We start from the raw sequence: 57260 nt of genomic DNA, 5'->3' as shown, positions 1-57260 counted from the left end.
AGCGGGACTTCGGCGGTTCCAGGAACTGATGGGCATACAGCCTGCGGTGAAGGAAAAAGAGGGAGCCGGGGACCTGTCAGTGGGTGAAGGGCGGATTGACATGGACCATGTCAGCTTTTCCTATAATGAAAATGCGGAAGTCCTGACAGACGTGGATCTTCACATACAGCCGGGCCAGACCGTGGCTGTGGTGGGGCACTCCGGCGGCGGAAAGACTACCCTCTGTCAGCTGATCCCGCGGTTTTACGATGTGACAGAAGGTTCTATCAAGATTGACGGGACAGATATACGGGATGTGAGAAAGAGGTCCCTGCGGGACAATATCGGTATCGTGCAGCAGGATGTGTTTATGTTCGCAGACACAGTCTATGAGAACATCCGCTACGGAAAGCCGGACGCCTCCTACGAGGAGGTGGTCAGGGCTGCCAGGAAGGCGGAGATCTTCGATGATATCATGGAGATGCCCAAGGGATTTGACACCTATATCGGGGAGCGGGGCACCATGCTCTCCGGCGGACAGAAGCAGCGGATCGCCATTGCCCGCATTTTCCTGAAAGATCCAAGGATCCTGATCCTGGATGAAGCCACCTCGGCTCTGGATACGGTGACAGAGAGCTATATACAGAAAAGTTTTGATGAGCTCAGGGCCGGCAGGACAACCCTCATCATTGCCCACAGACTTGCCACTGTGCGCGATGCGGACCGGATCATCCTGATCGATGACGGACAGATCCAGGAGAGCGGCACCCATGAGGAACTCATAAAAAAAGACGGGCAGTACGCCCGCCTGTATCATACACAGGAACTGAATTAACAGTTTTACAGGAGATTTTGCATGATCAGTGCGTAGATCTCCTGATTTTTTTTGCTCCAGTTGTTTGAGATCGTCTCCGCCTCTGCCTCTGAGGGGACGGTCAGGGTCAGATCAATGAGAGGCTGATTGTTTTCAATGACCTGACAGCGGACTGTAAATTCCATGCCGGAGCCCGGAAAATAGTCGGACTTCACGGACACTTCATTTTTCAGCTCATAGTTTTTTTCCTTCAGAAATTCATCGATATCTTTCTGGATGGCATCGGAAATCTTATTGCGGAAGAAGTGGATCGTCTCCTCCCCCTCCTCTGTCAGATGGTAGAATGTCCTGCTGTGAGTTGCCTCCTCCCGGATGAATCCGGACTCAGTCAGCTCGGAAAGAGCCTGCTGGAGTTTGAAATAAGTGGTGTAGCCCTTGTCCAGGATAAAGCCGGAGATCTGAGCGTTGGTCAGCGGAAAATCTACTTTGTCCAGCATGTACAGTATGATCAGCTTATAAAGTGTAAATGGTTCAGACATGTATATAACTCCTTCCCTGCCAGATGTTCTGGCGTTTCAGATAGGCGTGGAACTGATTCAGCACATACCGCTTGTCCCCTGTCCACAGGGGAGCTATAAGCAGCTCCTTTGGGCCGTCGCCTGTGATTCTGTGGATGACGATGTCCGGGCGCAGCATGCCGACGCAGTTTCCCAGCACCTGGAAATAATCCTCCATCTGCGGTATGTAAAAGGGGTGTCTCTCATAATAGTCAGCCAGATCTGTCTCTTTTAAAATATGCAGGAGCTGCAGCTTTATGCCCTGGATGTCCATCCGGTTCAGACATGATATGGTCTGGTACATATCGCTCTGCGTTTCCCCGGGGAGGAAGAGGATCACATGCACGATCACATCCAGCCCTATGGCCCGCAGGTCCCGGACGGCCTGCTCAAACACAGAAAATGGATATCCTCTGCGGATGAAGGCAGCTGTCCTCTCGTGGACGGTCTGAAGACCCAGCTCCACCCAGACCGGCTTGATGCGGCTGACTTCCCGGAGAAGATCCAGCACTTCCGGCCCCAGGCAGTCAGGTCTGGTGGCGATGGAGAGGGCGCGGATATCCGGGTGAGCGGCGGCCTCAAAGAAAAGCTGGCGCAGCCGGGAGACAGGCCCGTAGGTGTTGGTGTAGGCCTGAAAGTAGGCGATATAGCTGTTCCCATGGAATTTCCCGGCGGACTGCTGCTTTCCGGCTTCAATCTGTTCCGTGATGGACAGGCGCCGGTCCGAGGCGAAATCGCCGGAGCCTCCCCGGCTGCAGAAGATACAGCCCCTATTCCCCAGGGTGCCGTCCCGGTTAGGGCAGGTCAGGCCTGCGTCCAGAGAGATCTTGTAAAGCTTTTCCCCAAAAGTTTGTTTGATATGGTGATCCAGGCAGTGGTAGCGCCTGCCGCTCCAATATACAGGTTTTTCCACTAGATCAGTTCCTTCACAGCCTGGCTCACTGCATCTGCTACCCGGGGATCAAAGGCCTCCGGCAGGATGTTGTCTTCACTGAGTTCTTCCTCCGGCACAAGGCCTGCGATGGCGTGGGCGGCAGCCAGCTTCATTTCTTCTGTGATCTGGGTGGCCCGGCCCTCCAGGGCGCCTCGGAATATACCGGGGAAAGCCACCACATTGTTTACCTGGTTGGGGAAGTCGGAGCGCCCGGTTCCCACAACCTTTGCGCCTGCCTCCTTAGCCAGATCCGGCATGATCTCCGGTACCGGGTTGGCCATGGCAAAGAGGATGGAGTCGCTGTTCATGGAAGAGACCATCTCTTTTGTCACGATGCCGGGGGCGGATACGCCCACAAAGATATCAGCGCCTTTCAGGGCGTCTGCCAGAGTGCCGGTCTTCTTTTCCAGATTGGTGACTTTTGCCATCTCTTTCTGCATCCAGTTGAGGTTCTCGGAGTGCTCCCCGATGATGCCCTCTTTGTCGCACATGGTCACATGGGGGAAGCCGTAGGTGAGGAGCAGCTTTGTGATGGCCACACCGGCGCTTCCGGCCCCGTTTACAACGACCTGTACGTCCTCTTTTTTCTTTCCGGTCACCTTCATGGCGTTGATGATGCCGGCCAGCACCACGATGGCTGTGCCGTGCTGGTCATCATGGAATACCGGTATGTCCAGAAGTTCCTTTAAGCGGGATTCGATCTCAAAGCAGCGGGGTGCGCTGATATCCTCCAGATTGATGCCGCCGAAGGCGGGAGCAATATTGACAACGGTCTGAATGATCTCCTCTGTGTCCTGGGTGTCCAGGCAGATAGGCACTGCGTTGACGCCTCCGAATTCCTTGAAGAGGACAGCCTTTCCCTCCATGACGGGCATGGCGGCCAGAGCGCCGATATTGCCAAGTCCCAGGACTGCGCTCCCGTCGGAAACGACAGCTACCGTGTTGGCTTTCATTGTGTAAGTGTAGGCTGCCTCCTTATCCTTTGCGATCACTTTGCAGGGCTCAGCCACGCCGGGAGTGTAGGCGATGGACAGGTCCTCCCGTGAATTTACATGTGCCTTGGCTGTTGTCTCCAGCTTTCCGTTCCATTCTCTGTGCATCTCGAGAGCTTTTTCCTGTAATGTCATATGAATTCCACCTTTTTCTTTCTATCTTTCATCTGGGAAATGCAGGGGGGCTGGACCGGCCAGTGTCCCTGCGCCCGAAAACATTTTTATACCGCTTATAATCATACCATCCATTTATTTACGGCGCAATAAAAATCATTTCGATAAATTGGGGGTTTAAAAATCAGAAAAGGTATTGTATAATAAGCCTATATTTCAGTTCGGTCATGTCAGACTAACAATCCCGAAGACACAAAGATAAGAAAACAGGAAAAGAAAGGATCAATTTGTATGCGAGAAAAGTATGAGTCTCTTTCCCTTGCCACGTTGAAGGATCTTGCCAAAGCGAGAGGACTGAAAGGCATCTCAGGCCTGAAAAAGGCGGAGCTTATTGAGCGTATGCTTGAGGAAGACGAAAAAGATAAACAGAAAACACAGGCGGGAGCTCCCAAAGGAGAGCGGCATGAGAGGCCGGAACAGCACCGGCAGGACGGCCACCGCAAGAATGCGGGCAGCAATGTGAACACAGGCCAGGTGAAACTGACAGAGGACAATGTAAAAGAACTGTCCGCCAACACAGGAGACAGGGAGATCCATGACATAGACCGGCTGGACAGCGGCGTTACAGCCCACGGTATCCTGGAGGTTATGCCGGACGGCTACGGCTTTATCCGGTGTGAGAACTATCTGCCGGGAGACAACGATGTGTACGTGTCGCCCTCCCAGATCCGCAGGTTTAATCTGAAGACCGGCGATATTCTGGAAGGAAACACAAGGATCAAGACACAGCAGGAGAAGTTCAGCGCTCTTTTGTACCTGTCAAAGATCAATGATATCCATCCCGCTGTGGCTGCCAGAAGACCGAATTTTGAGGATCTGACGCCTGTATTCCCCAACGAGAGACTGTCTCTGGAAAGCGGAAGAAGCAGCACAGCTATGCGCATCATGGATCTGCTCTCACCTATCGGAAAAGGGCAGAGAGGTATGATCGTGTCGCCTCCCAAGGCAGGTAAGACCACATTATTAAAAGAAGTGGCCCTCTCAGTAAAGAGGAATAATCCGGAGATCCACCTTCTGATCCTGCTCATTGACGAGCGCCCGGAAGAGGTAACAGATATCAAGGAGACAATAGAAGGGAAAAATGTGGAGGTCATCTACTCCACCTTTGACGAACTGCCGGATCACCACAAGAGGGTGTCCGAGATGGTGATCGAGCGCGCCAAGAGGCTTGTGGAGCACGGTAAGGACGTGATGATCCTACTGGACAGCATCACAAGACTTGCCAGGGCCTACAATCTCATCGTGCCGCCGTCTGGCCGCACGCTCTCCGGCGGCCTTGACCCGGCGGCTCTCCACATGCCCAAGAGATTTTTCGGAGCGGCCAGAAATATCCGGGAGGGCGGAAGTCTGACCATCCTGGCCACCGCCCTGGTGGATACGGGAAGCAAGATGGACGATGTCATCTACGAGGAGTTCAAGGGAACAGGAAACATGGAGCTTGTGCTTGACAGAAAGCTCTCCGAGAGAAGAATGTTCCCGGCCATCGATATTCCCCAGTCTGGTACAAGGAGGGAGGATCTTCTCCTTTCCAGGGAGGAGCAGGAGGCCGTCAATTCCATGCGCCGGGCGCTCAACGGCATGAGAGCCGAGGAGGCAGTGGACAACATCCTCAATATGTTTGCCCGCACCCGCTCCAACCGGGAGCTTGTACAGGTTGTAAAAAAGACAAAATTAATCTAGACAAGGCAGAAGTTTTATGATACAATTACAGAGCTGTTTAGAAAACGAATAAGATTATTGCGCTCTGGCGCGAGAGAATAAAGAAGAGGTGAAAGGCAATGAAAGAAGGAATACATCCAGCTTACTATCAGGCAACTGTAACATGCAACTGTGGAAACACATTTGTGACTGGTTCTACAAAAGAAGATATCCACGTAGAAATCTGCTCCAAGTGCCATCCATTCTACACAGGACAGCAGAAAGCCGCTCAGGCTCGCGGACGTGTAGATAAGTTCAACAAGAAATACGGCCTGGACAAATAAGACGACGGCGAAAGGGTTGAGATTTTACGATCTCAACCCTTTTTCATAACAGAGGATACGGCAGTGACAAGGAGGACATCTATGAAATCATCGAATATAGGCGGCCAGGCGGTCCTGGAAGGGATCATGATGAAACACAGGGAAGAGTACTCCGTGGCGGTGAGAAAGCCGGACGGACAGATCGAAGTGACGAAAGACCGCTATACCGGGGTTGCCGGGAGAGTGGGCGCACTGGCCAGGATCCCTTTTGTGAGAGGCATCTTCAACTTTATCGATTCCCTTGTGCTTGGCATGAAGACACTGACTTACTCCGCCAGCTTTTATGAGGATGAGGAGGAAAAACAGAAAGAGCGTACAAGGGAGGAGGAAGAGAAGAAGGAGCGCCAGGAAAAATGGCTCATGCGCGGTGTCATGACCATTTCCATTGTGCTGGCGGTAGGTATATTTATGATACTTCCCTACTTCCTGTCCGGGTTTCTGAAACCTTTTGTTTCATCCTATCATGTACGGACGGTGATCGAGGGATTTGTACGCATTGGAATCTTTATTATCTACATTCTTCTGATCTCAAGGACAGAGGATATACAGAGGACATTCATGTATCATGGAGCGGAGCATAAGTGTATCAACTGTATTGAGCACGGCCTGCCCCTGACCGTGGAAAATGTGAGGCGCAGTTCGCGGCAGCACAAGCGGTGCGGCACCAGTTTTCTCTTCTTTGTTCTGCTGATCAGTATCATTCTGTTGCTTCTGGTCCAGGTGGAGTCACCGGTTATGCGGGTAGTGGTGCGTATCGCCCTTCTGCCGGTCATCGCGGGTATCTCCTATGAAGTACTGAAAGCTGCGGGAAATTCAGACAATCCGGTGATCAACCTGTTCAGCAGGCCCGGGCTTGCCATACAGAAGCTGACTACAAAAGAGCCGGATGACAGTATGATCGAGGTGGCGATCCAGGCGGTGGAGGCCGTCTTTGACTGGAGGAAATATGAAAGAGAAAACTTTGACGCAGATGAGGCAGCTTAGAGGGCTGATGCGGGAGGCGGCGGAGAAGCTGGCCGGGTGCGGGATAGAGGAAGCCCCCCTGGACGCCAGTCTTCTACTGGAGTACGCAGCCGGCGTGACTGCCCAGGACTATCTGATGGATCCTTTCCGGGAACTGCCGCAGGAGAAGGTCTGCGCCTTCTGGGAGGCGGTGGAAAAGCGGGCCATGCGGATCCCTCTCCAGCACATTACAGGCGTGCAGGAGTTTATGGGATATCCCTTCCGGGTCAATGAGCATGTGCTGATCCCGCGGCAGGATACGGAGACCCTTGTGGAGTGTGCCCTTGAGAAGCTGGAGCCGGGGATGCGGGTGCTGGATCTGTGCACCGGGTCCGGCTGCATTGCTGCCAGTTTATATTTAATAGGAAGAAAGCAGGGAAAAGTGTCCCGGGAGAGCCGGTTTGAAGGTGCGGATATATCGGAGGCAGCCCTGGAGACGGCAGGCGTGAACTGCCGGGAACTGGGAGCCGACGTCCGGCTTTTCAGAAGCGATCTTTTTGAGAAGGTGGAAGGAACCTGCGATATGATCGTGTCCAACCCGCCCTATATCCGGAGGGACGTCATAGAGGAACTGCAGGCGGAAGTGCGGCTCCACGATCCCGATATCGCCCTGGACGGCCACGAGGACGGTCTGCACTTTTACCGCAGGATTGCAGCCGGTGCAGGAAGCCATCTGAAGCAGGGGGGCTGGCTTATCCTTGAGATCGGACATGACCAGCGCGAAGAAGTGTCCCGGCTCCTTCGGGAGGCCGGCTTTACCTGTGTCCAGGGGAAAAAGGATCTTGCCGGACTTGACCGTGTTGTCATGGGCATGTACAATAAATAGAGTGTAAATGAATGCAGGAGGAAAGAACATGTTTGATAAATTGGATGATCTGCTTGTACGTTATGAAGAGATCATGAACGAACTTTCAGAGCCGGGTGTGGCAGACAACCAGGACCGCTTCCGGAAGCTGATGAAAGAGCAGAATGACCTGGCCCCCATTGTGGAGGCATATAAAGAGTACAAGGCAAACAACCAGGCCATCGAGGACAGCCTGGTGATGCTGGAGGAAGAGACAGACGAGGAGATGAAGGAGCTTGCCAAGGAGGAGTTAAATGAGTCCAAGGCAAGAGTGGAGGAGCTGGAGCAGAAGCTGAAGATCCTTCTTCTTCCCAAGGACCCTAACGACGACAAGAACGTAATCGTGGAGATCCGCGCCGGAGCCGGCGGAGACGAGGCGGCTCTTTTTGCGGCGGAAGTATACCGCATGTATGTCCACTACGCAGAAGGACGCAGATGGCGGACAGAGCTGATTTCCGTCAATGAGAACGGTATCGGCGGCTTCAAGGAAGTGGTCTTTATGATCACCGGGCAGGGGGCCTACTCCCGCCTGAAGTACGAGAGCGGTGTTCACCGTGTGCAGCGGGTGCCTGAGACGGAGAGCGGCGGCCGTATCCACACGTCCACTATCACAGTGGCCATCATGCCCGAGGCGGAGGAAGTGGATGTGGTCATCGACGAGAAGGATATCCGTATCGACGTCATGAGAGCCTCCGGAAACGGCGGACAGTGCGTCAACACCACGGACTCGGCCGTTCGTCTGACCCACTATCCCACAGGTATCGTGATCTACAGCCAGACGGAGAAATCCCAGCTTCAGAACAAGGAGAAGGCGTTCCGTCTCCTGCGGTCCAAGCTGTATGATCTGGAGATGGAGAAGCGGCAGGCATCTGAGGCGGAAGCGCGCCGCAGTCAGATCGGTACAGGAGACCGGTCCGAGAAGATCCGTACCTACAACTTCCCCCAGGGGCGCGTGACAGACCACAGGATCAAGCTGACCCTGCACAAGCTGGACAGCGTCATGAACGGGGATCTGGACGAGATCATCGACAGCCTGATCGCGGCAGACCAGGCGGCGAAACTGGCAAATATGAACGAAGAGTAAGAATGAGAATAAATAAGGACTGATATTTTATATGTTAGAATATGATTTTAAGCGGCCCCAGCTTGAGGATAAGGAGATCATCTCCCATTATTTCAAGCATCACACGAGCCGGAGCTGTGAGAGAACATTTGTAAATGTGTTTCTCTGGGCAAGATTTTACGGTGTAACCTACGCTATCATAGAGAACACACTGGTTTTCAAGAGTGAAAATGAAGACGGTTTTGCTTTCGCCTATCCGGCGGGGGAGGCTGCTGATGTGAAAAAGGCACTGGACGTGCTTTGCCAGTACAGCGAAGAGCGCGGTGTACCGTTCCGTCTGTACAATGTGACGCCGGACAACTTCGAGCAGATCGAAGCCTGGTATCCGGACCGGTTCCAGGTGGAGTACAACGAAGATCTGGCGGACTATGTGTACGAGTCGGAGAAGCTCTGTACACTGGCAGGGAAAAAGCTGCACGGAAAGAGAAACCATATCAATAAATTTAAATCTCTCTACGAGGGGCGCTGGAACTATGAGACCATGTCGGACGACAATCTGGAGGAGTGCTTCCAGATGGCTCTGAAGTGGAGAAATTTAAACGGCTGCAACGACGATCCGGAGAAGAACTCCGAGATGTGCGTCACTCTGAATTCCCTCAGACTTTTCAAGGAACTGGAACTGACGGGAGGCATCCTCAGGGTGGACGGTCAGATCGTGGCCTTCACCATAGGGGAGCCGATCTGCTCCGATACCTTTGTGGTGCATATCGAGAAGGCATTTCCGGATGTACAGGGCGCCTACACCATGATCAACCAGCAGTTTGTGGAGCACGAGTGCATGGATTATAAGTATGTCAATCGTGAGGAAGACACAGGCGACGAGGGACTCAGAAAGGCAAAGAGATCCTACAGGCCTGTATTTATGGTGGAAAAAGGCGTTGTGAAGGAGAAGCAGTCTTAAGCAGAATAAACAGGCATAACAATAAGGAGGAATGAAGAAATGATCGCAGAGAAGATGAAAGGAATGGTGGCGGGAAGCTCAGCAATCCGTGCCATGTTCGAGGAAGGTACAAGAATGGCAGAGCAGTTTGGCGCGGAGAATGTGTATGATTTCAGCCTGGGTAATCCCAATGTGCCGGCTCCGGCCTCTGTGAAGAAGGCAATCATGGAGCTGCTTGAAGAGGAGGACCCGGTTGTCCTCCACGGCTACACCAACAGCAACAGCGGCTACGCAGATGTGAGAGAGACTGTGGCTGCGTCTTTGAACCGGCGTTTCGGAACCTCCTTTGAAGGAAAGAATATTATCATGACAGTGGGAGCGGCAGGCGGACTGAATGTCATCCTGAAGACACTGATCAATCCCGGCGACGAGGTGATCACCTTTGCCCCCTACTTCGGGGAGTACCGTTCCTACGTAAACAACTACGACGGCGTGCTTGTGGAGATCTCGCCGGATACAGACACCTTCCAGCCCAAGCTTGCAGAGTTTGAGGAGAAGATCACTCCGAAGACAAAGGCTGTCATTGTAAACACCCCCAACAACCCCACAGGCGTTGTGTACTCCGAGGACACCATCAAGAAGATGGCTGCTGTCATGGAGGCAAAGCAGAAGGAGTACGGCACGCAGATCTATCTGATCTCCGACGAGCCTTACCGCGAGCTTGTGTACGACGGGGCGGAAGTTCCCTATCTGACAAAGTATTACGACAACACCATTGTGGGCTATTCTTACAGCAAATCTCTGTCCCTTCCGGGAGAGCGCATCGGTTACCTTGTCATTCCGGATGAGGTGGCAGACAGCCAGACGGTGCTCTCCGCAGCCAATGTGGCTACCCGGATCCTGGGATTTGTCAACGCCCCCACCCTGCAGCAGAAAGTGGTGGCAAAATGCATCGACGAGGAGACAGATATCTCCTTCTACGACAGAAACAGGGAGACCCTCTACAATGGTCTGAAAGACTGCGGATTTTCATGCATTAAGCCGGAGGGCGCATTCTACCTCTTTGTGAAATCCCCGGTGGAGGACGAGAAAGAGTTCTGCGCGGCGGCGAAGAAATACCACATCCTTATGGTGCCGGGAAGCTCTTTTGCCTGCCCGGGCTATGTGCGGCTGGCCTACTGTGTGTCCCACGAGACCATCGTGAACGCACTTCCCAAGTTTAAAGAGCTGGCAAAGGAATATTTCTAAGGGGAGAAGCATGGAAGCATTTGAGAAAAATATACGGAGAGTAGAGCCATATGTGCCGGGGGAACAGCCTCGGCAGAAGGTGGTCAAGTTAAATACAAACGAAAATCCCTATCCCCCGGCGCCGGGGGTGGAGCGGGCACTGCGGGAGCTGGACACAGCGGACTTCCGCCTCTACCCGGATCCGGCCTGCAGCGTGCTGGTGGATGCCATTGCGGATTTTTACAAGGTGGGAAAAGACCAGGTCTTTGTGGGAGTGGGCTCCGACGATGTCCTGTCCCTGTGTTTCCTCACTTTTTTTAATTCTGATAAGCCGGTCTTTTTCCCGGATATCACCTACTCTTTCTACAAAGTGTGGGCGGAGCTGTACCGGATCCCCTATGAGTGCAAAAAGGTGGATGAGGACTTCCGGATCGTGAAGAAGGACTACTACGGGGCTAACGGCGGAGTGATCTTCCCCAATCCCAACGCCCCCACCGCTATCTATGAGAACCTGGAGTTTGTGGAGGATATCCTCCGGCACAACAGGGATGTGATCGTCATTGTGGACGAGGCCTACATAGATTATGCGGGACCTTCCGCCATAGAGCTTGTGGATCAGTATGATAATCTGATCGTGACCCAGACATTTTCCAAGTCACGGTCCATGGCCGGCATGCGTATCGGCTATGCCATTGCCAGCCCGAAGCTGATCCGGTATCTGAACGATGTGAAGTATTCCTTCAACTCCTACACCCTGAACCGTGCCTCCCTTGTGTGCGGCGCAGAGTCGGTGAAGGACCGGGAGTATTTTGAAAAGACGGTTGCAGAAATCGTCGGGACAAGGGAGAGAACAAAAGAGAGACTGGCGAAGATGGGTTTTTCCTTTACAGATTCCAGCGCCAATTTCCTGTTTGTCACCCATCCGGAGTACGACGCCGGCGATATGTTCCGGGCGCTGAAAGAGGCGGGGATCTACGTGCGCTGGTGGGACAGCGACAGGATCCGTCAGTACATGCGGATCACGGTGGGAACGGAAGAGGAGATGGAGACGCTCTTTGCGTTCCTGGAACAATATATGTCAAAGGAGAATTAAGAAATGCTGAAAACAATATTGCAGGGAGTTGTGGTCGGAGTGGCCAATATCATACCGGGAGTCAGTGGCGGCACCATGATGGTTGCCATGGGGCTGTATGACAAGCTGATCCACGCCATCACCCACATAAAGAGTGAATTTGGGAAAAGCATGAAACTGATCCTTCCCATACTGATCGGGGCGGCTCTTGCCATCGTGATCCTGTCCAGGGTGTTTGAGTTCCTTCTGGACACGTATCCGATCCCTACGAACTTTGCCTTCTGCGGACTGATCGCAGGGAGCCTTCCCTTTATCTTCGAGAAAGTAAAGGGGCACAGGCCTACTGTCAGCAGAATGATCCCTCTCCTGGTGTTTTTTGCCATTGTCATCCTGATGGCTGTCATGGGAGAGACCGGGGGAAAAGCCGCAGATGTGAGCTTCACACTGATCAACGAGATCAAACTTCTGCTGGTAGGCATTGTAGCTGCGGCCACAATGGTCATACCGGGAGTGAGCGGCTCTATGATGCTGATGCTCCTTGGATACTACGACACGATCCTGCGGACCATCAATCATTTTATGGACGCTCTGTTTGCTTTTGATGTGCCGGAGCTGCTGGTACAGTGTGGGATCCTGATCCCCTTTGGTATCGGCGTGCTGCTGGGAATCTTTCTGATTGCCAAGATCATAGAGTTCATTTTCGCCCGGGCGGAGATCCATGCCTACTATGCCATCATCGGTCTGATCGTGGCGTCTCCTGTGGCGATCCTTATCAAGATCGACTGGAGTACTTTCTCCGTGTTTACAATTGCCGCCGGCATTGTGGCATTTGTGGCGGGCTGGTTCGTGGCAGGACGCCTGGGAGGAGAGTAGACTGGTCTGCAGCAGACAGCCGGAGGTGCGTTTATGGAATACTCTCATGAGATCATAAGGCCCAACGAGGACATACCATTCAAGTTGTTTGTGTTCGAGGGCAGCGATGGAAATTACATAAGGCAGAAGCACTGGCATCGGTCCATAGAGATATTCGCGCTCTTTGAGGGAAAGCTGACGTTTTTCATCAATGAGCAGGAATATCCCTTAAGGCCCGGTGAGTTTATGGTGGTCAATTCCAATGAGGTGCACTCCATATTCGCACCGGAGGCAAACAAGACCATTGTGCTGCAGATACCGCTCTCTACGTTTGAAAACTATTACACAGATGAGCGGTTTATTTATTTTTCCCGCAGCTCCAGGCACCAGGATGAAGAGGTGATGAAGCTCATCGGGGACATGTTCCGCACCTACACGGAGAAAGCCTGCGGGTATGAGCTGAAAGTGCAGAGCCAGTTTTATATGCTGGTCTATCTTCTGGTGACAAAGTATCGCCAGACAGAGGTCAGCCCCGAGGTGGTCCGGCTGGGTAAGAAGCTGAACCGGCTGTCCGCCATCACGGATTACATGAAAAAAAATTACAGCAGGGATCTGTCCCTGGAGACCCTGGCAAAGACTTTCGGGTATTCGCCCACCTATCTTTCCAGGATGTTCCGGAAATATGCCCTGACAAACTATAAGACATATCTGGACGGGATCCGCCTGGAACACGCGGTGGAACTGCTGGAGAGAACAGACCAGTCCATTGGGGAGATTGCCCTGCAGTGCGGCTTTCCCAACAGCAAGGCCTTTTCCAGGGCGTTTAAGGAGAAATACGGAATGCTGCCAAGCGGATTCCGGAGAGGGGAAGGATGCGAATGAAACGTTTTATGGATGACAACCGCCTTATGTATATTGTCATGGCAGCCACGGTTCTTCTCGTGCTGAGCATTATGATCGGTTTCAGTGTTTCCCTTGACCAGGATAAAAGCGGTTCAGATGAGGCCGGAGGGGAAGAGGGCAGCTATTCATACCATGTGGCCATGGTGGGAGGAGATCCGTCGGATGTGTTCTGGGAGTCCCTGTACGAGGAAGCGAGAACTGCCGGAGCCAAGGTGGGCATTTATGCGGAAGATTTCGGGGCGGCGCTGAATGAAGACTATTCCACATCCGAGCTTGTGCGCATGGCCATTGATTCCAGGGTGGACGGGATCGTCATAGAGACGGACGCCACGGAGGATATAGAAAGCCTGATCTCCCAGGCAGAGCAAGCCGGCATCCCTGTGGTCACGCTGATGGAGGATGTGCCTGACAGCGGCCGGATCAGTTATGTGGGGGCCAATGACTATACCCTGGGCGAGATGTACGGGCAGGAAGTGCTGAAGGCTGTGGAGAAGGACGGAGCCAGCGTGGATGTGCTTGTTCCGGTGAACGAGGAGGAGAGCTCCCCCAGCTTTATCTATACAGGGATCAGCGAGACGGTTGCCCAGACATCCAGAGATATCTCCGTGTCCACTGTGCGAACAGGGGAGGACAGGGAGTTTGTGTCCGAGGAACGGGTGCGGGGCATTCTCCTGGATGAAGAGAACCGCCCGGACGTGCTGGTCTGTCTCAATGTAGTGGATACCATCAGCGCTTACCAGTGTGTCAGGGATTACAATCTGGTGGGGAAGGTGAAGATCATTGGCTACTATTCTTCCCCGGAGATACTGGAAGGCATACAGAAAGGCGTCATCCAGTCCACCATTATGGTGAATGCGCAGGAGGCGGGGCGGCTGTGTATGGAGGCCATGGAAGAATACCTGTCCCAGCGGTATACAAGTGAGTATTTTCCGGTATCTGTGGAACTGATCAATGAGAAGAACGTAGAAGATTATATCCAGGAAGAAAGCGGGGAGTAAGAGATGGAAGAGTCCCAGTCAAAATCCATACGTGTGAAGCTGGTAGAGATTTTCGTCATGGTCTCCATAACCGTTTTTGTCATTGTGATCTTTATCTACTACAATCTGAATCGGACGATACGGGAGATGGACACCGTTTACAACAGTAATATTCAGTTCAATGACCTGTCAGCCAATGTAAGTGACATCCAGAATTCGCTCTATCAGTATCTGAATACAAAGAGTTCCGATGCGCTGGAGGATTACTACCGCTACAGCCAGGATTACCAGGAGCTTCTGGATGTGCTGAACCAGGAAGTCAGCAGCGATCCGGCAAAGCTGGCGGAGAAGAATATCTACTATCTCTCCCAGACATATCTGGAGATGACTGATGAGGCGGTGGAGAGAAAACGAGGAAGAGACGCGGCGGGCGTCAGGGAGGCCTATCAGGAGACGGAAGAAATCTACGGCTTTATCCAGGCCAATATCAACAGCATCAATACATCTACGTTTGTGAGCAATGCCAGAAGTTATTCCAATCTGCGGGTGATCCTGAGCTACACCACCGGATTCAGTATCTGTGTTCTCTTTGCGGTCATTGCCATTGCGGTGGGCTGGATCATCATAATGACAAGGAGTATCACAAAGCCCCTGATCGAGCTGGCCAATGCTGCCACAGAGATTGCGCAGGGAAATATTGAGGTAGATTTCCCCATTGTGGAGACGGGAGACGAAGTGTCTGTTGTGGCGAAAGCCTGCAACAAGATGATCGGCAGTATCCGGAATTACATCGAAGAGACGAAGAAAAACTACGAGAGGGAGAACGAGCTGGCGGCCAATGAGTTGCGGATGAAAAACGACCTGAAGGAGGCCCAGCTTAAATATCTGCAGGCACAGATCAATCCTCATTTTCTTTTCAACAGTCTGAATGCCGGCGCCCAGCTTGCCATGATGGAGGGGGCGGAGAAAGCCTGCATGTTTATCCAGAATATGGCGGATTTCTTCCGCTACAATGTCCGCAAGATGGAAAAAGATGTGACGCTCCAGGAGGAGCTGCAGCTTGTAGACAATTATATTTACATACTTAACGTCAGGTTTGCGGGAGATATCCATTATAGCAGGCAGATCAACGAGAAGCTGCTGCATATTTCCATGCCCAGTATGATCCTTCAGCCGATCATAGAAAATGCGGTCAATCACGGCATCCGTGAGATGGAGGGAGAAGGCTGTATCCACCTGTCTGTCTTCGGCGAGGAGGACGAGGTGTGTATAGAGATCACGGACAACGGCGTGGGGATCGAACCGGAGATCGCTGAAAAAATCATGCGGGGAGAGAGCGCTCACAGTATGAGCGGACGTGACTCGGAAGGAATCGGACTGGACAATGTAATCAATCGTCTGCGCAGCTACTACGGCAGACAGCATGTGTTCGAGATAAAAAGGAGAGAGACAGGAGGTACATCGGTGACGCTGTATATTCCGAAGGAAGGGAAGGAGAGAGAAGATGACGAAAATACTGATCTGTGATGACGAGGGTATTGTCAGACAGTCCCTTCAGTTTATGATCGAAAAGGCCTTTGGAGATGAGTGTGAACTGGAATTTGCCCGCAACGGGCGAACAGCCATAGAGCTGGCGGAGAGCTTCCACCCGGACATTATCCTGATGGATATCCAGATGCCGGGGATCAACGGGATCGAGGCCATGCAGGAGATCCGCAGAGAGGACAAGCATGTGGTCTTTATCGTGCTGACGGCCTATGACAAGTTTGAATATACGCAGAAATCCATAGATATAGGAGTTCTCTCCTATCTGACAAAGCCCATCAATAAAGATGTGCTGACAGAGACGCTCAGAAAGGCCATGAAGCAGGTGAAAGACCGCAGGGAGAAGGCGAGGAATGACCTGCGGATCAAAGAGAAGCTGGAAGCGGTAGTGCCCATGATCGAGAGCGGGTTCGTGTACAGCGTTCTGATGGAGGGAAGCGGCAAGGAAGAGTATGCCGGTTACAGGGATCTTCTCAACGTAGAGGAGGACTATGGGTATGTGACGGTCATAGAGTGTGGGGATGAGCTTCGCAAAGGCGAGCTGACCAACACAGTGGGATCTGGTATCAAGCTTCAGAAACATTACATGATCTTCCGGGAGACAGTGAAGGAGGCCACCGGAGGGATCGTGGGGGCCCTCATGGCCAACAAAGTCATTGTGCTGATCCCCACCGGAGAACAGCAGGAGGAGTACAGCCAGCGTGTCATGAAGATCGAGAATACCCGGGCTCTTCTGCGCAAACTGGAGCAGCAGACGGAACTGAAGTTCAAGGCCGGTATCGGGACTGTGAAAAGCTGGAAGGATATGGAGGAGTCCTACCGGGAGGCGCTGGAGAGTGTACACCAGACTGTGGGGAAGGTGATCCACGCAAGTGATATCAGCACAAGCTGCGGCTACGCAGATGATTATCCCATTGATCTTGAGAAACAGCTGTTTGAAGCTGTGCGCGTTGGCGATGTGGAGAATACCCGCATCCTTGGAGAGCGCTACATGGACTGGATGCAGGGGTATGAGCCGAAGCTGAAAAATGTGGTTCGCCTGAAAGCTATGGAATTTGTCCTCTGGGCTGAGCATCTGGCCTACATGCAGGGCGGTCTGGCGGAGTACCGGTTTGAAGACCGGGAAGGGTATATGGAGCTTCTCCTCTCTTTTAATTCCTACCAGGAGCTCAGATACTGGTTCCTGAAAAAGCTGGATGAGAGTGTCAGCCACATTGCCAGAAAGCAGCAGACCAAGACTGACAGTGTTGTGGAGCACGCAAAAAAGTATATTGGGGAACATTTTAATAAAGAACTGTCCCTTGAGGAGATGGCAAAAGAGGTCGGGATCAGCCCTTATTATTTAAGTAAACTCTTTAAAGAGTCGGAGGGAACCGGGTACATCGAGTACACCACAAAGCTGCGGATGGATTATGCCAAGGAGCAGCTTGGATCCACAGACAGAAGTGTCAAGGAGATCTGCCGTGATGCCGGGTATCAGGATCCGAACTATTTCAGCCGCATCTTCAAAAAATGGACGGGAATGACGCCGACGGAGTATCGGGGAGGGGGAACTGTATGATGAAAAAAAGAAGGTTTTCTGCAGTACTTATACTGGCGGCCATGCTTCTTCTGTCTGCCTGCGCAGATGCTTCGCAGGAGACAGTGCAGGAAGTCCCGGCAGATGCCGGGGAGGAAAAGGATGATGGCATCCGCATCGGTATTACTTTTGATACATTTGTGCTGGAGCGCTGGACAAGAGACCGGGATGTGTTTATGGATACTGCCCGGAAGATGGGGGCAACGGTGGATGTGCAGACGGCCAACGGGGATGTGGAGAAGCAGAAGGAGCAGGTTCGCAAGTTCACAGAGGAGAACATGGATGCCATCGTCATCGTAGCAACCGACTGCTATTCTTTGAAGGAAGAGGTAGAGGATGCAAGGAACAAAGGTATACAGGTCATTTCCTACGACAGGCTCATCCAGGGGGAGCAGACGGATCTGTACATCACAGTGGACAATGAGAAGGTAGGCACGCTGATGGCCCAGAGCATCAAGGAAAAGCTTCCGGAAGGCGGCAATGTAGTTATGATCTGCGGCCCGGAGGCGGACAGCAACAGCATGGATGTGGCGAACGGCTTCGAGACGGAATTGGGAGACGGACCCTGGAAGATCGTCTATAAAAGCCATGTGAAATCCTGGACACCGGAGAACGGCACCCAGGCTGTGGCGGACGCCTTTGCCGGGACAGAAGAGGAGATTGACGCAGTGATGTGCGGAAACGACGGGCTGGCGGGCTATGTGATCCGGTCCCTGAGCGAACGGCAGCTTGCCGGGGATGTGGTCGTGGTCGGACAGGATGCGGATCTGGAGGCATGCCAGCGGATCGTGGAAGGGACCCAGACTATGACAGTCTATAAGCCTATCAATGATCTGGCGAAAGAGGCGGCGGAATGTACGGTGAAGCTGGCAAGAGGCGAGCAGATCGTGGGGAATGTGCTGGATGTTTCTGATGTGAAGGAGAATGAGGACGGTCAGGAAGTTCCCTATTACGGGCTGGAACCTGTGGCTGTGACTGCTGAGAATATGGACAGTGTTATCATTGGATCAGGATTCCATTCCAGGGAAGAAGTCTATCTGAATGTGGAAAATTGACAAAAGGGGACATGAAAAACAGGTGTCAATAGGAAATTTTTAACAGGGACTAGCACAAAAATATGCTAGTCCCTGTTTTCATGTCTCAACTTTCATAAATTTGTACAGACCTTTGCAAACATGTCCAGATGCCATCCTGTTATAGTATAACCATCAAATAATTCTTAAATGAATGGAGGAACGAGATTATGAAAAACAGAACAAAGAGACTTCTGGCAATCGGCCTGATCGCTGCTATGACAGCATCACTGGCTGCATGCTCCAGCGAGGGAAGCGGCGGAGCTACCTCCGGAAGCGAGGACAAAGAGACCCAGGCCGGAACCGGAAAGATCGGTGTTGCCATGCCGACAAAGGATCTGCAGAGATGGAACCAGGACGGTGAGAATATGAAGAACCAGCTGGAGGAAGCCGGATATGAGGTTGACCTTCAGTTCGCAAACAACGATATCGCCACACAGGTTTCACAGATCGAGAACATGATCTCCGGCGGATGCGATCTGCTGGTTATCGGATCTATCGACGGTGAGTCTCTTGGAACACCTCTGGCAACAGCAGAGGAGCAGGGAATTCCGGTTATTTCCTACGACCGTCTGATCATGAACACAACAGCTGTTCAGTACTATGCTACATTTGACAACTACTTAGTTGGACAGAAACAGGGCGAGTACCTGGTAGAGGCTCTTGATCTTGAGAATCAGGCAGGACCTTTCAACATCGAGATCTTCACAGGTGACCCGGGTGACAACAACGTAAACTTCTTCTTCGGCGGTGCTATGGATGTTCTTCAGCCGTACATTGACGAAGGAAAACTGGTTGTTCAGTCCGGACAGACGACAAAAGAGCAGTGTGCTACAGCAGACTGGTCCACAGAGAAAGCTCAGTCCAGAATGGATGCTATCTTAAGCTCCAACTACGCTGACAAACAGCTTGACGCTGTACTTTGCTCCAACGACTCCACAGCACTTGGTGTTGAGAACTCTCTGGAAGCAAACTACACAGGCGAGTGGCCAATCATCACAGGTCAGGACTGCGATATGCCGAACGTAAAGAACATTGTAGCTGGAAAACAGGCAATGTCCGTATTCAAAGACACACGTCTCCTGGCAGAGCAGACAGTTAAGATGGTAGACGCTATCATGGGCGGCGAGGAAGCTGAAGTAAATGATACAGAGTCCTACGACAACGGAACAGGTGTCATTCCTACATACCTCTGCGAGCCTACAGTTGTAACAATCGACAACTACGAAGAGATGCTGATCGACTCCGGATACTATGAGGCATCTGATATCCAGTAATCAGTGAAAATGTAACTTGTGAAAATGCAGGCGGGAAGTGAAAAGCCCGCCTGTTTTATGAAGGAAAGGGAGGGAGAAAATTGGCAAAAATCCTGCTGGAGATGAAAAATATTACCAAGACTTTCCCGGGCGTCAAGGCACTTGACAATGTAAATCTGCAGGTGGAGGAAGGCGAGGTCCACGCCCTCGTGGGGGAGAACGGAGCCGGAAAATCCACACTGATGAATGTTTTGAGCGGTATCTACCCGTACGGGAGCTACGAGGGGGATATCATATACAACGGTGAAGTTTGTAAGTTTAACAAGATTAAGGACAGCGAAGAAAAAGGGATCGTTATCATCCACCAGGAGCTGGCTCTTGTGCCGGAGATGACGATCGGCGAGAATATGTATCTGGGCAATGAGCAGGGGAAATCTTTTGCTATTGACTGGAGCAGGACATACGGGGAGGCGGACAAATACCTGGCGCAGGTAGGACTGAAAGAGTCGTCCCGTACACTTATCAAAGATATTGGAACCGGTAAACAGCAGCTTGTGGAGATTGCAAAAGCCCTGGCCAAGAACGCAAAGCTGCTCATTCTCGATGAACCTACATCTTCTTTGAACGAAGAGGATTCCCAGGCGCTCCTGGATCTGATGCTGGAGTTCAAGAAGCAGGGCATGACTTCGATCATTATTTCTCATAAACTGAATGAGATTGCCTATGTGGCAGATAAAATCACTGTGATCCGTGACGGCTCTACCATTGAGACGCTGGATAAAAAGAAAGACACCTTCACGGAGGACAGGATCATCAAGGGTATGGTGGGACGTGAGCTGACGGACCGCTTCCCCAAGAGGGAAAAGAAAAATATCGGGGATGTGGCGCTGGAAGTGAAGAACTGGACTGTGCATCATCCTCTGTATTCCGAGCGAAAAGTCGTGGACAATGTTTCCATGTACGTAAAAAAAGGCGAAGTGCTGGGTATCTCCGGACTGATGGGAGCCGGTCGTACCGAGCTGGCCATGAGCATCTTCGGAAAGAGCTACGGCAAGAATATCTCCGGCCAGCTCTTTATCAACGGAAACGAGGTAAATCTTCACTCTGTCAAGGATGCCATCAAGCATAAGCTGGCTTATGTGACAGAGGATCGAAAAGGAAACGGACTGATCCTGAGCAATCCTATCCGTGTCAACACTACTCTGGCTAACCTTGAGGGAGTCAGCAGCCACGGTGTCATCGACAATGATAAGGAGATCGCCGTTGCGGAGGAGTACCGCCAGAAGCTGCGTACAAAGTGTCCCACGGTAGAGCAGAATGTAGGAAACTTAAGCGGTGGTAACCAGCAGAAGGTGCTCCTTGCCAAGTGGATGTTTGCAGGACCGGATGTCCTCATCCTGGATGAGCCTACCAGGGGTATCGACGTAGGAGCCAAGTACGAGATCTACTGTATCATCAATGATCTTGTGGCACAGGGTAAATCCGTGATCATGATTTCATCCGAACTTCCGGAAGTCCTTGGAATGTCAGATCGTATCTACATCATGAATGAAGGAAAGATCGTAGGCGAACTGGATGCAGCAGAGGCAACCCAGGAGATCATCATGTCACGTATTCTGAAATCGAGCAAAGGAGAATAGCTATGGAAAAGGGTAAAGTATCAGAATTTTTAAAGAAGTATACAATGGTCATCGTACTGGTCATTGTGGTATTGTTTTTTACATGGCAGACAGGGGGAAGGATGATACTGCCGCAGAATGTTAACAACCTGATCGCACAGAACGCTTACGTGTTCATCCTTGCAACCGGTATGCTTCTGTGTATCCTGACAGGCGGTAATATCGACCTGAGCGTAGGCTCTGTAGTCTGCTTCGTAGGTGCCGTGGGCGCTACAGTTATGGTCAATATGGAGATGAATGTATTCATCGGCATTATCGTTATGCTGGCAGTAGGTCTGGCCATCGGCGTATGGCAGGGCTTCTGGATCGCCTACAGGCGTATTCCCCCATTCGTTGTAACACTGGCAGGAATGCTCATGTTCAGAGGCCTTTCCAATATCGTGCTGGACGGCTTCACCATCGCACCCATGCCGCAGGGGTACCTGAATCTGTTCAACAGCTACATCATCGACTTCTTCGGAGGACAGGGACTGAACATCACCTGCGTGCTCATCGGTGTGATCGCGGCAGCCATCTTTATCCTCATCACTTTCAAGGGCAGGATGTCCAAGATAAAGAAGGGCTATGCAGTAAATAAGGCCAGCAACGACATCATCCGCTGCGCCATCATCAGTATTGTCATCATCGGCTTTATGTGGAGACTGGCACAGTACAAAGGTCTTCCCAATATGCTTCTCTGGATCGCGGTGATCGTCCTCATCTACGGCTACATCACATCCAAGACAACCATCGGACGTCATCTGTACGCTATCGGTGGAAATGAGAAGGCTGCACAGCTTTCCGGTATCAATACAAACAAGGTATACTTCTTCGCTTACGCAAACATGGGTCTTCTGGCAGCAGTTGCAGGTATGGTAACTATCGCCCGTCTGAACTCTGCTAACCCGACAGCCGGCGACAGCTACGAGATGGATGCTATCGGTTCCTGTTTCATCGGCGGTGCATCTGCATACGGTGGAAGTGGAACAATCCCGGGCGTTATCATCGGTGCTACACTGATGGGTGTTATCAACCTTGGTATGTCTATCATGGGTATCGATATGAACTGGCAGAAGGTTGTAAAGGGTCTTGTTGTACTTGCGGCCGTTATCTTCGACGTAGAGTCCAAGAAGAACTCCAGATAAGATGATAAAGAAAGAGGCAGGATAGATTTCCTGCTCTGAAAAGCGCTGTATCACAAATGGTTTTGCATTGTGATGCAGCGTTTTTTATGGGGAGAAACAAATGAAAAAATAATTATGTAAAATGTGGACTTTTCATTTTACGTGTGCTATAATCCGTTTACTTACAAATTTACGTCAAACAGGAGGTGAACAGAATATGACAAGCCAGGAATTGCTGATCTCAATAGGGGAAATGCTGGAAGCAAAAATCAGCCCGCTTCAGGAAGATATCCGTGAAGTTAGACAAGATATGAGCGATGTAAAGCAGGATATCTGCGTCATGAAGCAGGAGATGGGATCCATGCGCCAGGAAATCGATTTCGTGAAGGAAGAGACGGGTTCCATGCGGTCAGAGGTTAGTTCTCTGAGAGAAGAAATGGATGCAGTGAAGCAGAGATTGATTCTGATTGAAACTACATTGGAGAATGAGACAAACCGCGGGATCAGGATCATCGCAGAGGGGCATCTGGATCTGTCCAGAAAACTGGACGATGCATTAAGGGTGGACAATGAGAAAGAATTGCTGCTCCTCAGGGTTACCCATCTTGAAAATGAAGTGCACACGATCAAAGAGCGTATGGCTCTCTAGTTCATGCTGCCAGAAAACAAAAGAAATCTGAAAATCTATTTATTTTTAATCCATTTTTTGATCCAAGACGGCATGTGCCGTTGTCTGAAGACGTGAAGAAACATTCTTTATTTTCCAAAAATGAAGCGCAAGAAAGCAGCGACAGTTCTGCAGTGCAAAAAGTAAGTGCAAAAAGACAAGAAACTGCCATAAAGAGCACAAGAAATTGGTGGTATTCAATAAAAAATGTTGATATACTGACCTTAGTGAATGAAAAAGGAGGAGATGGACATGCAGATCCAGAAAGTGACGGATGCATCGTTCAGGGCATATGGCAAAGTGCTGGAAGGCTATGACTTCAGCCGTCTGCTGAAAGAGATGGAGCACACTCCCCTGCCCTCTGACGATGTCATCTATGTGCCCTCTGTGGAGGAGCTGGAGGCTCTCCCGGTAGCGGAGGAACTGAAAAACCGTGCATTCGGCGGTCTGCCGATCGAGATCGGATACTGCAACGGAAATAACAAAAAACTGAATGCGCTGGAGTATCACCGCTCATCGGAGATCAATGTGGCTGTATCAGACGCGATCCTGCTGATCGGAAAGCAGCAGGATGTGGAGCCGGATTACACGTATGACACAGCAAAAGTGGAGGCATTTCTTGTTCCGGCAGGGACAGCCATCGAAGTGTACGCGACTACGCTGCATTATGCCCCCTGTACTGTAGACGACAATGAGGGATTCCGTGTGGTCGTTGTGCTGCCGAAAGACACCAACACAGAGCTTACTTTCCCTGTGGGAAAAGAGGGCGAGGACCGTCTGATCACAGCGAAGAACAAATGGCTCATTGCCCACGAGGATGCAAAGATCGAGGGCGCCTTCAATGGACTTAAAGGAGAAAACATTACACTGTAATCTATTTTTAAAGGAGGAATGAAACACTATGAACAACATGCCAGAAGTAAAGATCGGAGTTGTAGCTGTAAGCCGTGACTGTTTCCCGGAGAGCTTATCCGTGACAAGAAGACAGAACCTTATGAAAGCCTACATAGAGAAATACGGTTCAGAAGGGATCTATGAATGTCCTATCTGTATCGTAGAGAGCGAGATCCATATGGTGCAGGCTCTTGAGGATATCAAGAAGGCAGGATGCAACGCTCTGTGCGTTTACCTTGGAAACTTCGGACCGGAGATTTCCGAGACACTGCTTGCAAAACATTTTGATGGACCGAAGATGTTCATCGCTGCCGCAGAGGAGTCAGGAAATGACCTTCTGGACGGAAGAGGAGACGCATACTGCGGTATGCTCAATGCAAGCTACAACTTGAAACTGCGCAACATTAACGCTTATATTCCGGAATATCCGGTAGGCGACGCAGAGGACTGCGCAGACATGATCCACGAGTTTATCCCGATCGCAAAGGCTATCGAGGGACTGAACAATCTGAAGATCATTTCTTTCGGCCCCCGTCCGCTGAATTTCCTTGCATGTAATGCACCGATCAAACAGCTCTACAACATCGGTGTGGAGATTGAGGAGAACTCAGAGCTTGACCTGTTTGAGGCATTCAACAAACATGCAGGAGATGAGAGGATTCCGGCCCTCGTAAAAGAGATGGAAGAGGAGCTGGGAGTTGGCAACAAGAAGCCTGAGATCCTGTCCAAGCTGGCACAGTATGAGCTGACCTTAAAAGACTGGGTAGAGGAGCACAGAGGATACAGAAAATATGTGGCTATCGCAGGAAAATGCTGGCCTGCATTCCAGACACAGTTCGGCTTTGTTCCCTGCTATGTGAACAGCCGTCTGACAGCTCAGGGTATCCCGGTATCCTGCGAGGTGGATATCTACGGCGCACTCAGCGAGTTTATCGGAACTGTTGTGAGCAACGATACAGTTACACTGCTTGACATCAACAACAGTGTACCTAAGGATATGTACAACGAGGACATCAAGGGTAAATATGACTACACACTCCAGGATGTCTTCATGGGCTTCCACTGCGGAAACACAGCTTCCTCCAAGCTGTCCTTCTGCGAGATGAAGTACCAGAAGATCATGGCAAGGACACTGCCGGAGGAAGTGACACAGGGAACACTGGAAGGAGACATCGTTCCAGGCGACATCACCTTCTTCCGCCTGCAGAGCACATCAGACAACATCCTCCGCGCTTACATTGCTCACGGGGAGGTGCTTCCGGTGGCATCCAGATCCTTCGGAGCGATCGGTGTGTTCGCTATCCCGGAGATGGGACGCTTCTACCGTCACGTGCTGATCGAGGGAGGCTATCCGCATCACGGAGCTGTTGCTTTCGGACATTATGGAAAAGCACTGTTTGAAGTGTTCAAGTATATCGGAGTTCCGGTAGAGGAGATCGGATACAACCAGCCGGCAGGCGTGAGATATCCGACAGAAAATCCCTGGAGATAACCGGACAGCAGTAAAACAACAGGGCGGGGAGACAGGATGGGATCCCCGCCTTTCTTTCTGAGGAGGTACATATGTTATATATCGGTGTGGATCTCGGTACATCAGCGGTGAAGCTCCTTCTGATGGACGAGGCAGGAGATATCAAGAATATTGTGTCAAAGGAATATCCTTTGTTTTTCCCACATCCGGGCTGGTCTGAGCAGAACCCGGAGGACTGGTTTGAAAAGTCCATGGAAGGGATCAAGGAGCTGACAGAAGGCTTTGACAGATCAAAGGTGGCGGGCATCAGCTTTGGCGGCCAGATGCACGGTCTGGTAGCCCTTGACAAAGACGATCAGGTCATCCGGCCTGCCATTCTCTGGAACGACGGGCGTACAGGGGAGGAGACAGATTACCTCAACAATGTGATCGGCAAGGACAAACTTTCACAGTACACGGCAAACATCGCTTTCGCCGGATTTACGGCTCCCAAGATCCTGTGGATGAAAAAACATGAGCCGGAGAATTTTGCGAAGATCGTAAAGATCATGCTGCCAAAAGACTATCTGGCATACAAGCTGTCAGGCTCTTTCTGCACAGATGTGTCAGACGCCTCTGGTATGCTGCTGATGGATGTAAAGAACCGCTGCTGGTCCAAAGAGATGATGGATATATGCGGCATTACAGAAGAGATGCTTCCAAAGCTTTATGAGAGCTACGAAGTAGTCGGCACATTAAAGGAAGACGTGGCAGGAGCGCTGGGGCTTTCAGCCGATGTAAAGGTGATCGCAGGAGCTGGCGACAACGCCGCTGCCGCTGTGGGAACCGGGACAGTGGGAGATGGCATGTGCAACATTTCCCTTGGCACATCAGGCACGATCTTTATCTCCAGTGAGAAGTTCGGCGTGGACGAGAACAATGCGCTTCACTCTTTTGCTCACGCAGACGGCAACTACCATCTGATGGGATGTATGCTTAGCGCTGCTTCCTGCAACAAGTGGTGGATGGAAGATATCTTAAAGACAAAGGAATTTGCAAAAGAGCAGGAAGGCATTACGAAACTTGGGGAAAACAATGTTTTCTATCTTCCGTATCTGATGGGAGAGCGCTCCCCTCACAATAATCCGGATGCGAGAGCTATGTTCATCGGCATGTCCATGGATACCAGAAGAGAAGACATGACCCAGGCTGTTCTGGAAGGAGTTGCTTTTGGACTTCGTGACTCTTTGGAAGTGGCAAGAAGTCTGGGCATTCAGATCGAGAGAACAAAGATCTGCGGCGGAGGCGCCAAGAGCCCTCTGTGGAAGAAGATCATCGCCAATGTCATGAACCTTAAGGTGGATGTCATTGAGAGCGAGGAAGGCCCGGCTCTTGGCGGCGCCATGCTGGCGGCGGTAGGCTGCGGGGAGTACCCGGATGTAAAGACCATCGCGGAAAAGATTGTAAAAGTTGTAGATACCGTGGAGCCGGAGGAAGAGCTTGTACGGAAGTACGAGGAGAAATATCAGAAGTTCCGCAAAATCTACCCCACAGTGAAGTGTCTGTATTAAAAAGAAGCAATGAAATATAGATAAAGCCGGACTCCGGAACCTTTAGATGGTTCCGGAGTTTTTTGCCAGGGCAGGGGTCTGTTTTCATTTTCCATGGACTTGTTATTGAAGGCAAAAACGATTATAATAGTCCCGTACGGTTTACAGCAAAGATACAGACCGGACCAGCTTTTGAATGGAACATGAGAATTAGGAGGTGCTGCAATGCCTGCATTTTACGCACATGACCGGTTTGGGAAAAAGGTTTATTCCAGACTGGAAGGAGAGATAAAACAGACGATCAAAAACCATAGCCGCCAGTTTCGCATCGGACTGCAGGGACCGGATCTTTTTTTCTTTTACCGGCCCTGGCATTCCAACAAAGTTTCAAAATATGGGAACCATCTCCATGAGATATCCGCCTATCCATTCTTCAGACACGGAGCAGCCGTGGTCAGGGAAAAGGGAAGAAACAGTAAAGAATACGCGTATCTTCTGGGATTTGTGTGTCATTTTATCCTGGACAGTGAGTGTCATCCCTTTGTGGAGGCTTATATCAAGAAGAGCGGAGTCCAGCACCTGGAGATTGAGGAGGAGTTTGAAAAACTTCTCCTGAGAATGGACGGAAAAGATCCGTTTGCCTATCCTCTGGCAGATCTGGTGCCGGCGGATGAGACCACAGCGGAGGCCATCTGCCCCTTTTACGATGATATCACAGAGAAGACAGCTCTTCAGTCACTGAAGGACATGCGTCTGGTAAAGAAACTTTTTACAGCGCCTGGACGGCTGAAACATGACACCATCAATACGGTGATGAAACTGACAGGCAAGTATCCGTATATGAAGGGACTGATGAACCAGCACAGGGACAATCTTCGCTGCAGAAAGAGCAGCCAGGAGCTCCTGAGACGATTTGACAGTGCCGTGCACACGGCGGTTGATATGATCTACAGTCTGGATGAGACGATACAGACCGGGAAGGAGCTGAACAAGCGGTTTGACAGAACATTTGAATAAAAATGACAGATATGACAATCTGACAGGGAAACGTATGAGAAGAACGGCTGGTGCATTTTTTCTTGCACTGGCGGTTCTTCTCCTTTCATCCTGTCAGGGAACAGAGTCCCTTACAGCTCCGTCTGTCGGCACGGTTTCTGTCACAGAGGAGGAATTGGCCCTTGGCGATATACCGGAGTACAGCGGAGACCCTTATGTGGAAGTGGAAGACAGTGAGCCTGACTTTACAGAGGAAGAGCTGACAGAGGAACCCTACGAGTCCTACAGTGAGCTGGATGGACTGGGAAGATGTCAGGAAGCACAGGCCTGCGTAGGAAAGGAGACCATGCCGGAGGGAGAGCGGGAGAGCATCAGCGAGGTGAAACCTACCGGGTGGCAGTCCGTGGAATATGAGGAGGTGGACGGGGGATATCTCTATAACCGCTGTCACCTTATCGGCTATCAATTGACTGCGGAGAATGCCAATGAGAAAAACCTGATCACCGGCACGAGGTACATGAACACAGAAGGCATGCTTCCCTTTGAGGATGAAGTGGCAGACTATGTGAAGGAGACCGGCAACCATGTCATGTACCGGGTTACGCCTGTGTTTGAAGGAGAGAATCTGGTGGCTTCCGGCGTGTGGATGGAGGCTGAGTCCGTGGAGGACAATGGACAGGGGGTGTCCTTTAACGTATACGTCTACAACGTGCAGCCCGGTATAGAGATCGACTATGCCCAGGGAGACAGCTGGGAGGCAGCAGATGGCGGCCAGTCGAGGAGCGGCAGCGAAGGTAGCCAGCCAGAAGATGCGGGGGAGGAAAATGCCTATATCCTTAACAAGAATACCCGCAGATTTCACAAGCCGGACTGCTCCAGCGTGGAAGACATCAAAGAAGAAAATAAGGGAGAATTTAGAGGAGACAGACAGGAGCTGCTGGATGACGGGTATAAGCCATGCGGCAGATGTAATCCATAAAAAATGAAAAAACCTTGTGTTATTTATAATAGGTGTTATAATATACATGTAACAAAAAACATACTTAACTGACCTCTTTGTTTTGCAAAGTCGAAGGCTGCTAAGCATCATCAGATTTTGGAGGAAAAGATAAATGAATACTTTAAAAGCTGAAAAGAGAAACATGCAGACAAAAGCAAAGAAATTAAGAAGAGAAGGATTTGTTACCGGCAATGTGTTCGGAAGGGAAATGAAAGAGTCCATGCCGATCCAGATTTTGAAGGCCGATGCAGAGCGTCTTGTAAAGACCCATGGCAAAGGCAGCCAGATTATGCTGGAAGTGGATGGGCAGACCATGGATGTCCTTGTAAAGGAAATCGACCTCAGCCCTCTCAAGACGGAGATCTATGAGATTGATTTTCAGGCACTGGTAAGCGGTGAGAAAGTACATTCTGTCGCAGAAGTTATTCTGCTGAACCATGAGAAGGTTAATACAGGACTGGTCAACCAGACGCTCCACGAGATCGCTTTCAAGGCTGTACCTGCCGCTCTTGTAGAGAAAGTTGAGATTGATGTGGGAGATATGAAGCTGGGCGATTCTATCCAGGTAAAAGATCTGGATATTGCAAAGAATAAAGATATCGATCTGATCACTAATCCGGAGACAACGGTTGTGGCTGTTACAGAGATCCATAATCAGTCTGTGGAGGAAGAGGAGACAGAGGCTGAGGAGGAGGTCTGACAGGCGTTCTCCTGACAAAATAAACGCGGGAAAGAGGCTGTGCTTCAAAGCATGGCCTTTTTTATGGTTACAAAATTCATTTTCTGTGATAATATCAAAGGAGGAACGGAGAAGAAAAGGAGAAAAGGAAGATGGATCTGAAAAGAAAGATCATGGAGGCGGCCTGGGAGCTGTTCCAGGAGAAGGGGTACACGGCGACCACGGTCAATGAGATCATTGAGAAGGCAGAGACATCCAAGGGCGGATTTTATTATTATTTTCATGCCAAAGACGAGCTTCTGAACTCGCTGTACCATTTTTTTGACCGGGAATATAAAAAATACTATAAAAGTATGGACAAGTCGCTGAATCATATCATGCAGATCAAGCTCCTGAATCAGTATGTATTCTATTTTATGGAGGGAAACGTGAAGGTGGATCTCCTGGCGTCTCTGTACAGATCCCAGCTCACTGAAAAAAAGCAGACCAACTTTCTTGATCCGGAAAGGTATTATCTCAAGCTGATCAAAAAGCTGATTTCGGATGGACAGAAAAAAGGTGAGATACGTACAGATCTGACCGTGGATGAGCTGGTGAAGCATATCCTGCTGGTAGAGCGCGGGATCATCATGGATTGGTGCGTGGAGAATGGAGGATACTCCCTGGGCTATTTTGGGGCTCATAGCTTTAATCTTTATATGGAGTTCCTGGAACCATCTGAAAAGGCGGCGGAAGAGTAGAGGAAATCTTCTCTTCTGCTATCTTTTTGTCTGATAGCAAACCGCAGTCTTCTTTTTGAGTAGAAATATGTACAAAATATTATCTGAAAAAATATCTAAAATTCAAAATTAAAATAGAAAATATTTCACAAAAAATATATATTACAAGAACAATATCTTGCCTAAATTGCGCGGTTGTGATACAATTAACAAAAAATAACAGACCACGGTTTCTAGAGGAAGGAGTGATACTATGAGTTATAGTGATATATGTAATGCACCGTGGATGTACATCTGGGTAGGAGTTTTATTGATCGCAGTGATCGTCCAGTGTCTGATCTTCATGAAAAAGGCGTGGACAAGGGCGAGAGGGCTGGGGCTTTCCAATCAGCAGATAAGAAAAGGCCTGACTACGGGAGTGACTATCAGCATCGTGCCTACCCTGCCAGTCCTGGTTGTTTTCCTGTCCCTCATGCCTCTTCTGGGGGCTCCGCTTCCCTGGCTCCGGCTCTCGGTGATCGGCTCAGCCTACTACGAGACGTATGCGGCCACCACCGCGCTGGAGTGTGTGGGCGAGTCTCTCACAGTAAACGGGTACTCGGCTGTGGGATGGATTGCGGCGGCCTGGGTCATGACTGTAGGGGGAAGCGCCTGCATCCTCTGGTCCACCATCATGATCAAGCCTATCTCCTCCCTATACAATAAAGCGGAGAAGATTGATATGGGTCTTGTGCTCGCCATTGGAAGCGGCTGTCTGGCCGGTGTAATGGCATATGTCTCTGTTGCTTATGGCTTCGGCCAAATGTCCACTCAGGGCGTGGTCTTCCTGATCAGCTTTGCCGCAGGTGCGGTCCTTGTGATCCTGCATAAGAAATTTCCAAAGCTGAAGTGGATCTCTGATTATATCATGGCTATCAGCATGCTGGTCGGGATGGCGGCAGCGTGTATCATTTTTTAAGGAGGGAACGGTATGAAGCTACAGTCTAGAGAAGATTTCAACAAATGGACACACAGATTTGGCATACTGTCCAGCCTTGTACTTTTTGTGGGAATGACCGCATTTCCGGTGGTGGCAAGCGCGGTGTACGGCCTGTGGCCGGACTTCAGAGCGCTGTGGCCCGGCTTTATCGCTGTGATCCTGTTCATGGCTCCCTACTGGCCGGCCGAGACCATCGGGTACATGCCCGTCATGGGACCAGGGGCGCTGTATATGTCCTACATCACGGGAAATGTTACAAACCTGCGGATGCCTGCCACGGTGGGCACCATCAATTCCCTGGGTATCAAGCCTAACACAGATGCCTGTCACACCATGGCCATTATCGCCTGTGGTGCGTCGGTCATCACCACAGTGGCCATCGTGGCGATCGGCGTTGTAGTCGCGGCGCCTCTCTCACCGGTGCTCAACTCGCCAACCCTGCAGCCTGCCTTTGACTATGTAGTGCCCGCCCTCTTTGGAGGACTGGTGGCCCAGACCATACTGAAGGGTAAGAAGCAGTTCGGGTTTTATCTCGTTCCCCTGGCGGTCTGCCTTGTATGCTGCTATTTCACACCCATAAGCGGGGCGTATTATATGCTGATCGCCATTGCTGTCTCTGCGGCAATTTATATTGTGGATTATAAAAAAGGAAAAGCAAAGGAGGAGTAACTATGGGAAAACTGACGTATATCATCTGCGGAAAGCTCTATGACGGCTTAGACCGGGAACTGAAGGAAGATCAGAAGATCCTGATCGAAGACGACAGGATCGTGGATGTGGGACCGGAGGTAGAGCAGCCTGAGTCGGCCCAGGTCATCGACCTGTCAGACGCCACAGTCACACCGGGTATGATCGATGCCCACATGCACATGGACAATATTGACTGGCATACGATCCGCCAGGAGGTGTACTACACCTCCGAGGAGCACAAGGCGCTGGGCGTTCTTCGGACGGCGCAGAAGGCCCTCTCCCGCGGATTTACGACGGTTCGCCATCCCGGCGGGATCACCTCCAACGGGTTCGGTGTGCTGGACGTGAGAGATATGATCAACCAGGGATATTTCTCCGGCTCCAGGATCGTGGCGGCTGCAAGGCTCATCTGCACGGCGGGAAGCCATGGGGATCTCTCCCAGACCTTTGCCAGGAGGCCGGAGTTTTCCTTCGCGGTACAGAATATGATCAGCTCTCTTGGGTCGGGAAAGGATTTCTTTGCAAATGCGGTCCGGGAGGAGATAAAGGCTGGATCGGACTTTATCAAGATCATGGCCACAGGAGGCTTTTTTACTCCCTATGACAATCCACGGCAGCAGCAGATGAATGACGAGGAGATGGAGGCGGTCATCCGCACCGCCCACGAGTGGGGCAAGACAGTCACCGCCCACGTGTACAGCCCGGATCATATCCGCAAGCTGGTGGGCTTTGGCATCGACGGACTGGAGCACTGCTCTCTCCTGGACGAGGAGACGGCCCAGATCGTGGAGGAGGCAGGAGCCTACATTGTTCCCACCTTCTGTCCTTACGAGGAGGCAGTCCACTATGACCCGGTGAAGATCCAGACCAAGCAGCCGGAGTTCCGGGCCAAGCTGGAGTACTACAAAGACGCGCTCCAGGCGGGGCGTGAGGTCATCAAGAACTGCAAGTGCAAGCTGGGCTACGGCACAGACCAGGTGGCTACCCACCAGAACTATGAGAGTGGCTACGAGTACAAGGCCTGGCTGGAGAGCGGTATGGATCCCTTCAGGGCTCTGGAGGCGGCTACCAGGATCAATGCGGAGATCCTGATGCTGGACGACAAGATCGGAACCATTGAAAAGGGAAAGCTGGCAGATATCTCTGCCTGGAAACGGGATCTTATGACAGATCCGAAAGCTCTCCTCGACTGCGCCTTTGTCATGAAGGAGGGAGTCGTATATCCTACAGAGAAATGCGAGGATATGGACGAGGAGTCATAAGCATTATGTGAGAGGAGAAAGGGTGTGCGGAAATACCTCTGCACACCCTTTCTTCTTGTGTGGCAGGGAGAAAAAGGCTATAATGCAGATGAGAGAAATCAGGAGGTGTCAGTATGTTCCCGCATATGGTGCTCATTCACAATCAGGAGTACAACAGCCAGAGACTTGAAGATGTGGAGAAAGAATTTGAAAAAGGTTTTGAAAGCCTTAGGCTTTCTGCGGAAGAGATCAGAGGAAAGAAAATAGGCATTGCCGTGGGGAGCCGGGGCATTGACAGGATACAGCAGATCGTCCGCATGACTGTGGAGGCAGTGAAGGCTGCGGGAGGGGAGCCCTTTATCTTCGGAGCCATGGGCTCCCACGGAAATGGAACGGCCCAGGGACAGAGGGAGATCCTGGCCTCCCTGGGAGTGACGGAGGAGGAGACGGGCGCTCCGGTGCTCTGCAGCGCCCAGACAGCTCTGTGGGGTGCGACCGGACAGCACGGGTATAAGGTGTACGGCAATGAGCTTTGTGACCGGTTTGACGCCATTATCCTTGTCAACCGGGTGAAGATGCACACGGATTTTGAGGATGTGACTGAGAGCGGCGTTCTCAAGCTGATGGCCATCGGCATCGGCGGCCCGGCGGGATGCCAGAATGTACACACCCTGGCCCTGAAGGACGGCTACGGGACCGTCATCCGGGAGACAGCGGCCTTTATGATGGAGAAGCTGCCGGTGCTCTTTGGAGTTCTCCTGACAGAAAACGCAGTCCATGAGCTGGACGGCATTTACATGGAAAGGCCGGAGAAGTTTCTGGAGACAGAGAAGCGGCTGCTGGAAAAGGTGAAGAGGGGCCGCATGAAGCTGCCCTCTGACAGCATTGACGTGCTGATCGTGGATGAGATGGGGAAAAATATCTCCGGCTCCGGCATGGACACAAAGGTCATCGGTCGGGTGTATGTGACCGGGCAGGCAGAACCAAAGAATCCCAGGGCATCCAGGGTGGTAGTCCTGGGGCTGACAGAGGAGTCCCATGGAAATGCCATCGGGATTGGCCTGGCAGATTTTTCCACAAGAGAAGTGCTGGACAAAATTGATTTTGCGGCTACGGCAAAGAATGCAGTGGCCTCCATGGCTCCGGCCCAGGGCAAGATTCCCTGTATCCTGGAAAATGACAGGGAAGCCATCCGGGCTGCACTGGATACAGCTGCCATTGAGGATATGGAAAAGGCCAGGGTGGTCCGCATACAGAACACCAATCAGATTGCCCGGCTCTATGTATCTGAGGCGCTGTATGAGGAACTGCGTGAGAACCCGAAGATTCAGGTTATGGAAGGATCGGCTCCCATGGCATTCGACAGGCAGGGAAAGCTGGCACCTGGACATTACGGGAAAGGAGAGGAATGAGGATGGAATACATTTGCAGTTACAGATCACCTATCGGAGAAATGATCATGGCTTCAGACGGGGAACATCTGACAGGGCTCTGGTTTCAGGGACAGAAATACTTCGCAAGCACCCTGGGGGAGAAATATACGGATCTGCAGGGAGACGGCAGCCATCTGCCCGTGTTCGCTCAGACAAAAAAGTGGCTGGATGTCTATTTCGCAGGAGAACAGCCTGCTTCCCTTCCGCCCCTCGCACCGAAGGGCTCTGCTTTTCGCCGGCAGGTGTGGGAGATTCTGCTGGAGATCCCATACGGTGAAACTGTAACTTACGGAGAAATAGCCAGGAAAGTATTTGGCGGCGGGAGAGAGGATGGCGAGGCAGAAAAGAAACGGGGAATGTCTGCACAGGCTGTGGGAGGCGCAGTGGGACACAATCCCATTTCAATCCTCATTCCCTGTCATCGGGTTCTTGGAAGCAGCGGCCAGCTGACAGGATATGCTGGCGGGCTGGATAAGAAAGAGTATCTGCTTACACTGGAAAGAAAGAGCAGATCAGAAAAATGATGGAGCCAGCGAATGCCAGCCATCAAGCCCGGATGTATTCTTTATAAGATTCCTGCTTTCTGTGTGGCCTTTCGCACCGCGTTGTCCTGGAATCGGAAATAATCCGGCCGATGGCGAGACTGAGTGAATTCAAACATGACGCCGTCGCTGTTATAGGTGTGGCTGCTGACAACAGCCACGCAGTTGTAATCATTGACATTCATTTCCAGATATTTTTCGTCAATCTGAGTGATCTTTTCTACGGTCATGATACGCTGGCTGTTGACAATGGTCATGTGGAGATGGTTCTCCAGATATTCGTAGATGGAGTCGGAGGCGATCTCGGGGGTCAGTCCGGGGACAGCGCTTTCCAGAAAGTAGTTGTGATTTATGATGAGGGGCCTGCCGTCCAGATAGTGGAGGCGCTGTATGTAATATAGTTCCGTTCCGGCAGGGAACCCCGTGCGCTCTGAGATCTTCTCGTCAGCAGTCAGTTCCATGAACTGGAGAACTTTCGTAACGCCCCATTTGTGGTTCCTGGCAGATGACTCTTTAAAGGATTCGATGCCGCCGATGGTAAAGGCCGTCTGTTCCACGGGACGGTAGATGTTCCGCACGCCTTTCCCCTGTAGTGTCTGTACATATCCGTCTGATGCCAGCTGGGCAATGGCCCGGCGCACAGTGTTTCTGGAACAGTTGTATTCCTGTACAAGAACGTGCTCAGAAGGGAGCAGGGACTGGCAGGCAAACTCGTTATTTTCTATTTTTTCTTTCAAATCTCTGTAAATAGCTTCATATTTACTTTTTGGCATTTTTTTCACATCCTGTCATGTATGATCCTGTTTAAACAACTTAATATTATTATATGATAGAAAAAAGAAGGAAGTCAAGGATATTTGCCCACATGTTTAAACAAGTTTTACTTGACATGTTTAAACAAGTGTGATATTTTAAACTTGTTCAGACAAGTTGGAACGGATTATCTTGGAAAAAGGAGAGGAAACAATGGCAAAGTATGAAAATGATGTCAGAGAACTTTTGACTCTCATAGGAGGGAAAGAAAACATCCAGGCTGTCTCCCACTGCATGACAAGGATGCGTTTTGTTCTGGTGGATCCGAAGAAAGCAGACGAGAAGGCCATCGAGAAAATTCCCAGTGTGAAGGGAACATTCACGCAGGCAGGACAGTACCAGGTCATCATCGGAAATGATGTATCCGTATTTTACAATGAATTTACCGCATATGCAGGAATTGAGGGGGTCAGCAAAGATGCGGTGAAGGCGGCGGCTAAGACTAACCAGAACCCGGTTCAGAAGATCATGAGCGCTCTGGGCGAGATCTTTGCTCCTCTGATTCCGGCGCTGATATGCGGCGGTCTTGTGCTGGGATTCAGAAATGTGATCGGCGAGATTAACTTCTTTAATAATGGTACGCAGAGCCTGGCGGATATCTCCCAGTTCTGGGCAGGTACATACAATTTCCTGTGGCTCATTGGAGAGGCGGTCTTTCATCTTCTGCCGGTAGGAATTGTGTGGTCCATTACAAAGAAGATGGGAACAACCCAGATCCTTGGTATCGTCCTTGGACTGACGCTGGTGTCCTCCCAGCTTCTTAACGGTTTCAGCGTGGCGGACACAGCGACGGCAGACATCCCGGTGTGGGATTTCGGCTTTGCAAGAGTGGAGATGATCGGCTACCAGGGACAGGTTATTGCGGCCATGATGGCGGGCTTTGTCCTTGTGTATCTGGAGAAATTCTTTAAAAAGCACTGCCCGGAAGTGATCAGCATGATCGTAGTTCCCTTCTGCTCCCTTGTTCCGGCAGTCATTATTGCCCACACGGTTGTAGGTCCCATCGGCTGGAAGATCGGCGATACCATCGCAAACGTGGTATACAACGGTCTGATGTCGCCTTTCGGTGTGGCTTTTGCAGGCCTTTTCGGTCTTCTGTACGCCCCTGTCGTAATGACAGGTCTTCACCATATGACAAATGCGATCGACTCCCAGCTTACAAGCCTCTATGACGGAACCATCCTGTGGCCCATGATCGCCCTGTCCAACATCGCCCAGGGATCCGCGGTGCTTGCCATGTCTGTTCTCCAGAAGAAAAATGAGAGAGCGCAGCAGGTCAACATCCCGGCGTGCATCTCCTGCTACCTGGGCGTTACAGAGCCTGCCCTCTTCGGTGTCAACCTGAAATACGGCTTTCCCCTGGTGTGCGGCATGATCGGCTCCGCCATCGCGGCCATGATCTCCGTGGGAAGCGGCGTGCAGGCTTTCAGCATTGGCGTAGGCGGCCTTCCGGGCATCCTGTCCATCAAGCCAGAGTTCTATCTGTACTTCCTGCTTGCCATGGCAGTGGCTATTGCGGTCCCCTTCATCCTGACCATGATCGTGGGAAGCAGGAAGCTTTCAAAAGAAGCCCTTTATGGTGAGAATGTTACAGTAGAACTGACAGCCGCATCAGTGACAGAGTCTGTGCAGATCCAGGAGGAGTGTGCAGATGAGACGACAGATGAGACAGCAGTCCTCACAGAGCTGAAGGCTGGACTTACAGGAAGGGTTGTTCCTCTCGATGAAGTACCGGACAATGTGTTTTCCCAGCATGTTATGGGAGATGGCATTGCCATTGAGCCTGCGGGGGACACAGTGGTGGCTCCTGCTGATGCAACAGTAAGCGCAGTCATGGCAGACACTGGCCACGCCTGCGGGCTGACATTTGCCAACGGTATGGAACTGCTCATTCATATCGGCATAGATACAGTGGATATGAACGGAGACGGCTTTACTGTACTCATAGAAGAAGGGCAGAAAGTAAAAGCAGGTACGCCTCTGATCCGGTTTGACAGGGAGAAAATCCATGAGGCGGGACATCCTTCCGTGACAGTATTTATTGTTACAGATGAAGGGGATGCAAAGGAGATCCAGTATCTGTCTGGTATGGACGCAGAGGCAGGGCAGACGACTGTGATCCGTTTTCAGTAGATGAGGAGGATGAATAACATGGCAGATTTCAGAAAAAGTGTTGTGTATCAGATCTATCCAAAGTCTTTTTACGACACAAACGGTGACGGACTCGGAGATCTGAGAGGCGTGACAGAAAAACTGGATTATATAAAAGAACTGGGCGTGGATTATATCTGGATGACTCCTTTCTTTGTGTCTCCCCAGAACGATAACGGCTACGATGTGGAGGATTACTACAATATTGACCCCAGGTACGGCACTATGGAGGACTTTGAGAAACTGTCCAGAGAAGCGGACAAAAGAGGCATCCGGCTTATGCTGGACATGGTGTTCAACCACACGTCCAGCCGCCATGAGTGGTTTCGTAAGGCTTTGGAAGGGGATCCGAAATACAAGAATTACTACATTTTTAAAAAAGGAAAAGAAAATGGCGGGCCTCCCACAAACTGGGAAAGCAAGTTTGGCGGAAACGCCTGGGAGTATGTGGAGAAGTTTGACGAGTATTACCTGCACCTTTTCGACGTGTCACAGCCGGATCTGAACTGGGACAATGAAGAGGTAAGATGCGAGATCCAGAAAGTGGTGAAGTTCTGGATGGCCAAGGGCGTCAAAGGGTTCCGGTTTGATGTCATCAATCTGATCAGTAAGGACAAATTTGAGGATGACTATGAAGGAGACGGCCGCCGCTTCTACACCGATGGGCCAAATATCCACAGGTACCTCCAGGAGCTCAATGAGGCCACCTTCGGTACGGACGCGGAGATCATCACCGTGGGAGAGATGTCCAGCACCACTATGGAGAACTGCTATCAATATGCAAATGAGGACGGGAAAGAGCTGTCCATGGTGTTCAGTTTCCATCATCTGAAGGTGGATTTTATGGGAAATGAAAAGTGGGTCATTGTTCCCTTTGATTTTCTGAAACTGAAAAATATTCTTTTTGACTGGCAGACCCACATGGCAGAACATCATGCCTGGAACGCGGTGTTCTGGTGCAACCATGACCAGCCAAGAGTGGTGTCACGATTCGGGAACGAAAAGAAATACTGGAAAGAGTCAGCTAAGATGCTGGCGGCATCCATCCACTGCCTGCGGGGAACGCCCTACATTTATCAGGGCGAGGAGCTGGGCATGACTAACGCCGGATTTACGGACATTTCCCAGTACAAAGATGTGGAGAGTCTGAACCATTTCCGGATCCTTCAGGAGAAGGGCTTAAGCCAGGAGAACGCCTATCAGATCCTGCAGATCCACTCCCGGGACAACAGTCGCACGCCCATGCAGTGGACAGCCGGGGAAAACGGCGGTTTCACAGAAGGGAAACCCTGGATTGAGGTGAATAAAAACTGCAGCACGATCAATGCCCGGGCAGAGCTCGCAGATGACACTTCCGTGTTTGCTTTTTATAAAAAGCTGGTGCAGTTAAGGAAAGATTATGACATCATTGCGTACGGGACGTTTGAGCCGAAAGCCGAAAAAAATCTTTCTATTTTTGCCTACAAGCGATATTATAAAGGCAAGGAACTTCTGGTCATCAATAATTTCTACGGCATACAGACACGTTGGGATGCAGGCGAGGATCTTACAGCTTACGAATGTTTGCTTGGCAATTATGATCAGCAGGATACATGCGGAACAGAAGTGGTTTTAAAACCATACGAAACAATGATTTTGTATAAGTAAGAGAGGAGAAAGAAAAATGAAAACATTCAACTACACCATCAAAGATGAACTTGGTATCCACGCAAGACCGGCGGGACTTCTTGTGAAAGAGGCGAAGAAATTTGAGTCTAAGATCACTCTGGAAGGAAACGGCAAGTCTGCCGATGCAGGAAAGCTTCTTGCTATTATGGGAATGGGATTAAAGCAGGGCGCAGAACTTACGGTGACCGCTGAGGGACCGGACGAGGATGCAGCTATCGCGGCTATGCAGGCATTCCTGGAGAGTAATTTATAAATCCAGAGCCAGAGCAGGTAAGTAAGAAGAAAGGAGTGCGCCATGAAAACTTATCAGGGTAAATCCATACTGAAAGGAACTGCCATTGGAAAGATCCTTTACTATTCCAAGGAAGAGCAGATGGTGCAGAGAAAAAGCATAGAAGATCCGAAGGCGGAGCTGGAGCGCTACGAGGCGGCCAAAGCCCAGGCGGGAGAGCAGCTGAACGCTCTCTACGAGAAGGCATTAAAGGAAGTGGGCGAGCAGGGAGCCGCCATTTTTGAAGTGCACGGCATGATGCTGGAGGACGACGACTTCAACGACTCCATCAAAAATATGATCGAGGCGCAGAAGGTCAACGCGGAGTATGCGGTTGCCACCACCGGGGACAACTTCTCCATGATGTTTTCTCAGATGGAGGACGAGTACTTCAAGGCCAGGTCCGCTGATATCAAGGATATAGCGGAGCGGGTAGTGGGTATCCTCCAGGGAAGGCATGCGGCGGGAGACCTGGGCGACGAGCCCGTGATCCTGGCGGCAAAGGATCTGGCTCCCAGCGAGACTGTGCAGATGGACAAGTCCAAGCTCCTTGGATTTGTGACAGAGCTTGGCTCCGCCAACTCTCACACAGCCATCCTGGCCCGCACCATGAACATCCCGGCGCTGATCGGTATTCCGGTGGATGCGGATCTGGACGGGAAGATAGCTGTCATTGATGGCGTGAAGGGCGAGCTGATCGTGGATCCGGGCGAGGAGACACTTGCTTATTATCAGAATAAGAAAGAGGAAGAGCAGAAGCAGAGAGAGCTTCTTCAGCAGTTAAAGGGAAAAGAAGATGTCACTCTGGATGGAAAGAAGATCCGTCTCTACGCCAATATAGGAAGCGTGGGCGATGTGGCCAGGGTCCTGGCCAACGATGCCGGCGGTATCGGTCTTTTCAGAAGTGAGTTCCTCTATCTTGAGAAGGACACCTTCCCGACAGAGGAGGAGCAGTTTCAGGCCTACCGCACAGTGGCGGAGACCATGGCAGGAAAGAAAGTGATCATCCGTACACTGGACATCGGTGCGGACAAGCAGGCAGACTACTTTCACCTTGCTCACGAGGAGAACCCGGCCATGGGGTACCGTGCTATCCGTATCTGCCTGGATCAGCCGGAGATCTTCAAGACACAGCTGCGGGCGCTTCTTCGCGCCAGCGCTTTCGGCAACATCGGCATCATGTTCCCCATGATTATCTCTGTGAAAGAGGTACAGCAGGCAAAACAGTATGTGGCTGAGATCAAGGCGGAGCTGGATGAGAAGGGCATCCCCTACGGAGATGTGGAGCTGGGCGTTATGATCGAGACGCCGGCGGCTGTCATCATCAGTGAGCAACTTGCGAAGGAAGTGGATTTCTTCAGTATAGGGACCAACGATCTGACCCAGTATACACTGGCCATCGACAGGCAGAACGCAAAGCTCGACAATATTTACGACTCCCATCACCCGGCCGTGCTGGAGATGATCCGCATGACGGTGGAAAACGGCCATAAGGGCGGCTGCTGGGTAGGTATCTGCGGTGAGCTTGGCGCGGACACCACGCTGACGGAGACCTTCCTCAAGATGGGCGTGGACGAGCTGTCCGTGACACCGGGAAGCGTGCTTCCCATCCGTGAGATTATCCGGAATACATCCGTGAAGTAAAAAGTAAAAGCCACTGCGGGAAGGCAGGGGGTAAGAGAGGGCAGGAGAGCGTCTCCTGCTCTTTTTGATTTGAAAAAAATCGTCCAAAGAGGTGCGCAAAGAGTCTTTGCGTGACTTTTCCGCTGAAACCAGCTATGATGAAGATAGATAAACAGGTATTATGCTGGGAGGGGGAGGAAGAGATGGCAAAGATTGGCAGGAATATCAGAGAACAGAGGATGAAAAAGGGACTGTCCCAGGAGGAGCTGGCAGAAAAGCTTTATGTGACAAGACAGACCATATCCAATTACGAGACCGGAAAGTCTAATCCGGACGTGGAGATGCTTGCCCGTATAGCGGAGGAGCTGGATATTGATATACAGCTCCTCATATACGGGGAAACGAAAAAGCGGGATATGAAACAGATCCGCACAGCGGCGGCCAGTCTGGTTGTCATTCTGCTGCTGTATGTGATTTTCCAGAAAATTGCCGGGTATGAGGAGATGGCGGCCCGGACCAGGTTTGAGATGCCGGGCATCAGCCTGTTTATGAGACTTACAGGATATCCGGTCCTGTTTCTGTGGGCCGGCAGTGCGGCGACTTCCTTGATCATGGCACTGACAGGAGGCACCGTGCCTTTTTCCGCCCGAAAAAGCCTTGTTCACAAGGCAGTTCTCGTACCCTTTGCCGGCGGTCTGCTTTTTATGGCCCCTTTTTCTATCTCGTATGTTGTGATTAAGATCCAGTACTGGACAGATCTTCTGTTGTACCCGGAAAAAACCAGCCAAAGCCACGGTTTTACTTTTGGCCCGCTGCTGAACCAGATTTATTTTGAGATGCAGGACTTCATATTTGAATATTCTTCCGGCATATACATGTTATGCTTTACAGCCGGCTGCGTACTATGGCTGACAAAACCAGAAAAGAAGAAAACCAGGCGGCCGTGGGGCGGGGCAGATCATTCAAATCTTCTGTCATAAAGCAGCGCGGCGATCAGCACGACGAAACAGGAACCCGCATTGTGCACCAGAGCCCCGGTGGTGGGTGTCAGCACTTCCATAAGGGACAGCACGATCGCCGCAAAGTTGATGCACATAGACAGGGTGATGCTGGCCTTGATGGTCCTGACCGTGGCATTGGACAGCCGTTTCAGGTACGGGATCTTTGAAATGTCGTCGCTCATCAGCGCAACTTCCGCAGCGTCGATGGCAATGTCGCTTCCCATGCTCCCCATGGCAACGCTCACGTCAGCCGTCTTAAGAGCAGGAGCGTCGTTGACGCCATCTCCGATCATGCAGACTTTGTGGCCTTCGGCCTGTAAGTCTTCGATGCTCTGCACCTTTTCTTCCGGCAGGAGCTCTGCCCGGACCTCGGAGATGCTGACTTGCCGCGCGAAATATTCGGCCGTTTTCTGATGGTCGCCGGTGAGTAAAACGGTGCGGGTGTGCATATCCGAGAGACGGGAAACCATGTCTTTCGCTTCCGGCCGCAGCACATCAGAAAGTGCGATGACACCAATACACTTTTTGCTTTCCGCGACGAGAACAGACGCTTTTCCCTGGGCGCGGAGCCGTGCCAAAGCGGATTGGATCCGGTTATCAATTGAAATACCGTTTTCCGTGAAGAACTTTTCGTTGCCGCAGAGCAGTCTGCGATTGTCCGCCTCTGCAAAAATTCCCTTGCCGGTCGTCATCCTGAAAGAGGCTGTTTCCGTCAATGGCACTTCTTTTGCCTTTGCATACGCCACGATCGCCTTCCCCAGCGGGTGTTCGCTTTTTGCTTCAGCGGAAGCGGCCAGAGAAAGCAGTTCGGTTTCACTGAACGCTCCATCAAAGGAGATGACGTCGCTGACATCCAGGCGGCCGCAGGTCAGGGTACCGGTTTTATCGAAAGCAATTATATCTGTCTTTCCCATTTTTTCAAGGGCTTCTCCTGACTTGATGATCACGCCGTGCTTTGTCGCCTGCCCGATCGCCGCCATGATAGCGGTAGGCGTTGCCAGCACAAGGGCACAGGGGCAGAACACCACCAGAACGGTCACTGCGGTGACGATATTCCCGGTGGATACATAGGCGAGAACTGCGATGAGCAGGGCAACCGGCACCAGCCAGCTGGCTGCTTTGTCGGCGATCCTCTGCATGGGCGCCTGTTTGTTCTCCGCGTCCTGCACCATGCGGATCAGCTTTTGCAGGGAACTGTTCTTCCCTACTTTCGTTGCCAAAATGTCGATTGAACCAAAGAGGTTAATGGTACCGCAGAACACTTCCTCCCCCACGCCCTTGTCAACCGGCAGGGACTCTCCCGTCATAATGGACTGGTCGACCGAAGTTTCGCCGCTTATAATGGTGCCGTCAGCCGGAACCGTCTCACCGGGCAGGATGCGCAGGATATCGCCCTGCCGGATCTCCTCTGCGGGTATCATTTCTGATTTCCCGCCTGTGAGTCTGCGGCCTTTTGCCGGCGCAAGGCTGATCAGGTTTTTCAGGCCCTTTTTTGCCCGGTTTGTGGTGGCCTCTTCTAAAAGCGCGCCGATTGCCATGATAAACACGACTTCTCCCGCCGCAAATAAATCTCCGATCGCAATGGCGGCGGACATGGCAATACAGATCAAAAGGGCAGACGATATTTTGCTGATGCCGGGATTGTGGATGACCCGCCATATTGCCAGGTACAAAAGAGGGATACCGCTGATGACGACAGTGACCCACGCCGGGTCAAAGGGAAGAAAAGAAAGCGGTGCCGGAGAGCCGCCAAGCTCCTCCATTAAGTGCGGGACCAGGTCCAGCAGCAGGAATACGCCGGCCACGATCGTCATGGGAAGTCCGGACAGAAAATCGTTGAATTTCTTTAGCATAATGCACCTCCGATCCGCACGGCATTTCAAACAGGTTTGTTCTTGACGGTTGTTCGCAGCTGCCGTACAATGAATTTGATAACGAACACTTTGTTCGCTTTCATTGTAGGCAAGACACAGAGGGAATACAATGGATAAAATTGCTTCCATGTTTCGTATGGAACATTTTTGAAAAATTGTACGGAAGGAGCTATTATGGACAGACGGCAGCAAAAAACAAGGGCGGCTATTTTCACTGCCTTCAGCACGCTTTTAGCGAAAAAAAGCTACAGCGGGATCACGGTACAGGAAATCATAGACACTGCGAATGTAGGCCGGACAACCTTCTACGCTCACTTCGAGACAAAGGATGATCTGCTGAAGGCCTTATGTGAAAATCTCTTTGGACACATTATCAGCAGCGCGGTGGACTGTACTCACACGCACGGCCTGTACTCCGACAGAAGTGCGCCGGAGTCTGTGTTCTGCCATCTGCTGCAGCATCTGCAGGAGGATGAGAATAATATCCTCGAGCTGCTTTCCTGTGAAAGCAGCGAAGTTTTTCTGCGGTATTTCAAGGACAGTTTAAATGAATTGATAAAGAACCAGTTCGTCGTTCAGAACAGGAAAGTCAATATGGATATCCCGCAGGATTTTTTAGTCAATCACATCTCCGGCAGCTTTGTGGAAATGGTGCTTTGGTGGATAAGAGGGCGGATGAAGCAGACACCGGAGGAACTGGATCGGTATTTTCGGGCAGTCATCGAGCCTGTCCTGTAAGGCGCCATCAGATGGCCCGGGTCCACGCGGATTTACAAGTGATTTTCGGCATGCTAAAATGTAGAAAGGATGCGAAAAGCGTATGCGGCGGCATACTGGGGAAAGAAGTAAAAAGAGAGGGAGGAAGAGAATATGCATGAACTGACAAAACTGATCCGGGAGGACATGAAGCCGGCTCTTGGAGTGACGGAGCCGGGAGCCATTGCTTTTGCGGCGGCGAAGGCCCGAAGCTGTGTTCCGGGGGAGGTGAAGAGCATCAAGGTTTCCATGAACAGCGGCATGTACAAAAATGCTTTCACCTGTGGCATACCCGGCACCGACCAGGTGGGGAGCGCCTACGCGGCAGCACTTGGGACGGTAGCCGGAGACCCGGAGAAGGGGCTGGAGTGCCTGGCCTGCGTAACGGAGGAGGACAATGTGAAGGCCCGGGAGCTGATCCGGGAGGGAAAGGTAAAGACGGACCTTGACAGCATATCCAGCCGCATCTTTATCGAGGCCAGGGTGGAGACGGAGACGGGAACCGCTGCCGTGACCATACGGGACACCCACACCCATATCGTAAAGATTACTGTGAACGGAGAAACGGTCTTTGAGACGGCCAAAGAAGAAAGAGATGAGCAGGGAGACAGCGGCTTTGGCGGTGAAGAGCACACGATCCATAGATATACGCTGGCGGAGCTGGCATCTTATATAGAGACAGTGGACGCACAGGAGCTGGCATTTATCCGGGAGGCATATGAAGTCAACCTGCGGCTGTTTAACCTGGGACTTGAGAGCCCTAAAACGACCTTTGCCCGTCATCTTCTGAAACTGAATGGGGGCCAGGTGATCTCCGATGATGAACAGGCTACCGCCTCCCTTCTGTGCAACGCGGCTATCGAGGCCAGGGTCATCGGGCTGGATGCACCTGCCATGAGCATCACTGGCTCCGGGGCCCACGGGATCATTGCCACCATGCCTCTTTACGCGGCGTACAAGGTGAATGACTACACGGAAGAGCAGCTTCTTAGGGCTACGGCGCTGAGCTACCTTGTGTGTATGTATATCAAAGAGTACTCGGGAAAACTGTCCGCTTTCTGCGGATGCGCCATAGCGGCCGGTTCTGGTATGGCCTGCGCCCTTGTGTGGCTGCGGGGCGGGTCTGTGGACGATATGACCCACACCCTCGACAACATGGCCAGCAGCATTACCGGCATGATCTGTGACGGCGGAAACCAGGGCTGCACCATGAAGGGAATCGCAGCGGTGGATGCGGCCTACAAGTCTGTGGAGTTCGCCATGAACGGCATCTATATAGCGGATGTACATGGTATAAACGGAAAGACGCCGGAGGAGACCATGCGCAATATGGGGCGGATCGCCTCGCCGGGAATGACCGGGACAGAGAAGACTATTGTGGAGATTTTTGAGGAAAAGCGGCTGTCATAGCCTGGGATTTCTGCTATAATGAAAACAAATCTTTGCCGGGAGGGAAGGAAGATGAGCGGACAGAAAAAGCCTCCTCTTTATAAGAGTTTTGGCTATGCCTTCGAAGGCATTTTTGCCGTGATAAAAAAAGAGAGAAATATGCAGATACACTGCTGTATGATGGTTCTTGTCATCCTTGCAGGGCTGTTTTTTCAGATTTCAGCGGTGGAATGGTGCATCTGCCTTGTGCTTTTTGGTCTCATCATGTCCCTGGAGCTGGTGAACACGGCTGTGGAGTCGGTGGTGGATCTGGTAACAGAGGAGCGCCGTCCCCTGGCAAAGCTGGCAAAAGACGCGGCGGCAGGAGCGGTTCTGCTTGCCTCCATCATGGCGGCTGTGGCCGGGCTGATCATCTTTCTCCCGAAGGGATGGGAGTTCCTTGTGGGAGTGATGGGATAAACCGCGGAGAAAGTGGTAACTTTACAGAAAGACAGATGTGTGAAGGGAGAGATTTCTATGGAAAACTTTGGAGATGGCATTAAAAAACTGCTGTTGGCAGGTATCGGAGCTGTGGCTGTGACGACGGAGAAGTCCAAAGAAGTGCTGGATGAGATGGTAAAAAAGGGCGAGCTGACAGTGGAGCAGGGAAAAGCGCTCAATGAAGAGTTAAAGCACAATATCAAGAAGACCATGAAAGATAAAGTCAATGTGTCTGTAAAGGCATCTACCCCGGAGGAGCTGGACGAGCTTCTGGACCGGATGTCCCCGGAACAGATTGAGGCTCTGAAGGAACGTATTCATGCCATGGAGTCTGAAGAAGCAAAGCCGGAGGAAGAAGGAGCCCATGAGTAGGCAGGAAGCTGCAGACCGGGAAGAGTATGCAAAAGGACAGGAAGGAGCCGGCGCCCAGGAGCCGGGACAGTACAAGAGCCGTCTTAGGGAGATGACAGCGGTCCTTCATAAATATGAGATCACCAAGGGGCTGACGCCGGAGAAGCTGCGGATGATCCTGGAGGACTTAGGCCCCACCTTTATCAAGATCGGGCAGATCATGTCCATGCACTCAGACATTCTTCCCAAAAGGTACTGCGACGAGCTGATGAGACTCAGGTCAGACGTAAAGCCCATGCCTTTTTCGGAAGTCTCGGAAGTGCTGGAGGAGTCCTACGGCTGTTCCTGGGGAGCCATTTTCCGGGAGATCAATGAGAAACCGCTGGGGTCTGCCTCCATTGCCCAGGTGCATAAGGCTGTTTTGAAGGACGGTTCCCCGGTAGTCATCAAAGTACAGCGCAAGGGGATCTACGGCATCATGGCCAGGGATATCGCCCTTCTCAGGAAGGCTGTGCGCCTTCTCCCGCCGGTGAGCATCAAGGGCATGGTGGATCTGGATATGGTCCTGGGCGAACTGTGGGATGTGACCCGGGAGGAGATGAACTTTCTGACCGAGGCCGCCAACATGGAGGAGTTTGCCCGGAAAAATGAAGGGATTGCCTATGTCGGATTTCCGGTACTCTACCAGGAGTACACAACCATTCATGTGCTTGTCATGGAGTATATCGACGGCTTTAATATTGATGATAAAGAGACGCTGCTGGCAAACGGCTACGATCTGAAAGAAGTCGGAAGCCGCCTGGCAGATCACTACATGAAGCAGGTCATGGAGGACGGCTTTTTCCATGCAGATCCCCACCCCGGCAACCTGCGGGTGAGAGACGGAAAGATCATCTGGATCGACATGGGGATGATGGGACGCCTCACTGAGAGGGACCGGGAGTATATTGCCCTGGCCGTCCGGGGTGTGGCGGTGAACGACGTGGGGCTTATACAGGAAGCGGTCATGGCTCTGGGAGAGTTTAAGAAGAACCCGGATCCAAGCCGTCTCTATGAGGATATCAGCAGTCTTCTGACAAAATACGGCACAGTGGACATGGGGCAGATCGATGTGGCGGAGGTCATGATGGATCTCATGGAGGTCATGAAGGAGAACGGCATCATCATGCCCCACGGGCTCACCATGCTGGCCAGGGGACTGACCCACATGGAAGGGGTGCTGGCAGATATTGCTCCGGAGATCAACATGGTGGAGATCGCGGCAGGCCGGATCAAAGAGAACATCATCAGAAATTTTGACTGGAAGAAAGAGCTGAAAAGCGGCGGAAAGACGCTGTACCGGGCAGTGCAGAGAGCGCTGGACATTCCGGTACTTGTCTCAGACGCTGTGCAGGGCTATCTGAAGGGACAGACAAAGGTGAACCTGGATCTGCATGCTTCGCCGGAGCTTGCCAGGCTTTTAAGAAGGATGGTCCAGAATATTGTCATGGGCCTGTGGGTCATGGCGCTGCTCATAAGCTCCAGCATTATCTGCACGACGGATATGAAGCCGAAAATCTGGGGCATTCCCGCCCTGGGAGCGTTCGGGTATGTCATCGCCTTTGGCATTGTCATGTATGTATTTCTGAAACATCTGTTTTCAAAAAAATAAAGATATGTGAAAAAATCCTCTCCTTATCTAGGAGAGGATTTTGTGAATGACAGGGGAGAGCCTTCGTGCTGTCAGCGATGCCAGGACGCACAGGAGGAAATCTCCCGAAGCTGTCAGAATAAGACAGTTAAAGATCACCACGCTCCAGGGAACGGGGGTGCTGAGTATGTAATTGCTGACAAAGTAGTAATACAGATTGCCGGACAGATACATGACCACAAATCCTGCCATGGAGATGGCCAGGTAGGAAAGGATGTGCCTGGGGTGAAAAATCTCCGTCAGCCATCCTACCACGGCTGCTGTGAACAGAAAGCCCAGCAGAAAGCCGAAGGTGGGCCGCAGCAGATAGGAGGGGCCGCCTCCGGAGGCGAAGATGGGAACGCCGCAAAGTCCGATGAGGAGGTAGATCCCCACACTCAGACTGCCGTGTTTTCCTCCCAGAATAAACCCTGCCAGCAGGGCAAAATAAAACTGCAGGGTAAAATGCATGGGCAGAGGCTGTACAGGGATCGTGATCTGTATGAAAGCCCCGATGGCTACAAGGGCGGTGAAAAGACCGCAGAGAGTCAGTGTCTGTACTTTTTTGTCCGCTTTCGGGACAGAGTTTCCGTTGTTGTAATTCATCAATTTTATACACCTGCTCAATAAAAATCAAATGGTTCCATGTGTGCAGCCTGTAGGAAAGCTGCATACTTTTTTATTATAGGAGGGGCCATTCTGATTGTCAAGAAAAGCAGCGCCGTCCTCAGACAGCACTGTTTTTCTTTTTTTCTTTCATGTTTGCCAGGGCCGTGATGAGAAAGGCCAGAACCGCAGCCACCAGCATACAGATCAGAAACTGGATCCCGTGCCCCTCATTTGCCATGGCAGGTGCTACCACAGAGGGGACGTAGGCTGTGCCCCGCACGTTGAAAAGTCCCACCAGGGCGCCGGATGCACAGGCGCTTATAAGAGCTCCGGCAAATACGATCCGGCTGGAGAACATAAAGGGGTAGGCGGCCTCCACAAACGTACCGAAGCCTACGTTTACAAGAAAGCCGGGGAGAGCTGCCGCTGCCTGCCCTTTGTCCCTGGGGAACAGCACATTTGCCAGGGTGATGCCGGCAGACACCATGACAAGCCCTGTCATGTCAATGGCTCCCAGGAAGCTGAAGCCTGCCTCCTCCATCTCCAGAAGAACGATGGGGAGGATGGCTGCATGGTATACGCCGCCGATGATGGCGGGCCAGATCAGCACGCCGGCCAGGGCTCCTGCCAGCACCGGATTGATGTCAATGGCGGCATTGATGACATCGCAGATCCGGTTCCCAAGCCACAGAGCCACCGGGGAGATAAGGTACATGCCGATGAGTCCTGCTGCCAGGCCCCCCAGGCCCCCTGCGGCGATGTTGGCCGTTGTTCCCGGAATGTTGTGGCGGAAACAGAAGATGCTGATATAGTAGGAGAAGACACCGGCCACGATACCGACAACAAGGCCTCCTATGATGCCGCCGTCCACAGCCAGTACGCCGGAGACGATACCGGCTACCACGCCCACTTCATCCAGGCCGGACACCTGCTTTGCCGCAATGGCACAGATGACTACGGGGATGGCAGCCACCAGGGTGTCAAAGACACTGGAAAGGTCGGTGAAAACGGGGATCCGGCTGATGGCAAGACAGATGGCCATGGCGATGAAGGCCGGCAGGCTTGTCATCATAATGCCGCGAAAGTTGATCCGCTTCCATATATTGGCCTGGAGATTTTCTGCCGCCTGCGCCCCTGTCTTTCCGATGACCGGGCGGTAGCGGACGCCCCACTCTTTGGCAAAGGCGGTGGTGAAAGCCACGGCCCTTGTGCGGTTTGTGGTTCCGGTGGTGCCGGAGGCAGAGAGAACTTTCCCGCCCATGTTCTGTACCTTTGCCACAGAGCTGCCGCCGGTGCCTGCCAGGGGAAGCCCCTCCTCTATGGCAGCCTCAAAAGCCAGGTGGTTGATCTTTTCCGGCTCTGCGCTGACGAACATGACACCGTCGATCTGTCCGGCCCGGATCTGCTCTGCAATCTGTGCGTCCACTGCAAGGGCTGCCTCATTGATCCGGGAGAGTGTACCTTCCTTCTCCAGGTACAGGTTGCCGTCCCTCCATGTATACAGCTTGGCGGGGCTGTCCGGAGACGCTGTGTCCAGGCTGGCGGACGCCAGTATGTACTGGACGGCTGCCACTTCCATCTCCGCTGCGCGGGCCTGCAGGAGGATCTCCTTCATCATACCCTGGATGTCGCTGCCGCCCTGTTTGAAAAGATTGCCTCCGCTGCTTCCTATAAATGCAATTTTTTTCATACACTTTTCTCCTCTACTACTTTATCATGATAAAACACTAACAACTTAAACAGTATAACATAGTGAATGAAAGGACGCAAGACTTTATCGTGTGTCCAGGATACTCTGGACAGGTCGGAACTGAAGATAGTATAATGGAAAGCAGTAAGAAAGACAGAAGAAAGAGAAGCAAAGGAGGCAGAAGGAAGCATGACAGGTTCTGAGAGAAGAGCGGACATTGTCCGCCAGATCAAGGAGGCCCGCAGGCCGGTTCCGGCAAAGAGCCTGGCAGAGCTCTATCATGTGAGCCGGCAGGTTATTGTACAGGACGTTGCACTGATCCGGGCGTCCGGCTATGACATCATTTCCACCAACCGGGGGTATATACTGACCGGGCCGGAGAGTGTCAGCCGGGTGTTCAAGGTGAACCACACAGATGAGCAGCTTGGTGAAGAACTGTGCGCCATTGTGGACCTGGGAGGAAACGTGGAAAATGTCATGGTAAATCACAGAGTTTACGGACATATGGAAGCGGAGCTGCATATCAATTCCAGAAGAAGAGTAACAGAATTTCTGAATGACATTGAAAGAGGAAAATCCAGTCCTCTTAAAAATATTACATCTAATTATCACTATCATAAAGTTACGGCGGACAGCGAGAAGACGCTGGATATGATAGAGGAAGAATTAAGGAAAAGAGGATTTCTTGTAGAACAAAAGGAAGATACAGGAGAGAACAATGACGAGACTTAGCACGCTCTGTTACATTGAGCAGGATGGAAAGTATCTGATGCTTCACCGAACGGTGAAGAAAAATGATGTAAATAAAGACAAGTGGATCGGTGTGGGCGGCCATTTTGAGGAGAAGGAAAGTCCCGAGGAATGTCTCCTGCGGGAAGTGTGGGAGGAGACAGGCTATACGCTCACCTCCTGGCAGTACAGGGGGATCGTTACCTTTGTCTATGGTGAGGACACCGTTGAGTACATGTCCCTCTACACGGCGGACGGATTTACAGGGGAGGCTCATCCATGCGACGAAGGACAGCTTGAATGGGTGGATAAGGAGGAGGTGCTCCGTCTCAATATCTGGGAGGGGGATAAGATCTTCTTCCGTCTCTTGAATGAGGGACGGCCTTTCTTTTCCTTGAAGCTGGTCTACGACAAAAGCGACACGCTTCTTGAGGCGGCTCTGGACGGAGAACCCCTGGAACTTTTCGATATCTTAAATGAAGACGGGACGAAAACCGGCCTTGTCAGGGAGAGGGGAGTGGCTCACCTGGAGGGGAGTCTGCATCCTACCTCCCACGTCTGGATCGTCCGGGAAAATGACCGAAGTGGCTGGGATCTGCTGCTTCAGAAAAGAAGCGCCTGCAAGGACTCCAATCCCGGGTGCTGGGATATTTCCTCCGCAGGACATGTGGAGGCCGGGAATGACTATCTCCCTGCTGCTCTCCGGGAACTTTCCGAGGAGATAGGCATCCGTGCCCGGGCGGAAGAGCTGCACTTTGTGGGTATGCGGCGCGCACGGTTTGAGGATGTCTTTTACGGCAGGCCTTTCCGGGACAATGAACTGAGCGCCATCTACATCTACCGGGAACCGGTGGACGAGAAGGCCCTCACGCTGCAGGCCTCGGAGGTGGAAGAGGTGCGGTGGATGGACTTCAAAGAGTGTTGGCGGCAGGTGGAAGAGGGAACCCTGCCAAACTGCATGTATCTGGATGAGCTGAAAATGGTGGGCGACTGCCTTTTTAACAGAGGAAAGGAGAAGTAAGAAGATGACAGGACAGGAAGACATCAGGATCCGGCTGGAAAATGAAATGCTGGAGGCACAGATCAGCCTGCACGGAGCAGAGCTGAAATCTTTAAAGAAAAAAGCGAAAGGCACAGAATATATGTGGTGCGCAGATCCCGCTTACTGGGGAAGGACATCCCCCGTTCTCTTTCCCTTTATAGGCAAGGTGCGGGATCAGAAATACAGGATCGGTGATACGGAATATCCAATGGGACAGCACGGCTTTGCCCGGGACAAAGATTTTGTTCTGGCGAGTGTGTCACAAAAGGAGGCCTGGTTTGTCCTGGAGGATGATGAGGAGACGAGAAGCGTGTATCCGTTTCCTTTCCGTCTGGAGATCGGATACCGCTTGGATGAAAAGGAGATCTGCGTGATGTGGCGGATCACAAATACCGGAGACAGTGGCATGTATTTTTCCATCGGAGGGCATCCGGCTTTCTGCTGTCCTCTGCGAGCGTGGGAAAAACAGACGGACTACAGCCTGTGCATCCGGGACAGAGAGGGCAAAAAGATGGGATACTTTGTCAACCGGGTATTCGGGCAGAACGGACTTGCCACGGACCAGGAAGTTACATATGAGCTGAAGGACGGACTTCTTCCAATCGAAGAACACCTTTTTGACGGGGATGCGCTGATCCTGGAAAACGGACAGGCCGGCAGCGTCTCTCTTGTGGACCCGAAGGGAAGAGAATATCTGTCCCTGTCCTTTGACGCGCCCCTTGTGGGCCTTTGGTCCCCGCCGAAAAAGCAGGCTCCCTTTGTCTGTATCGAGCCCTGGTACGGCAGATGCGACAGGGAAGGATTTGCCGGCGAGCTGAAAGAGCGGGAATGGGAGAACAGTCTGAAACCCGGGAAGGTCTTTGAGGCGGCGTACCGCATCAGAATTGCATAACAGGAAGACCCCTGCAGGAGCATGGATGCCCGCAGGGGTCTTCGTTTGTCTTACTTTTCTTCGTTGAAAGAGAGGATGTAGCAGTAGTTATGGTTATAGTCTGGCGCGTCAGCATCAGACCATTCGTCCTCTTCCAGGCTGTACTCCCGGGTGTCCTCCTGCACCCTGGCCTCGATGTCCGCCGGGGCGTCTGGAATGGTCTCACCCTTCTCGTAGAGAGGCAGGATTCGACCTCCTTTTCCCACAAAATAGACGCCGTCGGAGGTCTGGCGCGTCAGTTTTTCCTCCGCTGTCACAGGATCTTCCCGGTAGTAGGAGAGCTCTTCCGGCACAAGGAAGTAGAAGGAAGAAGAGTAGCCCTCTGCTTTGGTGAAATCCGACCAGTACCGCTGCAGGGAGATCCCGTTGGTATTACCTCCGAATGCGGAGAAATCCACTTGGGGGCTGCCTTCATCCTTCACCACATACTGGCGGTCAAAGGCGGAAATGTAGGAGTCCACGGTGAAGGAGCAGTAGATGGCGCCGTTTTCCAGCCGGTATACATCCTGGACCTTCACGTCATCCACGGGGATCCTTTTGTCCAGAAATGGCACAGCCTCCGTCACTTTCTCCCTGGCAGAGACGATAAAAGGAGCGGAAGAGGTGCAGAGCGTGTACAGGGTAAGCAGGATCACAGCAGCCACGCCGCCGATGATGAGCTGCCGGAATGTCAGCTTCCGGGATGCTTTTTTAAAAAAGTCCCAGTCCGCCTTTGAGGGATCCCCCGCCTCCTCAGGGGGGACGATCTCTGGCAGCTCTGTATTCATCTGCTCATAGTATTCCTGGCAGTCCTGGCAGACGGAGAGATGATCTTCCACCATGTCTTTGCTGGCATCGCTGCACACATTGTCTTTGTAGAGGGGCAGCAGATCCCGTATGATGTCGCAGGAAATTTTCATAATAAGCACATCCTTTCTGTTTATTTAAGGCAGGCTGCCATCCGGCAGCTCTTTTAAAATCTTCATTCTTGCTCTGTGGTAGGTGACCCTGGCCCAGCTTTCCTGTTTCCCGAAAATGTCTCCGATCTCCCGGAAACTGAGTTCCCCCAGCGCCCGCAGGGTAAAGACTTCCTTGTAGGGCTCATCCAGACAGTGGAGGATCCGGTAGATGGAGAGGGCATCCTCCTTCTTGATACAGGACTCGGCCATGTCCGGGGAGGGGGACTGCCGGGAAGAAAGGCTTTCTTCCACATCGCTTTCCGGCAGCAGGCGCCGGCTTTTCCGGAGCTGGTCCAGATAGAGATTTCTGGCGATCTGGCACAGCTAGGATGTGACGGAACAGTTTCCTTTGAAATGCCGCATCTCTTTGAGAGCCCGGAAAAAGGTCTCCTGGGTGATCTCCTCTGCCGTGTGGGGATCCCTGCTCATGGAGAGGACAAAGAGATACACATCCTTGAAAAATCGGTGATAAAGTTCTTCAAAATCCGCTTTCACTGTGCCGTCACCTCCCCTCTTTGTCTGTTAGACGTACAAGACCCTACTTTTGTTACAGATTTCTGGAAAAAAGTTTTCTTTTTTTACAGGAACTGTCATATATGGTATGATAGCGGCAGCATAGTATTTTGTCTACAGTGAGATGCGGAAAGAAAGTGACAGTGAAGAAAGGAGGATGACAGGGTGAAGATCGGGATCATAGAAGATGACCAGCTCCTGGGACAGGCACTGGAGATTTTCCTTGAAAAAGAGGGATTTGAGGCAGTCAGAGCCCGCTCCTGCCGGGAGGCTTTGCAGACGGTGGACCCTGGCGTGTCGCTCCTCCTTGTGGACATTACCCTTCCCGACGGGGACGGGATCAGCCTGTACCGGGAGATGCAAAAAAGAGGACATATCCCGGCTATTTTCCTCACTGCACGGGACGAGGAGGACGACATGCTGGCAGCTTTTGACGCGGGGGCGGACGATTATGTGGTAAAGCCGTTCCCTATGAAGGTGCTGTTAAAGAGGATCCGCGCTGTCCTCAGGCGGACAGCCGGACAGGATACCCTGACATTCCGTGACCTTACGCTCTGCCCGGAGAAGAAGGAAGTGTACCTGGCCGGGGAGAAGGTTGCCCTTACGCCCAGGGAGTACAGGCTCCTGGAACTTTTTATGAGAAATAAGGGGAGAGTGCTGGAAAAGGAGAGTATCCTGGAGCAGATCTGGGATATGGACGGACAGTTTGTGGGAGAGGGGACAGTAAGTGTTACTGTGAACCGGCTCCGCAGAAAGATTGATACACGGCCGGGGCAGGAAAGCTATATTACCAATGTCTTTGGCTTCGGCTACCGTTTCGGGGAGTAAAAGGGAGGCGGTTTTTATGTGGCTGTGGATGGCAGCAGGAGCAGTCATCGGAGCAGGAGGCACCCTGCCTCTTGTTCTGTATATACAGAGAAAAAGGAGAGCGGCAGAGCTGGAAGCCCTGTCCGGCCTTATCAAAGATGTGCTGGATGAAAAGGAGATACAGGAGACAGGGGCGGGGGAGGAGACGCTGTACGCCCGCATGGAGCATATGCTTGTGCGGATCCAGCGCATGTCCCGGGGGCGGCAGCAGGAACTCGAGGAGAGCCGCAGCCGGATCCAGAAGCTGATCACGGAGATCGCACACCAGATGCGCACCCCGCTGGCAAACGCAGGGACTTATCTGGAACTTCTGGAGGGGGAGCTTTCGGACAGGAAACTTCCGGCAGACTCTCCGGCCCCGTTTTACCTGGATGCAGTCCGCGCTTCCCAGGAAAAATTGCAGTTTCTCACAGAGGAATTTATTAAGATGTCCCGGCTGGAAAACCGGATGATCCGTATACGAAAAGAA

General features: G+C 51.7%; 56 protein-coding genes (2 of these 56 cut by a window edge). 46 read left to right on the top strand and 10 right to left on the bottom strand.

Annotated elements, in window-relative coordinates; genetic code table 11:
- Positions 1-814: the 3' end of an ABC transporter ATP-binding protein gene (locus Q5911_RS04475; protein ID WP_303181312.1), read on the top strand. The gene continues 902 nt to the left of window position 1, outside the view; only the last 814 of its 1716 coding nucleotides appear in the window; its start codon lies beyond the left edge, outside the window; its stop codon occupies positions 812-814.
- A 5-nt stretch (positions 815-819) separates the two neighbouring features.
- Here the strand turns inward: Q5911_RS04475 and Q5911_RS04470 are convergent, their stop codons facing one another.
- Genes Q5911_RS04470 through Q5911_RS04460 form a run of 3 tightly spaced genes read right to left on the bottom strand, consistent with a single transcriptional unit; the run spans position 820 to position 3411 of the window.
- Complete coding sequence (locus Q5911_RS04470) at positions 820-1332, bottom strand: DUF4364 family protein (protein ID WP_076778315.1); 513 nt, start codon at positions 1330-1332, stop codon at positions 820-822.
- Positions 1325-2263, bottom strand: coding sequence for a TIGR01212 family radical SAM protein (locus Q5911_RS04465; RefSeq protein WP_076778313.1), 939 nt, complete (start codon positions 2261-2263; stop codon positions 1325-1327). The genes Q5911_RS04470 and Q5911_RS04465 overlap by 8 nt, the downstream gene beginning before the upstream one ends.
- The gene (locus Q5911_RS04460) at positions 2263-3411 is read right to left on the bottom strand and encodes an NAD(P)-dependent malic enzyme (protein WP_076778310.1); all 1149 of its coding nucleotides are present in this window, start codon (positions 3409-3411) and stop codon (positions 2263-2265) included. The genes Q5911_RS04465 and Q5911_RS04460 overlap by 1 nt, the downstream gene beginning before the upstream one ends.
- 270 nt (positions 3412-3681) lie before the next feature.
- Here Q5911_RS04460 and rho point away from each other — a divergent pair, with 270 nt between their 5' ends.
- From rho to Q5911_RS04310, 30 genes are all read left to right on the top strand, one after another.
- Positions 3682-5130, top strand: coding sequence for a transcription termination factor Rho (rho, locus tag Q5911_RS04455; protein WP_303181308.1), 1449 nt, complete (start codon positions 3682-3684; stop codon positions 5128-5130).
- A 98-nt stretch (positions 5131-5228) separates the two neighbouring features.
- Positions 5229-5432, top strand: a complete 204-nt coding sequence (gene rpmE / locus Q5911_RS04450; protein ID WP_033124288.1) for a 50S ribosomal protein L31 — start codon at positions 5229-5231, stop codon at positions 5430-5432.
- A gap of 81 nt (positions 5433-5513) precedes the next feature.
- The gene (locus Q5911_RS04445) at positions 5514-6455 is read left to right on the top strand and encodes a DUF1385 domain-containing protein (protein ID WP_303181305.1); all 942 of its coding nucleotides are present in this window, start codon (positions 5514-5516) and stop codon (positions 6453-6455) included.
- Positions 6418-7299 (top strand): peptide chain release factor N(5)-glutamine methyltransferase, encoded by an 882-nt coding sequence (prmC, locus tag Q5911_RS04440; RefSeq protein WP_331591721.1) that lies wholly within the window; start codon positions 6418-6420, stop codon positions 7297-7299. Before Q5911_RS04445 ends, prmC begins: the two co-directional genes overlap by 38 nt.
- Before the next feature lie 28 nt (positions 7300-7327).
- Positions 7328-8401 (top strand): peptide chain release factor 1, encoded by a 1074-nt coding sequence (prfA, locus tag Q5911_RS04435; protein ID WP_076778302.1) that lies wholly within the window; start codon positions 7328-7330, stop codon positions 8399-8401.
- Between the two features lie 31 nt (positions 8402-8432).
- The gene (locus tag Q5911_RS04430) at positions 8433-9341 is read left to right on the top strand and encodes a DUF2156 domain-containing protein (RefSeq protein WP_281725150.1); all 909 of its coding nucleotides are present in this window, start codon (positions 8433-8435) and stop codon (positions 9339-9341) included.
- 39 nt (positions 9342-9380) lie between these two features.
- Positions 9381-10568 (top strand): pyridoxal phosphate-dependent aminotransferase, encoded by a 1188-nt coding sequence (locus Q5911_RS04425; protein ID WP_076778298.1) that lies wholly within the window; start codon positions 9381-9383, stop codon positions 10566-10568.
- Between the two features lie 10 nt (positions 10569-10578).
- Positions 10579-11640, top strand: coding sequence for a histidinol-phosphate transaminase (hisC, locus tag Q5911_RS04420; protein WP_303181302.1), 1062 nt, complete (start codon positions 10579-10581; stop codon positions 11638-11640).
- Positions 11641-11643: 3 nt separating this feature from the next.
- Positions 11644-12492, top strand: coding sequence for a DUF368 domain-containing protein (locus Q5911_RS04415; RefSeq protein WP_226395059.1), 849 nt, complete (start codon positions 11644-11646; stop codon positions 12490-12492).
- A 33-nt stretch (positions 12493-12525) separates the two neighbouring features.
- Positions 12526-13353: an AraC family transcriptional regulator gene (locus Q5911_RS04410; RefSeq protein ID WP_303181299.1), complete on the top strand. Its 828-nt coding sequence runs from the start codon at positions 12526-12528 to the stop codon at positions 13351-13353.
- On the top strand, positions 13350-14372 hold the full coding sequence (locus Q5911_RS04405) for a sugar ABC transporter substrate-binding protein (protein ID WP_226395058.1): 1023 nt from the start codon (positions 13350-13352) through the stop codon (positions 14370-14372). The genes Q5911_RS04410 and Q5911_RS04405 overlap by 4 nt, the downstream gene beginning before the upstream one ends.
- 3 nt (positions 14373-14375) lie before the next feature.
- Positions 14376-15878, top strand: a complete 1503-nt coding sequence (locus tag Q5911_RS04400) for a sensor histidine kinase (RefSeq protein WP_076778287.1) — start codon at positions 14376-14378, stop codon at positions 15876-15878.
- On the top strand, positions 15856-17457 hold the full coding sequence (locus Q5911_RS04395; RefSeq protein ID WP_303181295.1) for a response regulator transcription factor: 1602 nt from the start codon (positions 15856-15858) through the stop codon (positions 17455-17457). The genes Q5911_RS04400 and Q5911_RS04395 overlap by 23 nt, the downstream gene beginning before the upstream one ends.
- Complete coding sequence (locus tag Q5911_RS04390) at positions 17454-18530, top strand: sugar ABC transporter substrate-binding protein (protein ID WP_303181293.1); 1077 nt, start codon at positions 17454-17456, stop codon at positions 18528-18530. The genes Q5911_RS04395 and Q5911_RS04390 overlap by 4 nt, the downstream gene beginning before the upstream one ends.
- Before the next feature lie 188 nt (positions 18531-18718).
- Positions 18719-19825, top strand: coding sequence for a multiple monosaccharide ABC transporter substrate-binding protein (gene chvE, locus Q5911_RS04385; protein WP_303181291.1), 1107 nt, complete (start codon positions 18719-18721; stop codon positions 19823-19825).
- A gap of 80 nt (positions 19826-19905) precedes the next feature.
- A complete protein-coding gene (gene mmsA, locus Q5911_RS04380; protein WP_087174705.1) occupies positions 19906-21444 on the top strand; it encodes a multiple monosaccharide ABC transporter ATP-binding protein in 1539 nt (512 codons plus the stop codon).
- A 2-nt stretch (positions 21445-21446) separates the two neighbouring features.
- Positions 21447-22607, top strand: a complete 1161-nt coding sequence (gene mmsB / locus Q5911_RS04375) for a multiple monosaccharide ABC transporter permease (RefSeq protein ID WP_303181288.1) — start codon at positions 21447-21449, stop codon at positions 22605-22607.
- Between the two features lie 196 nt (positions 22608-22803).
- Positions 22804-23235, top strand: a complete 432-nt coding sequence (locus Q5911_RS04370; protein WP_303181287.1) for a hypothetical protein — start codon at positions 22804-22806, stop codon at positions 23233-23235.
- A gap of 270 nt (positions 23236-23505) precedes the next feature.
- Entirely contained in the window at positions 23506-24126 is a 621-nt protein-coding gene (locus tag Q5911_RS04365) for a DUF4867 family protein (RefSeq protein ID WP_076778275.1), read from the top strand.
- Positions 24127-24154: 28 nt separating this feature from the next.
- The gene (locus Q5911_RS04360) at positions 24155-25639 is read left to right on the top strand and encodes an L-fucose/L-arabinose isomerase family protein (RefSeq protein ID WP_303181284.1); all 1485 of its coding nucleotides are present in this window, start codon (positions 24155-24157) and stop codon (positions 25637-25639) included.
- Positions 25640-25710: 71 nt separating this feature from the next.
- A complete protein-coding gene (gene xylB, locus Q5911_RS04355) occupies positions 25711-27168 on the top strand; it encodes a xylulokinase (RefSeq protein WP_303181282.1) in 1458 nt (485 codons plus the stop codon).
- A gap of 204 nt (positions 27169-27372) precedes the next feature.
- A complete protein-coding gene (locus Q5911_RS04350; RefSeq protein WP_303181280.1) occupies positions 27373-28164 on the top strand; it encodes a zinc dependent phospholipase C family protein in 792 nt (263 codons plus the stop codon).
- A 34-nt stretch (positions 28165-28198) separates the two neighbouring features.
- Positions 28199-29122, top strand: coding sequence for a DNA/RNA non-specific endonuclease (locus Q5911_RS04345; protein ID WP_076780949.1), 924 nt, complete (start codon positions 28199-28201; stop codon positions 29120-29122).
- A 133-nt stretch (positions 29123-29255) separates the two neighbouring features.
- The gene (locus Q5911_RS04340) at positions 29256-29843 is read left to right on the top strand and encodes a 50S ribosomal protein L25 (protein WP_303181276.1); all 588 of its coding nucleotides are present in this window, start codon (positions 29256-29258) and stop codon (positions 29841-29843) included.
- A 131-nt stretch (positions 29844-29974) separates the two neighbouring features.
- Positions 29975-30562 carry a TetR/AcrR family transcriptional regulator gene (locus tag Q5911_RS04335; RefSeq protein WP_303181274.1) on the top strand — a complete coding sequence of 196 codons (588 nt, stop codon included), beginning with the start codon at positions 29975-29977 and terminating at the stop codon, positions 30560-30562.
- A 232-nt stretch (positions 30563-30794) separates the two neighbouring features.
- On the top strand, positions 30795-31499 hold the full coding sequence (locus tag Q5911_RS04330) for a DUF5058 family protein (RefSeq protein ID WP_087174713.1): 705 nt from the start codon (positions 30795-30797) through the stop codon (positions 31497-31499).
- Between the two features lie 12 nt (positions 31500-31511).
- Positions 31512-32189, top strand: a complete 678-nt coding sequence (locus Q5911_RS04325) for a hypothetical protein (protein WP_087174714.1) — start codon at positions 31512-31514, stop codon at positions 32187-32189.
- Between the two features lie 2 nt (positions 32190-32191).
- Positions 32192-33472 carry an amidohydrolase family protein gene (locus Q5911_RS04320; RefSeq protein WP_087174715.1) on the top strand — a complete coding sequence of 427 codons (1281 nt, stop codon included), beginning with the start codon at positions 32192-32194 and terminating at the stop codon, positions 33470-33472.
- A 113-nt stretch (positions 33473-33585) separates the two neighbouring features.
- On the top strand, positions 33586-34863 hold the full coding sequence (locus Q5911_RS04315; protein ID WP_303181269.1) for a hypothetical protein: 1278 nt from the start codon (positions 33586-33588) through the stop codon (positions 34861-34863).
- 2 nt (positions 34864-34865) lie between these two features.
- Positions 34866-35408 carry a methylated-DNA--[protein]-cysteine S-methyltransferase gene (locus Q5911_RS04310; protein ID WP_226395046.1) on the top strand — a complete coding sequence of 181 codons (543 nt, stop codon included), beginning with the start codon at positions 34866-34868 and terminating at the stop codon, positions 35406-35408.
- A gap of 41 nt (positions 35409-35449) precedes the next feature.
- On the opposite strand, the gene treR is transcribed toward Q5911_RS04310, so the two are convergent.
- Positions 35450-36199, bottom strand: a complete 750-nt coding sequence (gene treR, locus Q5911_RS04305; protein WP_303181266.1) for a trehalose operon repressor — start codon at positions 36197-36199, stop codon at positions 35450-35452.
- 193 nt (positions 36200-36392) lie between these two features.
- Here treR and treP point away from each other — a divergent pair, with 193 nt between their 5' ends.
- The 5 genes from treP to Q5911_RS04280 all read left to right on the top strand — a co-directional run bounded on the left by treP (position 36393) and on the right by Q5911_RS04280 (position 42932).
- A complete protein-coding gene (treP, locus tag Q5911_RS04300) occupies positions 36393-38372 on the top strand; it encodes a PTS system trehalose-specific EIIBC component (protein WP_303181263.1) in 1980 nt (659 codons plus the stop codon).
- Between the two features lie 18 nt (positions 38373-38390).
- Entirely contained in the window at positions 38391-40037 is a 1647-nt protein-coding gene (gene treC, locus Q5911_RS04295; protein WP_303181261.1) for an alpha,alpha-phosphotrehalase, read from the top strand.
- A gap of 16 nt (positions 40038-40053) precedes the next feature.
- A complete protein-coding gene (locus Q5911_RS04290; RefSeq protein ID WP_303181258.1) occupies positions 40054-40311 on the top strand; it encodes an HPr family phosphocarrier protein in 258 nt (85 codons plus the stop codon).
- A gap of 42 nt (positions 40312-40353) precedes the next feature.
- On the top strand, positions 40354-41973 hold the full coding sequence (gene ptsP, locus Q5911_RS04285; RefSeq protein WP_303181255.1) for a phosphoenolpyruvate--protein phosphotransferase: 1620 nt from the start codon (positions 40354-40356) through the stop codon (positions 41971-41973).
- A 182-nt stretch (positions 41974-42155) separates the two neighbouring features.
- On the top strand, positions 42156-42932 hold the full coding sequence (locus Q5911_RS04280) for a helix-turn-helix domain-containing protein (protein ID WP_303181253.1): 777 nt from the start codon (positions 42156-42158) through the stop codon (positions 42930-42932).
- On the opposite strand, the gene Q5911_RS04275 is transcribed toward Q5911_RS04280, so the two are convergent.
- Entirely contained in the window at positions 42911-44806 is a 1896-nt protein-coding gene (locus Q5911_RS04275; protein WP_303181252.1) for a heavy metal translocating P-type ATPase, read from the bottom strand. The two genes, Q5911_RS04280 and Q5911_RS04275, sit on opposite strands and share 22 nt — an antisense overlap.
- Before the next feature lie 195 nt (positions 44807-45001).
- On the opposite strand from Q5911_RS04275, the gene Q5911_RS04270 reads away from it, so the two are divergent.
- The 5 genes from Q5911_RS04270 (at position 45002) to Q5911_RS04250 (ending at position 49454) form a co-directional block, all read left to right on the top strand.
- Entirely contained in the window at positions 45002-45565 is a 564-nt protein-coding gene (locus Q5911_RS04270) for a TetR/AcrR family transcriptional regulator (protein ID WP_303181250.1), read from the top strand.
- Positions 45566-45697: 132 nt separating this feature from the next.
- Complete coding sequence (locus tag Q5911_RS04265) at positions 45698-46993, top strand: L-cysteine desulfidase family protein (protein ID WP_303181248.1); 1296 nt, start codon at positions 45698-45700, stop codon at positions 46991-46993.
- Positions 46994-47044: 51 nt separating this feature from the next.
- The gene (locus tag Q5911_RS04260; RefSeq protein WP_303181246.1) at positions 47045-47431 is read left to right on the top strand and encodes a diacylglycerol kinase family protein; all 387 of its coding nucleotides are present in this window, start codon (positions 47045-47047) and stop codon (positions 47429-47431) included.
- 57 nt (positions 47432-47488) lie between these two features.
- Complete coding sequence (locus Q5911_RS04255; RefSeq protein WP_076778235.1) at positions 47489-47824, top strand: phasin family protein; 336 nt, start codon at positions 47489-47491, stop codon at positions 47822-47824.
- A 91-nt stretch (positions 47825-47915) separates the two neighbouring features.
- Positions 47916-49454, top strand: a complete 1539-nt coding sequence (locus tag Q5911_RS04250) for an ABC1 kinase family protein (protein WP_076780947.1) — start codon at positions 47916-47918, stop codon at positions 49452-49454.
- 27 nt (positions 49455-49481) lie between these two features.
- Here the strand turns inward: Q5911_RS04250 and Q5911_RS04245 are convergent, their stop codons facing one another.
- Together Q5911_RS04245 and Q5911_RS04240 are read right to left on the bottom strand one after the other, a co-directional pair.
- Positions 49482-50078 carry a biotin transporter BioY gene (locus Q5911_RS04245; protein ID WP_303181244.1) on the bottom strand — a complete coding sequence of 199 codons (597 nt, stop codon included), beginning with the start codon at positions 50076-50078 and terminating at the stop codon, positions 49482-49484.
- Positions 50079-50199: 121 nt separating this feature from the next.
- Positions 50200-51771 carry a PTS sugar transporter gene (locus Q5911_RS04240; RefSeq protein WP_303181243.1) on the bottom strand — a complete coding sequence of 524 codons (1572 nt, stop codon included), beginning with the start codon at positions 51769-51771 and terminating at the stop codon, positions 50200-50202.
- Between the two features lie 189 nt (positions 51772-51960).
- On the opposite strand from Q5911_RS04240, the gene Q5911_RS04235 reads away from it, so the two are divergent.
- The 3 genes from Q5911_RS04235 to Q5911_RS04225 are packed head-to-tail and all read left to right on the top strand — an operon-like array spanning position 51961 to position 54434.
- On the top strand, positions 51961-52503 hold the full coding sequence (locus Q5911_RS04235; RefSeq protein WP_076778230.1) for a transcription repressor NadR: 543 nt from the start codon (positions 51961-51963) through the stop codon (positions 52501-52503).
- Entirely contained in the window at positions 52490-53521 is a 1032-nt protein-coding gene (locus Q5911_RS04230; protein ID WP_303181240.1) for an NUDIX domain-containing protein, read from the top strand. Before Q5911_RS04235 ends, Q5911_RS04230 begins: the two co-directional genes overlap by 14 nt.
- Before the next feature lie 4 nt (positions 53522-53525).
- Complete coding sequence (locus Q5911_RS04225; RefSeq protein WP_303181238.1) at positions 53526-54434, top strand: aldose 1-epimerase family protein; 909 nt, start codon at positions 53526-53528, stop codon at positions 54432-54434.
- A gap of 50 nt (positions 54435-54484) precedes the next feature.
- Here the strand turns inward: Q5911_RS04225 and Q5911_RS04220 are convergent, their stop codons facing one another.
- From Q5911_RS04220 to Q5911_RS14815, 3 genes are read right to left on the bottom strand one after another with little or no spacing between them, the layout of a single operon-like run.
- Positions 54485-55372, bottom strand: a complete 888-nt coding sequence (locus Q5911_RS04220; RefSeq protein ID WP_226395033.1) for a zf-HC2 domain-containing protein — start codon at positions 55370-55372, stop codon at positions 54485-54487.
- A gap of 24 nt (positions 55373-55396) precedes the next feature.
- Positions 55397-55726 (bottom strand): RNA polymerase sigma factor, encoded by a 330-nt coding sequence (locus Q5911_RS14820; RefSeq protein ID WP_331591731.1) that lies wholly within the window; start codon positions 55724-55726, stop codon positions 55397-55399.
- 9 nt (positions 55727-55735) lie between these two features.
- On the bottom strand, positions 55736-55906 hold the full coding sequence (locus Q5911_RS14815; protein WP_331591698.1) for an RNA polymerase sigma factor: 171 nt from the start codon (positions 55904-55906) through the stop codon (positions 55736-55738).
- Between the two features lie 183 nt (positions 55907-56089).
- Between Q5911_RS14815 and Q5911_RS04210 the strand changes: the two genes are divergently transcribed.
- Both Q5911_RS04210 and Q5911_RS04205 read left to right on the top strand, forming a co-directional pair.
- The gene (locus Q5911_RS04210; protein WP_226395031.1) at positions 56090-56752 is read left to right on the top strand and encodes a response regulator transcription factor; all 663 of its coding nucleotides are present in this window, start codon (positions 56090-56092) and stop codon (positions 56750-56752) included.
- A 16-nt stretch (positions 56753-56768) separates the two neighbouring features.
- On the top strand, positions 56769-57260 hold the 5' portion of the coding sequence (locus Q5911_RS04205) for a sensor histidine kinase (RefSeq protein ID WP_076778216.1). 441 nt of this gene lie beyond the right edge of the window; only the first 492 of its 933 coding nucleotides appear in the window; it begins with the start codon at positions 56769-56771; its stop codon lies beyond the right edge, outside the window.

This window comes from Lachnoclostridium phocaeense, from assembly GCF_959599685.1.
Lineage (GTDB): Bacteria > Bacillota > Clostridia > Lachnospirales > Lachnospiraceae > Claveliimonas > Claveliimonas monacensis.
The sequence above is the reverse complement of the archived record's forward strand: the minus strand, read 5'-3'. Positions and strand labels throughout refer to the sequence as shown.

What these genes read in the sequence shown, in the direction of transcription:
- Q5911_RS04220 (WP_226395033.1), bottom strand. Translation starts at nt 55,372, where the DNA reads ATGAAAATTTCCTGCGACATCATACGGGATCTGCTGCCCCTCTACAAA.
- Q5911_RS04240 (WP_303181243.1), bottom strand. Translation starts at nt 51,771, where the DNA reads ATGAAAAAAATTGCATTTATAGGAAGCAGCGGAGGCAATCTTTTCAAA.
- rho (WP_303181308.1), top strand. Translation starts at nt 3,682, where the DNA reads ATGCGAGAAAAGTATGAGTCTCTTTCCCTTGCCACGTTGAAGGATCTT.
- Q5911_RS04370 (WP_303181287.1), top strand. Translation starts at nt 22,804, where the DNA reads ATGACAAGCCAGGAATTGCTGATCTCAATAGGGGAAATGCTGGAAGCA.
- Q5911_RS04430 (WP_281725150.1), top strand. Translation starts at nt 8,433, where the DNA reads ATGTTAGAATATGATTTTAAGCGGCCCCAGCTTGAGGATAAGGAGATC.
- Q5911_RS04415 (WP_226395059.1), top strand. Translation starts at nt 11,644, where the DNA reads ATGCTGAAAACAATATTGCAGGGAGTTGTGGTCGGAGTGGCCAATATC.
- treC (WP_303181261.1), top strand. Translation starts at nt 38,391, where the DNA reads ATGGCAGATTTCAGAAAAAGTGTTGTGTATCAGATCTATCCAAAGTCT.
- Q5911_RS04320 (WP_087174715.1), top strand. Translation starts at nt 32,192, where the DNA reads ATGGGAAAACTGACGTATATCATCTGCGGAAAGCTCTATGACGGCTTA.
- Q5911_RS04245 (WP_303181244.1), bottom strand. Translation starts at nt 50,078, where the DNA reads ATGAATTACAACAACGGAAACTCTGTCCCGAAAGCGGACAAAAAAGTA.
- Q5911_RS04235 (WP_076778230.1), top strand. Translation starts at nt 51,961, where the DNA reads ATGACAGGTTCTGAGAGAAGAGCGGACATTGTCCGCCAGATCAAGGAG.
- treR (WP_303181266.1), bottom strand. Translation starts at nt 36,199, where the DNA reads ATGCCAAAAAGTAAATATGAAGCTATTTACAGAGATTTGAAAGAAAAA.
- Q5911_RS04270 (WP_303181250.1), top strand. Translation starts at nt 45,002, where the DNA reads ATGGACAGACGGCAGCAAAAAACAAGGGCGGCTATTTTCACTGCCTTC.
- Q5911_RS04315 (WP_303181269.1), top strand. Translation starts at nt 33,586, where the DNA reads ATGTTCCCGCATATGGTGCTCATTCACAATCAGGAGTACAACAGCCAG.
- prmC (WP_331591721.1), top strand. Translation starts at nt 6,418, where the DNA reads ATGAAAGAGAAAACTTTGACGCAGATGAGGCAGCTTAGAGGGCTGATG.
- rpmE (WP_033124288.1), top strand. Translation starts at nt 5,229, where the DNA reads ATGAAAGAAGGAATACATCCAGCTTACTATCAGGCAACTGTAACATGC.
- Q5911_RS04290 (WP_303181258.1), top strand. Translation starts at nt 40,054, where the DNA reads ATGAAAACATTCAACTACACCATCAAAGATGAACTTGGTATCCACGCA.
- Q5911_RS04340 (WP_303181276.1), top strand. Translation starts at nt 29,256, where the DNA reads ATGAATACTTTAAAAGCTGAAAAGAGAAACATGCAGACAAAAGCAAAG.
- treP (WP_303181263.1), top strand. Translation starts at nt 36,393, where the DNA reads ATGGCAAAGTATGAAAATGATGTCAGAGAACTTTTGACTCTCATAGGA.
- Q5911_RS04350 (WP_303181280.1), top strand. Translation starts at nt 27,373, where the DNA reads ATGCCTGCATTTTACGCACATGACCGGTTTGGGAAAAAGGTTTATTCC.
- xylB (WP_303181282.1), top strand. Translation starts at nt 25,711, where the DNA reads ATGTTATATATCGGTGTGGATCTCGGTACATCAGCGGTGAAGCTCCTT.
- Q5911_RS04400 (WP_076778287.1), top strand. Translation starts at nt 14,376, where the DNA reads ATGGAAGAGTCCCAGTCAAAATCCATACGTGTGAAGCTGGTAGAGATT.
- hisC (WP_303181302.1), top strand. Translation starts at nt 10,579, where the DNA reads ATGGAAGCATTTGAGAAAAATATACGGAGAGTAGAGCCATATGTGCCG.
- Q5911_RS04250 (WP_076780947.1), top strand. Translation starts at nt 47,916, where the DNA reads ATGACAGCGGTCCTTCATAAATATGAGATCACCAAGGGGCTGACGCCG.
- Q5911_RS04345 (WP_076780949.1), top strand. Translation starts at nt 28,199, where the DNA reads ATGAGAAGAACGGCTGGTGCATTTTTTCTTGCACTGGCGGTTCTTCTC.
- Q5911_RS04335 (WP_303181274.1), top strand. Translation starts at nt 29,975, where the DNA reads ATGGATCTGAAAAGAAAGATCATGGAGGCGGCCTGGGAGCTGTTCCAG.
- Q5911_RS04260 (WP_303181246.1), top strand. Translation starts at nt 47,045, where the DNA reads ATGAGCGGACAGAAAAAGCCTCCTCTTTATAAGAGTTTTGGCTATGCC.
- Q5911_RS04395 (WP_303181295.1), top strand. Translation starts at nt 15,856, where the DNA reads ATGACGAAAATACTGATCTGTGATGACGAGGGTATTGTCAGACAGTCC.
- Q5911_RS04460 (WP_076778310.1), bottom strand. Translation starts at nt 3,411, where the DNA reads ATGACATTACAGGAAAAAGCTCTCGAGATGCACAGAGAATGGAACGGA.
- Q5911_RS04265 (WP_303181248.1), top strand. Translation starts at nt 45,698, where the DNA reads ATGCATGAACTGACAAAACTGATCCGGGAGGACATGAAGCCGGCTCTT.
- Q5911_RS04390 (WP_303181293.1), top strand. Translation starts at nt 17,454, where the DNA reads ATGATGAAAAAAAGAAGGTTTTCTGCAGTACTTATACTGGCGGCCATG.
- Q5911_RS04275 (WP_303181252.1), bottom strand. Translation starts at nt 44,806, where the DNA reads ATGCTAAAGAAATTCAACGATTTTCTGTCCGGACTTCCCATGACGATC.
- Q5911_RS04360 (WP_303181284.1), top strand. Translation starts at nt 24,155, where the DNA reads ATGAACAACATGCCAGAAGTAAAGATCGGAGTTGTAGCTGTAAGCCGT.
- Q5911_RS04470 (WP_076778315.1), bottom strand. Translation starts at nt 1,332, where the DNA reads ATGTCTGAACCATTTACACTTTATAAGCTGATCATACTGTACATGCTG.
- Q5911_RS04325 (WP_087174714.1), top strand. Translation starts at nt 31,512, where the DNA reads ATGAAGCTACAGTCTAGAGAAGATTTCAACAAATGGACACACAGATTT.
- Q5911_RS04425 (WP_076778298.1), top strand. Translation starts at nt 9,381, where the DNA reads ATGATCGCAGAGAAGATGAAAGGAATGGTGGCGGGAAGCTCAGCAATC.
- chvE (WP_303181291.1), top strand. Translation starts at nt 18,719, where the DNA reads ATGAAAAACAGAACAAAGAGACTTCTGGCAATCGGCCTGATCGCTGCT.
- Q5911_RS04405 (WP_226395058.1), top strand. Translation starts at nt 13,350, where the DNA reads ATGAAACGTTTTATGGATGACAACCGCCTTATGTATATTGTCATGGCA.
- Q5911_RS04365 (WP_076778275.1), top strand. Translation starts at nt 23,506, where the DNA reads ATGCAGATCCAGAAAGTGACGGATGCATCGTTCAGGGCATATGGCAAA.
- Q5911_RS04230 (WP_303181240.1), top strand. Translation starts at nt 52,490, where the DNA reads ATGACGAGACTTAGCACGCTCTGTTACATTGAGCAGGATGGAAAGTAT.
- Q5911_RS04255 (WP_076778235.1), top strand. Translation starts at nt 47,489, where the DNA reads ATGGAAAACTTTGGAGATGGCATTAAAAAACTGCTGTTGGCAGGTATC.
- Q5911_RS04445 (WP_303181305.1), top strand. Translation starts at nt 5,514, where the DNA reads ATGAAATCATCGAATATAGGCGGCCAGGCGGTCCTGGAAGGGATCATG.
- Q5911_RS04410 (WP_303181299.1), top strand. Translation starts at nt 12,526, where the DNA reads ATGGAATACTCTCATGAGATCATAAGGCCCAACGAGGACATACCATTC.
- Q5911_RS04280 (WP_303181253.1), top strand. Translation starts at nt 42,156, where the DNA reads ATGGCAAAGATTGGCAGGAATATCAGAGAACAGAGGATGAAAAAGGGA.
- mmsB (WP_303181288.1), top strand. Translation starts at nt 21,447, where the DNA reads ATGGAAAAGGGTAAAGTATCAGAATTTTTAAAGAAGTATACAATGGTC.
- prfA (WP_076778302.1), top strand. Translation starts at nt 7,328, where the DNA reads ATGTTTGATAAATTGGATGATCTGCTTGTACGTTATGAAGAGATCATG.
- Q5911_RS04225 (WP_303181238.1), top strand. Translation starts at nt 53,526, where the DNA reads ATGACAGGACAGGAAGACATCAGGATCCGGCTGGAAAATGAAATGCTG.
- ptsP (WP_303181255.1), top strand. Translation starts at nt 40,354, where the DNA reads ATGAAAACTTATCAGGGTAAATCCATACTGAAAGGAACTGCCATTGGA.
- Q5911_RS04330 (WP_087174713.1), top strand. Translation starts at nt 30,795, where the DNA reads ATGAGTTATAGTGATATATGTAATGCACCGTGGATGTACATCTGGGTA.
- Q5911_RS04310 (WP_226395046.1), top strand. Translation starts at nt 34,866, where the DNA reads ATGGAATACATTTGCAGTTACAGATCACCTATCGGAGAAATGATCATG.